We start from the raw sequence: 57,671 nt of genomic DNA, 5'->3' as shown, positions 1-57,671 counted from the left end.
AAGCATGACGATATCGGCCGACAAACCGGCGACGGTAACGTCACGCACGACGCCCGAGTTCCCATCTTCGAGGTTGTTCAAATGAGTCGGTATTCGATATTCAGCCTGGTTCGCAACGGGTTGTCCTATCACGAGAAATGGGAACGCCAATGGAAAAGCCCGCAGCCTAAGCGCGAATATGACGTCGTCATCGTCGGCGGTGGCGGGCATGGACTTGCGACCGCCTATTACCTTGCGAAGGAGCATGGTATTACCAATGTCGCGGTGCTCGAAAAAGGATGGATTGGGGGTGGAAACACGGCGCGAAACACGACGATCGTGCGTTCCAACTATCTCTGGGATGAGTCATCCGCACTGTACGAGAAAGCGATGCAGCTCTGGGAAGGGCTATCGCAAGATCTCAACTACAACGTGATGTTCAGCCAACGCGGCGTGATCAGTCTCGCGCACTCGCTGCAGGAGGTTCGCGACACTCATCGACGAGTCAATGCGAACCGACTTAACGGCATCGACGCCGAATTTATCACGCGCGAACAGATCAAGGAGCTGGAGCCAGCGATCAATCTCGACTGCCGGTACCCGGTGATGGGCGGCGCCATCCAACGTCGCGCTGGCGTAGCGCGCCACGATGCAGTCGCTTGGGGGTTCGCACGGGGCGCGGACCGAGCGGGTGTCGACATCATCCAAAACTGCCAGGTGATCGGCATTGACCGCCGCGACGGAAGCGTTCAAGGCGTTGAAACCACACGCGGATATATCCGAGCAAAGAAGGTTGCAGTCGTCGTTGCGGGCAACACGAGCTCACTCGCCGATATGGCTGGCCTGCGTCTGCCGATCGAAAGCCATCCTCTGCAGGCGCTCGTCTCCGAGCCTATCAAGCCGGTGTTGAATACCGTCATCATGTCCAACGCGGTTCACGCCTACATCAGCCAGTCGGACAAAGGCGACCTTGTCATCGGCGCCGGCATCGATCAATACCTCGGCTACGGACAACGAGGCAGCTTTCATATTGTCGAAGGCACCATCGCGGCGATCCTCGAAATGTTCCCGATCTTTTCTCGTGTCCGCATGAACCGGCAGTGGGGAGGAATCGTCGACATTTCTCCCGACGCCTGTCCGATCATCACGAAAACCGATGTGAAGGGTTTGTACTTCAACTGCGGATGGGGAACCGGAGGCTTCAAGGCCACACCCGGCTCAGGGTGGGTCCTGGCGCACCTGATCGCTACCGATCGGCACCATAGCCTTAGCGCGCCATTCTCCGTCGAGCGGTTCTACACCGGGCATTTGATCGATGAGCACGGCGCCGCTGGCGTCGCGCATTGACGGGCTTCGATTCGGGAGACAGAAGATGTTATTGATTACCTGCCCTTGGTGCGGCGATCGCGCCGAAGCGGAATTCTCCTACGGTGGCGAAGCGGATATCGTGCGGCCTTTGAGCAGTGACGACCTAACGGATCGCGAATGGGGGACCTACATTTTTATGCGGCAAAACCCTCGAGGCAAAAGCCACGAAATGTGGCTTCACGCGCAAGGTTGTCGACGGTGGTTCAAGGCGACGCGCGACACGGTAACCTACAAGTTTGATTCCTTCGAAAAAATCGGGCCGACGGCCCACGTGCAATCTGACCGCAGGGTTGACCAGGAATGAGTGAACAGTCTCGTCTTTCGACCGGTGGCCGCATCGACCGCGGCACGATCGTAAATTTCACCTTCAATGGTCGTCGCTATCAGGGGCGCCGGGGCGATACGCTCGCATCGGCTTTGCTCGCGAACGGCGTGTACTTTGTGGCGCGAAGCTGGAAGTATCACCGCCCCCGCGGCATCATGACTGCGGGCGTTGAAGAGCCGAACGCGATCGTTCAGCTCGAAAGTGGCGCCTATTCGGTACCGAATGCACGCGCAACTGAAATCGAACTCTACGAGGGATTGGTGGCCGCTAGTGTGAATGCCGAGCCATCCCTTGAACGCGACCGCATGGCGATTAACCAGCGAATCGCCCCTTTCATTCCGGCCGGCTTCTACTACAAGACCTTCATGTGGCCGCGGCGATTCTGGCCTCGTTATGAGTCTGCCATTCGCGAGGCCGCAGGGCTCGGGCGAGCCCCGGAGGTCATGGACGCCGATCGCTACGACAAGCGATTCGCTCATTGCGATGTGCTCGTTGTGGGTGGCGGTCCCGCCGGACTTGTTGCCGCTCGCGTTGCCGCGTCGTCGGGCGCGCGGACCATTGTCGTCGACGATCAGCCGGAACTGGGCGGCAGCCTGCTTTCGACGTCATATCAGCTTGACGGCAAGCCCCCCATTAAGTGGGTAAGCGACATCCACGCTGAGCTTAACGATTGTGAGAACGTTACGATCCTGACTCGGGCAACGGCGTTCGGATATCAAGACCACAATCTTGTGACGGTCACGCAGCGGCTGACCGATCATTTGCCGCTCATGCAGCGAAAAGGCACGCGCGAGTTGCTTTGGAAAATACGAGCCCGCCACGTCGTGTTGGCAACCGGTGCGCATGAGCGACCGATCGTTTTTGGAAACAACGACCTGCCCGGCGTCATGTTGGCGTCCGCGGTTTCGTCATACATCCACCGCTACGCGGTACTGCCAGGGCGCAATGCCGTGGTGTTCGCCAACAATGACGCTGGTTACCGTAGCGCGCTCGACTTGCGCGCAGCCGGTGCGCACGTCTCGATCATCGACCCACGTCCTGAAAACAGCGGTACGTTGGCGCGAGCAGCTCGCAACGCAGGCATTAAGATTCTGAACAACACCGCGATCGTTGCAGCCCAAGGCAAGACCAAGGTCAAGTCGGTCGATGTCAGCCACTTTTCGAACGGCGCGCTTGACGGCAAGACACGCAATATCACTTGCGATCTCGTCGCCCTGTCGGGCGGTTTTAGCCCGACGATCCACCTATTCGCCCAATCGGGTGGAAAGGCAAAATGGGACGACGCGCTTGCGTGCTTCTTGCCGGGCGAAAGCGTCCAAGCGGAAACTACCGTCGGCGCAGCCAATGGGAAGTTCGGTTTACAAGCAGCGCTTCAGGAAAGTCTTACAGTCGTAACGGCTGTGCTTCGATCGGCGGGATTTAACCCATCAAATATTGGCGGAGTAGCCGTTCCCCGCTCGATTGAAATGCCGCTGCTTCCCCTTTGGCTCGTCGGCGACGAGCGAACCGCAACGCGGGGGCCAAAGCAGTTCGTTGATTTTCAGAACGACGTCAGTTCGGCTGACATCTTCCTGGCGGCACGCGAGGGGTTCGAGTCGATCGAGCACGTGAAGCGATACACGGCGATGGGCTTCGGAACCGACCAGGGCAAGCTAGGAAACATCAATGGCATGGTCATACTTGCCAATGCCTTGGGAAAAACCGTTCCCGAGACGGGAACCACCACGTTCCGCCCCAACTACACCCCCGTGACCTTCGGTGCCTTCGCAGGCCGCGAACTCGGAGATACGTTCGATCCTATCCGCAAGACCTGTTTTCACGAATGGCACGTCGAACACGGCGCCGTTTTCGAGGATGTCGGCAACTGGAAGCGTCCATGGTATTTTCCGCGCGCTGGCGAAAGCATGCATGACGCAGTCAACCGAGAGTGCCTCGCTGCGCGGACTGGCGTCGGAATCCAGGATGCATCGACGCTCGGTAAGATCGATATTCAAGGTCCCGACGCAGCGCAGTTCCTGAACTGGGTTTACACGAATGCCTGGAGCAAGCTGGAAGTCGGCCGCGCCAGATACGGACTGATGCTCAATGAAAACGGAATGGTGTTCGATGACGGCGTCACCGTCCGATTAGCCGAGAACCATTTCTTGATGACCACCACGACCGGAGGCGCCGGTCGCGTCATGAACTGGCTGGAACGCTGGCTTCAAACCGAATGGCCGCATCTTCGTGTTCGACTGACGTCGGTGACCGACCATTGGGCTACGATCGCGCTCGTCGGTCCGCACAGCCGCAAGGTACTCAAAAAGATTTGCGCTGACATCGACTTTGATGCCGTACGCTTTCCCTTCATGAGCTCTCGGACTGGAACGGTGGCAGGCGTTGCGGCCCGCGTCATGCGAATCAGCTTCTCGGGGGAACTCGCGTACGAAGTCAATGTGCCCGCGAATTTCGGCCGCGGCGTCTTGGAAGCGGTGATGGCGGCTGGTCGCGAATATTCGATCACACCATACGGAACCGAAGCACTACATGTACTGAGAGCGGAGAAAGGCTTCATCATCGTCGGCCAGGACACAGATGGTTCGATGACGCCGATCGATCTCGGAATGGGCGGTCTTGTGTCCAAGGCGAAGGACTTTCTAGGTAAGCGGTCTCTGAGCCGATCGCATACCGCGGGAGCTGGCCGCAAGCAGCTCATCGGCTTATTAACCTCGAATCCTGCGGATGTGATTCCCGAAGGTAGCCAAGTCGTGGCGTCGGAGCATAGTAAGGCGATGCTGGGCCATGTGACTTCGAGCTATTTCAGCCCGATCCTTCGCCGTTCAATCGCAATGGCTGTGTTGAAAGGCGGCCATTCGATGATGGGACAGCACGTCTACGTTCCACTACCCGATGGTCGAACATTGAAGTCCGAAGTGACAAGTCCGGTGTTTTACGACAAGGAAGGAACTCGTCAAAATGTTGAATGAACTCGGCCAGCCGAATCTCGCAGTAGAGAAGCCGCCGGCACTTCGTCAGGTTGCGGACCCGAGCATGGAATCTCCGTTGATCGAAATGAAGCGTGACGGGCATAACCCCTTCTCGGCGAACTACGCAGGAAAACTCGCGTTGCAGGAACGTCCGTTTCTCGATCTCGTCACGCTACGAGGGGAGAAGGACGATCCACGGTTCGCAACCGTCATCCGCGACAAGCTGGGGGGTGAGCTACCAATCACAGCGAATACTTTCCGTGACGGAGAAAGCTATAGGGTCATTTGGTTGGGACCTGATGAATGGCTTGCCCAGTCCAGAAAGCCTCAACGGGCTTCGATCGAAGCTTGCATCCTAGCGTCCTTTGCCGATCTATTCGCATCAGCCGTGGACGTGAGCAGCGGATACACTACCCTTTCCCTGTCTGGGCGGCATGCAGCCGAAGCGCTTGCGCGAGGTTGTCCGCTCGATTTGCATCCTTCGGTATTCGGTCCTGGGCAGTGCGCCCAAAGCTACTTTTTTAAAGCCGCGATTCTTTTGTTGGCGACGGGACCAGAGCAGTGGGAGTTGGTCGTACGTCGGAGCTTTGCTGAATACGTTGTATCTATGCTGGTTGATACCGTCGGCGCGTGAGTGGGCTGCGAACGCCTCTTCTCCATGGGATGTCGCTGTTTCGTTCCCATTGCCGGGCCGATCACCGGCGCTCATTCGAACCCAGTGTGCTCCTCCGTATCGGCGATCAGCTGGCGGAACCATTGATTGGCGAAATCCATGTCGCTATTTGCATGCCAATACATATGAAGCTGCACCGGCGGCAAGGAAAAAGGCAGCTCGAGCTGGGCCAAGGACTTGGTCGTATCGATTTGCCGAGCCAGTCTTGCCGGCATGGTGAGCAGGCAATCCGAGTGCTCGACGATTCGACAGGCTGAATAATAGTTCTGGCAGCGCACCGAAATATTGCGTTGCAGGCCGAGATTCAATAAGGCGACGTCTTCAAGAACCGTGCCTTGCGAGCGTGTCGATACGGCGACATGTTTGGCCTTGAGGTAGTTCGCCATCGTGATACCGTGCGCGGCCCTGCGTTCTTTCCGAGACAGGATGCAAAAGGCGTCCTCCAACAGCGGCCGGTGCCGGACCGGCTCGCTCATCGGTAGTGCCACGTCGATAACCAAATCCAAGTAACCAGCCGCGAGCGTGGTCGCCATCCGCTTCCGATCGGTCGGGCTGCTCGCCAAGGTAGCGAATGGCGCCTGCTCGCCCAAGGCGCGCGTCAACGCAGGCAGCAACAGCGGCTCAAGTGCGTCCGGCATACCAAGACGAAAGGTTTGCCGAGTTTCAGCCGGATTGAACAGCCCCCACTGCTGGAGCAGTTGGAGCAGTTTGGCCAACTGCTCCAGTAAGCCAGGCGCCATCCTGAGACAGGTTGCGGTCGGTTGCATCGAACGCCCGTCTCGTACGAATAGTTCGTCGTTCAGGTGCTCTCGAAGACGGCCCAGGGCATGGCTGACGGCCGAAGGCGTCAACGCTAGGCTTTGAGCCGCGCGGCTCAAGTGTCGTTCCCGATAAACGACTTCGAAGATCTTGAGCAGATTGAGATCCAGCTGGTGAATTTTCTTTTGCTCCATATTCTCCAGCCTTAATCGCTCGATTCTCTTATCCACGCCCATGACGGCATGGCCCGCTAACCAGACGTCAGTTCGAAGGCAAAGATAGATTGCTCGACGAGGCTGCTCAGGTAAACGGCGCTACCGTGCTGGCATACGCCGGTGACCATGCCGTATTCCCCGTCGGTCCAACGATAATCGTGAACTACTCGGCCCTCGGCGTCAAAGGCCATCGCCCACGTGACGCGCTGTGGAGCGGGCTGCAAGGCGGCAGGCAATCGAGCCGCCAGCTTGCGGATCAGCAGCGGCAGCTTGTGCAGCTTATCCACGGCCGGATTGCGCGGTGACGCCAGCGCGACCCACACGAGTCCGTCTTCGCTCATCGAGCAATTGTCGGGAAACGCGGGGAGTTCTGCAAAGATCTCGCTACGGCCGGCCTTAGGGCCCTTCAGCCAAACGCGACGTAAGCGATAAGCTCCCGTCTCTGCCACCACGATCCACGATGCGTCGTGCGCCAACGCTAGGCCATTGGCGAAATATAGCCCGCCTAGCAGTTGCTCGACATGGCCGGCCGGATGACGGCGAAACAGGCGACCCGTGGGGATATTTTCCACGATGTCCTTGCGCCATTCATGCACTGTATAGCGATCGGTAGAACTGCTGAAATATATCGTACCGTCGTCGGCCGCGACTACATTGCTGCAGAACGGAAGCGGTCGGCCGGCGTACTCCTGCACCAAGATCCTCAGCTTGCCGGTGACGGGATCGAGTTCCAGCAACCCTTTTGGACTATCACAGATCAGGATCCGGTTATCTGCAAGCACCTCCAACCCCAAGGGGCGTCCGCCAGTATCGGCCAATTGCTGAACTTTTCCGCTTTGCGGATCGATGCGCAGCACTCTGCCATCGTTGACGCCTGCGATCAGACAACCTTCACGGTCGACCACGACATCTTCCGGCGCCTGGCCGGGGAGCGGAATGATACGTTTCTTCGGTAGTGTCGTTGGCATGATCTCCTCCTATGTATCGTTTGTCGAGGCGACGCTCATTTTCGCGCGAACCAAGCCATGTGCATCACGCCGGAAACCGGCGTTTGGCCGCTCTCGTCTTCGATCAGCACAGGCACTTCAATCTTTCCCTCGGCTTGTTCGCGCAGGAATCGACCGTGCTCCGGGCTAAGCGTCGCCGTTGCACGAACGACGCCTCTAATAGGCTTGTGCAGATCCATCTGCAAGCGCCTTAGCACCACTACCGCATTCGACGACAGATGCTGCGCCACCACGATGCCGGCCGCGTATTCCGCCGGAAGGGTCATGGCGACCGCGTGAATTCCGCGGATGTGATTGCGCACATGAGCGTGGTTCCCCAGCATCAACGTCACACAGTACGGGCTGATGCACACAGCCTTCACACCGACCGTGCGATAAAAGCGCGAGAAACGTCCGAATACGAAATTGAACAACGGCAACTGGAACGCACGTGGCAGTCCGCTCAGTCTGGCCAGCAAGCTGTTGATCCGATTCGGCGGACCGTTCTCAAGAAGCGTGATCGCCATGGTCTCAACTCACTTTGACAACCCAAGATAGCGGCAACCGCTTCATTAGAAAACCGACCGGTCTCCAAGGCCACCAGGGCACATAAGCGGTATTCGGCTCCTTTTCGATGGCAGTTGTCAAAAGCTGGCAACCTTTCACGGCATCGATGATGAAGGGAGTCTTGCCAGGCGCCGTATTTTCATTCAGTTCCGTCCGGATGTAGCCCGGATAGATGGTGCTGACCTTGATGGCGCGATTGCGCAACACGTCCGCACGAATGCCTTCGGCCATTGCGGCGACGCCAACCTTACTGGCCGAGTAAGCGGTCATGCTGCCGCGCAAGCCGCGCATGGCGCTCATCGACGAGACGATGATCAGATGACCGGAGCGCTGTCCCCGAAAAATCTCCATGGCGGCCTCGCTCTGGGCGAGTGCCGCGAGGAAGTTGGTTTCGACTGTTCGCTTGTTTTCGCTGAACTTGCCCTTCCCGATCGGCGCGCCCGAACCGATACCGGCGTTGACAATGACCCGATCCACGAAGCCCATATCATTATGGAACGCGTCGAAAACCTCAAACACTTGGTCATGATCGGTGACGTCGAGTTCACGGACCCAGACCTTGATACCTGGTGACGAGGCCTGCAGTTCCCGCTTGAGTTCCTCCAGTCGGTCGATCCGTCGGGCACAGAGCGCGAGGTTGTAGTTTCGCTTTGCGAATTCCCGAGCCATGCCGGCACCGAGGCCCGAGCTTGCACCCGTGATAAGAATGTTTCTACGCATGATGATTTGCCAAATGAGGTTAGTGCCTGAACGACTCGACGACGGCTCGCGTGCCGCGGGCTAGCGATAGGTCAGAAGGCCCGCTTGATCGCCTTCGAAATACGTATGCTCATTCAGCGCAGCCAGGCGGACGTTGCGGTTTCCCACGACCAGCTTGGTCATGCCGCAGTTCACCAACGTCCAGCTCAGCTCCGCGCACCGGATATCGGTTAGATCCAGTAGATTTTTCACGACAGCGGCAATGGGCCCGCCTGAGGTAAAAACCAGAGCAGTCTCGCCAGTTTCCGAGATCCGATCCTGCAGCGTTCTGAGCGCTGCGGCGCAACGGCCACGAAACGCGCTCCAGCTCTCCTGGTAGTCCACGTCGTGCTGTCCGCTCATCCAGCGAGACGCGGCTCGTTTGAATAGGCTCTGAAACGCCCTGTGTGGATCTGGCATGCTCATCATGTCTTGTCGCAGCAGTTCCTGATCGGCATACTCCGGACGATAAGCACTGAACACGCGCTGGTGATCGTACTCGTTCCAGTCGGTGTCGATCAGCCGCTGCACCGGAGTGCGCATCGCACCGAGCACGTGCTCGGCGGTTTGACCATGCCGCTTCAGGCCACCGCATACCGCGAGTTCGACTTGGATGCCGGCGCGCGACAATGCCTCGCCCAGCATTTGAGATTGCTTGATGCCTCGCACGCTAAGCTGGTCGTAATCGGGCTCCCCGAAGCTAGCTTGACCATGCCGGATGAGATAAATGGCCGCCATATCAGCCTTTCCCTTTCATCGCCCGTCGGCAACGCCAGTGCAGGTAATGCACCATCATCCAGAACTTCTTGAAGGCCGGGTTGCGAGTCTGCTTGTGATAAAAGCGGTAATAGATCTGCTGGACGATCGCCGACAGGCGAAACAGTCCGTACACTTCATAGAATGCCCAGTCTTCAGGGACAACACCCATCTTGCTGCAGTAGTACTCCACGACTTCGCGTCGTGTCAGCATGCCGGGCAAATGCGTAGGTTGGCGCCGGGTGGAACTAGCCATAAAATCGTCGTCTGACTGAACCCAATAAGCCAACGTATTGCCCAAGTCCATGAGCGGATCGCCGAGCGTGGCCAACTCCCAGTCCAGCACGCCGATGACTCGCGTCGGATCCTCCGGGTCCAGCACCACGTTATCGAAGCGGAAATCGTTGTGGGTGATGCAGATCCGCTCGCGCGACGGCAAGTTGGACATGAGCCAGTCCATGATCTTTTCCCCGCTGGGCACATTCCATGTGTGCGCATCGCGGTACCGCTTGCTCCACCCTTCGATCTGACGCCGCGTGTATCCGGCGCCGGCGCCGATCGACTCCAATCCTGCCGCCTTGTAGTCCACCTTGTGCAGGGAGATCAACGTATCCAGGACTGCAAGGCACAACTGACGAGTTTTGGGCGCGGTGAGTTCGATCCCTCTTGGCAAGTTCCTGCGCGGGATGATGCCGTTCAGGCGTTCCATCACGTAGAACTCGGCTCCGATGACAGATTCATCTGCACAATGGGCGCGCATAGCCGGCACAAACGGGAATGCCGATTTCAAGGCTTGCTGAAGACGATACTCCCGGCCCATGTCGTGGGCCGACTTAGCTTTCGTACCGGCGGGAGGACGGCGCAAAATTAGATCGTCGCTCTCGTATTTGAGGCGATAGGTCCAATTCGACGCCCCACCAGCATATTGCGTAATTTCGGGCTTGCCTTGCAGGTCGGGCAGGATGAGCTTGAGCCACGCATCGAGCGCAACGGCGTCCAACTCTTCTCCGCTCCGCACTGCACCGGCTTGATCCAATACGGCTGCGCCTGTCATGCCGCGACCTCTCGGCGTTGCTGCATCCGAGCCTCGATCTTCGCTACTTGCCGACGGATCAACTTCAGATACCATGCATACGGCAGATACCGCTTCAAGCGCCAAGCCTTGCGAGAATCCCCATGCGTCAGAACATGTGTCTCGCCGCGCGCGACACCCTCGGCGATTTTCCGCGCGATTTCATCCGGGCCCACTCGCGCTCGCTCCACGAGCCGTTTGGTGAAACGCTCCGATTCAGCGTCGCTCGCCCGCATATGCTTGGCCAGATCCGTGCGGAAGAACGCCGGGCACGCGACCGTGACCCGGATGTTGTCTCGTGCAAGCTCGAGCTGCAGTGTTTCCGACAGCGCCACGACTGCAGCCTTCGTCGCGTTGTAGGCCGCCGCCTTCGGCAAATACAGCAAGCCGGCCATGGACGCCACATTAACGATCTTGCCGCCGCCCTGCGCACGCAGCATTGGGGTAAAGACCTTGCAACCGCGCACGACACCCAACAGATTGATGTCCACCGCCCACTGCCAGTCCTCAAGGCTGGTGTCTGCAATCGGCCCCATCTGCGCGACACCGGCGTTGTTGATGACAATATCCACGCCGCCCCAATTCGCACGCAACCACTGCGCTGCCTGCTCGATGTGGCCTTCTTCACGCACGTCACACGATACGTAATGCGACTTTACGCACATCCGGCGGATGTCTTCGACAACGGCTGCTCCGCGTTCGGCGTCGATATCGCCAATCAAGACGTTGGCCCCGGTGTGCGCGTAGTGAAGCGCTAATTCACGGCCCAGCCCGGACGCACCGCCGGTAATGAAAACGCGTTGTGGTTTCATGCTAAGTGTTCCGAGTTAGAACCGATACCCGATCGACAGGAAACTGACGATCGGATCGATCTTTACCTTGCTGGTCGTCGTGACTGTGCCGACGGCAGCATGAGTCGTCAGGGTCGCTTTCGTCGATAACCACATGTAGGAAATCGATGCGCCGACCGACCAGTGTCGATCGATGTTGTAGGTCAAGCCGGCGTTGATCAGCGGCGCAAACGAGCTGCTCAACGAAACGGAGGTCGGCCCTTCGAGCAGCGTGCCGAGGGTCGGCGAGTAGAGAAGCTGTCCGGTCGCGACCGGTTGGCTCAATTTTGTATTTCCGAACCAGACGTATGAAACACCCGCTCCGATGTATGGCCGCAAGCGCGCCGACGGCTCGCCGAAGTGGTACTCCGCTTGAATTGCGGGGCTATACGCACGCGTAGTGCCAAGTTCGCCCACCGCGGCGAGCGTTCCCGTGCCGTTAAAATGCAGCTGCGGGGGAGCACCGAGGACAGTCTCGACGGCGATGTGATTGGTCACGTAATACCTTGCCGTCAGTGCAAAAGTGTCTGCATCTTCGATACTCGCCCCACTGCTGGGAATCGTGCTCGATTGACCCAGCGCGTTCACGGTCAAAGGCTGGCTCGAATCCTGCGGCGACATATGCAACCAGCCAGTCCTGACCTCCCAAGATCCTGCGGACTGGGCACGGGCAGTCGCTACTGCTGCGATGGAAAGAACAAGTGCCACGCTTGCCTGCTTCATATCGTCTCCAAATTTTTTTTGATAGTGGCTACTGCTTCTAAGAAACGGCTGATTCCTCTTTTGTCTTGTACTTGGCTAGTTCGCGTCGCGCGACCATCGCGCGATGCACCTCATCGGGGCCGTCTGCCAAACGCAGCGCCCGCGCCATCAGGAAAAGGTTGCTCAACGGGACATCGCGCGACATTCCTGCTCCCCCATGAATCTGGATAGCTTGGTCGACCACGGTTTGCAGCACGTTGGGCACCACCACCTTGATGGCGGAGATCTCGGTCATGGATTCCTTGACCCCGTGATGGTCGATTTTCCAAGCCGCATATAAGGTCAGCAGACGAGCCTGATCGATCGCCATACGTGCATTGGCGATACGTTCCAGGTTGCCGCCCAGCTTGATGAGGGGCTTACCAAAGGCTTCGCGTCGACTCGCACGGGCGATCGTCAGCTCCAGGGCGCGTTCGGCCGCACCGATGGCGCGCATCGAATGATGAATGCGCCCGGGACCTAGTCGCCCTTGGGCGATGAGAAAACCCTTTCCGAGTCCAACGATCACGTTCTTTTTTGGGACGCGGACGTTATTGAATTCCACCTCGCCGTGCCCGTAAGGCGGATCATATTCGCCGAACGTCGGCAGCATCCGCGTGATACGAACCCCCGGCGTATCGAGCGGTACGAGCACCATGCTATGGCGGCTGTGCGGATCCGCGTCCGGACTCGAAACGCCCATGAAGATGGCAAGTCTGGCATTCGGGTGTCCGATGCCGGTAGACCACCACTTCTTGCCGTTCAGTACTAGTTCGTCACCGTCTTCCCGAATGGTGGCCGCGATATTAGTCGCGTCGGACGAGGCCACATCCGGTTCTGTCATGCAGAACACGGACCGGATTTCGCCGGCCAGCAGCGGCTTGAGCCACCGATCCTTCTGTTCCGCGCTACCGAAATGATGCAAAACCTCCATATTGCCGGTATCAGGCGCATTACAATTGAAGACTTCCGCCGAAAACTCGTAACGTCCAGTCATCTCGGCCAGCGGCGCATATTCCAAGGTGGTCAGGCCGCTCTCAGATGGCAGGAATAAGTTCCATAGACCCGCTTCACGCGCCTTCGCCTTGAGTTCCTCGATCACGGGCAGCACGCGCCACTGGGACCAGTTATGGTCGGTGTTCACGCGCAGGTTTTCTTCGCGGTACTCTTTTTCAATCGGAACGATGTGCGCATCGATGAACTTGCGCATCCTCTCCAGATACTCTTTTGCCTTGGGGCTAAGGGAGAAATCCATTTCAATACCCTTGACTATTGATAATCACGCAGTTCCCTGCGAAGAACCTTGCCGACTGGCGACTTAGGTAATGAATCGACGAATACGATCACTTGCGGACGCTTGTAGTTGGTCAAGTTCCTCGCGCAATGCGAGCGCACGTCTTCGACGGTCAGTCCCGGGTCCTTTTTGACCACGAATAGCTTCACCATTTCGCCGGAGGTCTCGCTCGGTACGCCTATGGCTGCAGCCTCGAGCACGCCAGGCAAAGACACGGCGATTTCCTCGATTTCCGATGGATAGACGTTGAAGCCGGAAACCAGGACCATGTCTTTCTTGCGGTCCACGATGCGGACGTAGCCTCGCTCGTTCATTACGCCGATGTCACCGGTTTTGAAAAAACCATCGCGGCTCATCGCTTGCGCTGTTTCATCGGCCCGTTGCCAATACCCAGCCATGATTTGCGGGCCAGCAATATGGATTTCGCCGACGCTGCCGAGCGGCAATGCACGACCTTCATCGTCGCGGATCGAAACCGTTGTGGAAGGCAGAGGCAAGCCAATGCTGCCGTTGAACTCATTGCGGTGAGGCGGGTTGCAGGTGCCAGCGCCCGTGGTCTCCGTCATGCCCCAGCCTTCGAGAATCCAACGTCCAGTCAACCGGTGCCATCGTTCTGCCACGGCCTGTTGGGTGGCTGTACCGCCAGCCACGAAAACTCGGCAGTGGGAGTAGTCCACCTCTTTGTTGCCCGGATAATTCAGCAAGGCGTTGTAGAGCGTATTCAATCCGCACATGAGATGAAAACGCTGTCCCTTCATCGTTTTGACGAAGCCTGCCATATCGCGCGGATTGGGAACCAGAATGCTGCACGCCCCTACCCCGAAACCCACCATCAGGACGTAGATCGTGAAGATGTGATAAAGCGGCAGCGGAAGCAGCATGACGGGCCGGCTGATGGCAGGTTCGCTTTGGAATGCGACGTTCAGCCACGTACCGGCGATGTTCGACGCGGCGAGCAAATTACGATGAAGCAGCATTGCCCCTTTTGCCACGCCCGTGGTGCCGCCCGTGTACTGCAACATGGCCAAATCGCTCTGCTGCAGCACGACCTCGCGTAACGGCATCGACTTGCCTTTCGCGACCGCCTTGCCAAAAGCGTGATGGCCCGGCAGGGACCAAGGCGGTATGTCTTTGCGTATGCGACGGACCGTGAAATCGATAGCGCTGCCTTTCAACAGGCCGAACAAGTCGCCCATCGAAGCGACGATCGTATGTTTAACCGGGACCTCGTTAATGACCTGTTGCAGCGTCCCTGCGAACTGCTCGAGGACGATGATGGCCTGCGCGCCGCTATCGTTGAGTTGGTGAGCTAATTCACGAGCGGTGTAGAGCGGATTGACGTTGACTACCACGTAGCCGGCACGTAAAACCCCGAACATGCTGACCACGTACTGGACGCTGCTCGGAAGCATGATCGCCACCCGCGCGCCTTTATCCAGGCCGAGACTCTGCAGCCACGCCGCAAATGCGCGTGCGTAGACATTCAACTCATCGTAGGTGAACGTTTTGCCTAAGCATTGAATAGCTGGGCGTGTGGCGTACTGGCGCGCGGCATTCTCGAAATAACTACAGATCGATGGCCGGTGATCGAATTCGACCGTTTCGGGTACCCGCGGCGGATAGCTGTCGAACCAGTTCGCTCGGCAAGGGGCTTCGCCTTCTCTTGGGTGCAGCTTAACGTCCTGGTTCTCCATGTCTCCCTCTACGTCTAGTAATGGAGCCATGGTAGAGCTGCTGAACCAATGAATGAACTGAAGTTTTTTACAAGAGTTGGATGAATGAAATTCACACAATGCGCGTGCGCCTACCCCAGTGTTCGCCTGTCTCTTGTATCAGGAGCGACGTCGTCCGTTTCCAATACGCGTGGGCCGGAACGTCGCCCACAGCGAGCATGTCCGGTTCAGAGAGTGCGTGGCAGGCCTTGCGTAGTCGACGCGTCCGTATCAGGCAGTTTGAAGATCGACACCGCGTCCTCGAGCGTCTTTCCCTGCTGCGCGAGAGACTGTGCCGCACTCGCCATCTGCTCCACCAGCGCAGCATTCTGCTGCGTTACGAGGTCCATTTGTGTCACAGCCTGGTTGATCTGCTCGATCCCCGAACTTTGCTCTTCGGACGCGGCGCTGATCTCACCCATGGTGCTCCTTAACCGGCCTGCAGCCGCGACCACATCGGCAATCACCTTGCCAGTCTGTTCTACCAACACTGTGCCGTCATGCATGCGGACCAAGGAATCCGCAATCAACTCTTTGATTTCCTTGGCCGCTGCGCCCGAGCGCTGCGCCAGTGCACGCACTTCGCTGGCAACCACCGCGAAGCCGCGGCCCTGCTCGCCGGCACGGGCGGCTTCCACAGCCGCGTTCAACGCGAGAATATTTGTCTGAAAGGCGATCCCTTCAATCATTCCGAGGATGTCGCCGATCCGTTTGCTGCTAGCATCGATGCCCGCCATCGTTTCGACTAACCGGCCGACCATTTCACCGCCTTTGACCGCAATATTCGATGCGTCCATGGTGAGTGCGCTCGCCTGTCGTGCGTTGTCGGCATTCTGTCTGACGATGCCGGTCAGTTCCTCCATGCTCGAAGCCGTTTCCTCCAACGAGGCTGCCTGTTGCTCGGTCCGCTGAGATAGATCGGCATTGCCGGCAGCAATCTGCTGGGAAGCGCTTGCGATCGAGCCTGCGGCAGTTTTGATGTTGCCAATCGTGCCGGTCAAATCATCCTGCATCCGCGCCATCGCACGCAACATGCTGGCTCGATCGCCGGCGCTAGCCTGTACAGGAACGGATAGATCGCCCCCTGAGATCCTGTTCGCGACATTTGCGGCATACGCCGGCTCGCCGCCCAATTGCCGCCCCAGTCCGCGAGCGACCGCGCCCGAGGTCAACGCCAAGAGCAAGCCGGCACCGAGCAACACCCCCAGCGAGTTCAGCAGCGATGCGTGAAACGCCGCATCGACGTCGTCGACGTATATGCCCGTCATCAAGCACCAGTCCCATGGCGCGTAGTACATTACGTAGCCCTTCTTAGGCTGCGGCTTGTCGCTGCCCGGCTTCGGGTACACATAATCAAAGAACCCGCCACCGCTTTTTGCGACGCGCGACGACTCCTGATAAATGTGGTTGCCAGCCGCATCCGCTAGATTCCACATATTCTTGCCGTCAAGGGATGGCTTGATCGGATGCATCACAATGACGCCATCGGAGAGGCTGATCGAGAAATACCCGTCGCTACCGTAGCGCATGGTCTTCACTCGAGCCATCGCTTGTGTGCGTGCGTCATCGGCCGACAGTTTCCCGTCTTGCGCCAGTTGGGCGTACTCCTTGATCACACTAAATGCCGTTTCGCTGACGTGGAGCAGATCGCGTTCGCGCTCCTCCAACCGTAGGCTGCGCGTCGCCCAAGCATCCCAGAGCGTGATAACCAGCAGACAAACGCCGCTCGGAATAAGAGGCAACCAAAGCTTTTGGCGAAACGTGAGTCGATTCATTGTTTTTATTGAACTTCGCTGTTGATCTTTTACATTGTGCGAACGCGGCCACGCGCAAGGCGACCGCGAGTATTTGTTCGCTGTCGGGAGAGCCTTCGCTGGCTCTAATGCTTTACAGGAAGCCCCAATAGCGCTTCGATTTCGCTCCCCGAGAGACCAACCACGCTATCGATGAGTACCAGCCCTTCCGGCGTGCATTCCAATGTTGCGAGGTCCGAATAGATTCGTTTGACGCAAGACTGAGCCGTCAGCGGGTAGCTACATTGCTTGACGATCTTGCTCTCACCTTTCTTATCGAGAAGATCCATCATCACCCAGGTTTGCTTTGCCCCGATGGCAAGATCCATGGCACCGCCGACCGCGGGAATTGCATTTGGATCACCTGTGTGCCAGTTGGCCAGGTCGCCAGTCGCCGAGACCTGAAACGCCCCAAGCACGCAAATATCCAGGTGCCCGCCACGCATCATGGCGAAGCTGTCCGCGTGATGGAAATAGGCGCCGCCCGGAAGCAGCGTGACGGGCTGCTTTCCCGCATTGATGAGATCGTAGTCCTCACTGCCTTCATCGGGTGCCGGGCCCATCCCAAGGATGCCGTTCTCGCTATGAAAAACGATCTCGATGTCCGTAGGAATGTAGTTGGCAACCAGTGTAGGCTGACCTATGCCGAGATTGACATAAGCGCCGTCAGGAAGGTCGCGTGCGACGCGCTGAGCCACTTCATGTTTGGTGCGTTTCTGATACGCCACGGCAACGCCTCCTCAATGTTTTTGTACAAAGCCGCCCGGCTCGGTCGCGGCGCGATCGACCTTCACGACGCTGCTGACATAGATCCCAGGCGTCACCACGCTTTCGGGATCAATCGCCCCGAGTGGATGGATTGCATACACCTGGGCCACGGTCCTTTTTGCGGCCGACGCCATGATTGGCCCAAAGTTACGGGCCGCCATCCGGTAGACGAGATTGCCCCAGCGATCTCCCGCCTCAGCCTTGATCAGCGCGACATCGCCGTGGATCGGATATTCCAGCACGTACCGTCTGCCATTGATTTCGCGTGTTTCCTTGCCCTTTGCGAGTTCGGTTCCATACGAGGTGGGCGAGAAGAACGCGCCTATTCCAGCGCCCGCAGCGCGAATTCGCTCAGCCAGGTTACCTTGCGGGACCAGTTCGAGCTCGACCTTTCCCGCTCTGTAGAGTTCGTCGAAAACGAAGCTGTCAGCTGCGCGAGGAAAACTGCAGATGATCTTTCTGACCAAGCCTGCTCGCAACAGAGCAGCCAGTCCGGTTTCGCCATTGCCCGCATTGTTGTTGACGATCACCAGTTCCTTCGCTTTGAGCTCAATCAGGCCATTGATCAGCTCCATTGGAATTCCTGCGGTGCCGAATCCCCCCAGCAGGATCGTCGATCCGTCTTGAATGCCACGTAGTGCTTCCATGACGGTGGGCACGATTTTGTCAATCACCTTCTTGTCTCCGGGATAGTTCATGTGTGCTTCTTCAAGCCATCACCAGACTCCGGTCTGGATCAGGCTGAGAATGGCGGCAGCGCGAGGCACCTAAACGCGCTCGATCGCAATCGCAATCCCCTGCCCGACGCCGACACACATCGTGCATAGCGCAAAGCGGCCGCCTACGCGCTGGAGCTGGTAGCTAGCCGTCATAACGAGGCGTGCGCCGCTAGCGCCGAGCGGGTGACCCAGTGCGATGGCGCCGCCGTTAGGGTTCACTCGAGGATCGTCGTCTTCCACGCCTAGCGTGCGTAGAACCGCAAGGCCTTGCGACGCAAAGGCCTCGTTGAGTTCGATAACATCGAATTGATCGATCGTCATGCCGAGACGTGCCATCAATTTTTGCGAGGCCGGCGCGGGACCGATGCCCATCACCCGAGGCGGCACGCCTGCGGTGGCAACGCCGAGGATGCGCGCACGAGGTGTCAGTCCGTGGCGCTTAGCGTTCTCCTCGTCGGCGATCAGCATGGCCGCCGCGCCGTCGTTGACGCCCGATGCATTCCCCGCGGTTACGGAGCCGTCTGGCCGTACGACGCCCCTAAGCTTCGCCAACGCTTCCAGAGTCGTCGCGCGCGGATGCTCGTCTTGCGCGACGACGATTGCGTCGCCCTTCTTTTGGGCAATGGTCACCGGCGTGATTTCGTGTGCGAGGGTACCGTCCCCCTGCGCACGAGACGCTTTTTGCTGACTACGCAGTGCCAACGCGTCCTGATCAGCGCGGCTCACGTTGTAGTCGTCAGCAACGTTCTCGGCCGTCTCGGGCATGGAGTCCACGCCATACTGCTTTTCCATCAACGGATTGACGAAGCGCCAGCCGATGGTCGTGTCGAAAATCTCGGCTTGACGCGAAAATGCGGTCGTCGCCTTGCCGATGACGAACGGCGCACGGCTCATGCTCTCGACGCCCCCTGCGATGAGAAGGCCCGCTTCGCCCAGCTTGACCGCGCGTGCAGCGATACTCACGGCGTCCATGCCCGATCCGCAAAGGCGATTCACAGTCGAGCCAGCGACACTGACCGGCAATCCGGCGAGCAGGGCCGACATACGAGCGACGTTGCGGTTGTCTTCACCCGCCTGATTCGCGCAGCCGTATACCACCTCTTCGACCGCCTCCCAATCCACTTCCTTGTTGCGTTCGATCAGTGCGCGCAGCGGCACTGCTCCCAAATCGTCGGTGCGAACGGACGATAGTGCGCCGCCGTATCGGCCAATCGGTGTGCGGATCGCGTCGCAAATAAAGGCGTCTTTCATTGGGTGGACCTCCATAGAGAAGTGTTCATGGCCACCGGCGCTGCAAGGGCCGCTGGTAGCACTAAGGCAATGAATGGGGATAACTGTTCGGTCGAGGCCGAGACATCGGTGCTCAGATATGCGCTTCGCGCATCATGTTTCGAGCGATCACCAGTTGCTGGATTTGTGTCGTGCCTTCATAGATGCGGAACAAGCGCACGTCGCGATAAAACCGTTCGATCGAGTACTCCGAAACGTACCCGGCGCCGCCATGAATTTGCACGGCACGGTCGGCAACACGACCACACATTTCCGAAGCGAAAAGCTTGCAGCACGATGCTTCCGTGGACACGTCCTGCTTATTGTCGCGACGACGGGCAGCATCGAGGACCATCGAGCGTGCAGCATAGATTTCGGCCTTGCTATCGGCCAGCATCGCCTGCAGAAGCTGGAATTCTCCAATCGGTTTTCCGAACTGCTGCCGCTCCATTGCGTACCGCAAAGCATCGTCGAGCATGCGCTCAGCTACACCGATGCAAATCGCCGAAATGTGCAGACGCCCCTTGTCCAGCACTTTCATTGCAGTTTTGAATCCGAGCCCTTCGCCATCGCCGATCAGATTGCGCACCGGCACCCGGCAATTCTCGAAGATGACGTCGCATGTATGCGCGCCCTTTTGCCCCATCTTCTTATCGTTTTTGCCAAGCGACAAACCAGGCGTACCGCTCTCCACGATGAACGCCGAGATGCCGTTTGCGCCCTTGACATCCGGGTTGGTCCGAGCCATGACGGTGAAAACCCCAGCCTCAGGCGCATTCGTGATGAAGCGCTTAGTGCCGTTGATGACATAGTGATCACCATCGCGGACTGCCGCCGTACGCAGCGACGCAGCGTCCGAGCCGGAGCCTGGCTCGGTCAATGCAAAGGAAGCGATAAGTTCGCCCGACGCCAGCCTCGGAAGGTACTGCTGCTTCTGTTCCTCTGTCCCATCGATGACGAGACCCTGCGACCCGATACCCACGTTGGTGCCGAACAACGACCGAAAGCATGGTGACGTCTTCGCGATTTCGAAGGCCACCAGCACCTCCTCCTCCATCGTTAGCCCGAGGCCACCGTACTCCTCAGGGATGGAGAGCCCGAACAGCCCAAGGTCGCGCATCTCAGCAACGATGTGGGAGGGAATCTCGTCCGTTTCGGCCACTTCATTTTCAACGGGAACAAGCCGCTCGCGAACGAATCGCGAAACTGCGTCGAGAAGAAGGTTAAGTGTCTCCTGATCGCGAATCATCTGCTCCAGTCCTAAGTTAATGAGGAGACGCTCGAACGAGCGTCCCTTTCACTGGTCATCGCCGCCCTATGGCAGCTTCCAAGCGTTGTACAAGGTCTACGAGACGTGGACCGACATCGTTTTCCAACATCTCACGGCTCATCGCAAAGGCTGGCCCCCCGCAGTTGAAGGCCATACGTGTGCCGTCGGGTGCCGTAAACGGGACGCCGACGCTAGCAACGTCCTTGTCCCAGTCGCCTACCGAGAGACAAAAGCCGCGTTCGGCATAGTCTTTCAATGCCTGATCGACGCCCCGCTTGATGCGAGGCCAATCCGATTCATCACGAGCACGCAGTTGCTCGAGCACTTTGTCACGCTCCTCCTCGGATGCGGCCGCCAGATACGCTCGTCCCATCGATGTCGTCGCAAGAGGCAAACGCACGCCGACACCACGCATCACTGTCACCGGGGCACTGCTGCGGACCCACTCGATGTAGAGGACCGACAACCGATCACGAACGCCGATAGCCACTGACGCGCGCGCATACTCGGCAAGCTCCTGCATCCGCGGGCGCGCAAGATCGCGGATGTCTAGGTTCGAGAGCATCGAATATCCAAGCGACAGCACACCGGTCCCGAGGCTGTATTTCCCGAGCGATTCCGAGTAGTGCAGGTAACCCAATTTGGCGAGCGTGCCCGCCAATCGCGCCACCGTGGCTTTTGGCAGGTCGGTGCGGCGCGCCAACTCGGACAAACCGAGATATCGCTCACGCGGCGCAAAGCAGCGCAGAAGCTCCAGTCCTCTGGCCAATGCCGTGACAAACTGCCTGTCGGTGACAGCCTCGTCGTCAAAACGCGCAATATCACGTTGCTCATACGCTGGTTCGGACGATGCTGCCGCGCGCTTCGTCTTCGACATAGCTACACCCTCTTCTCGCTTCCCTGATGCCATGATCTGCCTGAATGCTGTCATGTTGAAAATCCTAGTGTCAAACATTTTCTCAAAACGATCCGCACAGCGGACCAGGACGAACCGCGTCCCGAGTTCAAGCAAGCGGCTTACTACGGTTTCGCTGCGCGACGCTGTCTTCCCTTCAGCGTAAGGCGTTTATCCCAATAATCACATCGCTTTTGATACGATTTTTGCAATCCAGCCGCGTTAATTTTGTTTCTTGCCGGGTCATATACTATATAAGCGGTCCGCAGTGCGGACCTCGTTTCGAGAGCGCGCAGACATCTCCGACCAAGGGCGGTGACGATGACGAAAAGGACAGCAGGACTAAAGCATTCGTGGACGCACAGCAGCTTTATCGCACCACCAATGTGGCCCCGGAACGGTGACGCGCTTACGCGATGCTTCCCCGAGTGAGGGCCTCTCGCAAGCACAGGCGCGCACTCTCCACGCGACACGTGCGTGGCAACACGTATATCGAACCTGCCTCGGAATGGGATTCCTTGTCGCCGGGCCGGCATCAATCGCGCTCGCGAGGTCCGCGCTGCGAACGCAAAGACACGGCCGCGCGACATTCCAGCGTGGGGCGTTCGTTCGAGCGGCTATGGCAGCGACCACCGCATTACGTGCGCCTTTCCAGCAGGGTTTGACTCGCGGTCGGAATCGCCGGCGGTGCACCCTGTAGGGCACCGCACCAGTCTGCGCCCCAGATAGCCCGCTTGGCTTGAGAAAACCCAGTATGACCGGTCGCTTTAATTTGATCAAGATCGATGAACGAATCTCGCGGGTGCTGCGGCCCTAGTTACTATTCTCGCCCCGATAGGCGGGGCTTTTGCAGCCAGGCATAATTCCCGCCGCCCCTCTCCGCAATCGCGGATGTCCGGGAGGGCGTTGTCGCCGGGCCTAGTGGGTCACCGGTGATCACTGGTAAGCGTTTGCGATATCTCGACAGTCCGCAACTAACACGTGTTTCGAACGTGTCTCGGAATGGGATTACCTTGTCACCGGGCCGGCATCGATCGCGCTCGCGTGGTCCGCGCCGCGTGAAGGCAGTGTTGCAATTGAGCGACAGACAACCAACTTTTTCGAGCCAGCCCTAGACGAGTACGTTAGCGAGTACACAAATAGTTCGACCAGCTTCGAATGTCGTTTAAAAACAATCTGTTGGCCGTATGATTTGGGTCTTCTCCTGGGCACCACGTCTTTTTTGAAAAAGGTCGGCAATTTGCCGGCCTTTTTTCATTTCAGGGTCCAGAAAGCAACGTGCCCGCATGCTTGACCGAGTCCATTAGTTGTTTCGGCTTAAGCCGAAGTATTTCGAGAAACCCCGTAAAATTAAAGTCTTACGGGGTTTTTTGTGATGCGTGAACAAGTCCAGGTCGTCCCGACCTGCTTCTGACGTTCGCTACAGCGCACGCTCCAGCGTCGCGTCTCGCAGCCCATCAGTCATACGCGACCAGGCTCCGCCTTCTGGTCTCCGATTCCCAGCTCGCTCATCAGCCACGCCTTGAACGTCTCGAACGCCTCGTGCCGATGCGGCCTTCGCGGATGCACGAGGTAGTGCCCGACGTATTCCACTTCGCGCGTGGAACCCGCGAGGGGTCGCACGAGTTCGCCGCGTTGCAGTTCGCGCTCCGAAAGCAGCGTCGATTCAAGCACCACACCGAGGCCGTCTACCGCAGCGGCGATTGCCATGGCACTGCGATCGAAACGCAGGCCGTAGTTCGTGGGCGGCGGAAGCTGGTTGGCTTCGAACCAGCCCTTCCACTGGTACATCTGCACCTCGCATTGGATCAGCGGCAGGCCGTACAGATCCTCGGGCTTGCGGATGTATTCCGCGAGCGCCGGTGTACACAACGGCGCGAGTCCTTCGACACCCAGCGGGATCTTTTCGTGCGGAGAAGGTTTCGGTTCGCCATAGACGATATCAAGGTCGAAGTCATCGTCAAAACGGGCGTATTCGGTGCTCGCGGAGAAGCGCAAGTCGATGCTCGGATGATTGCGCACGAAGCCGGCCAGCCGCGGCAACAGCCACTGCGTAGCAAAGCTGGGAGCGGTGTGCAGCCGCAGCGGCGTGCGCTCGTTGCCCGCCAGCAGCGCGAAGCCGCGTTGCATTTCCTCCATGCCTCGCTGGATGTGCTCCATGAGCATGGCGCCCTCCCGCGTCAGGCGCACTTCCCGCGTGCTGCGCTGAAACAGTCGATGGCCGAGCAGATCTTCCAGCTTGCGCACCGAATGGCTCACTGCGCTAGGCGACAGGCTCAGTTCGCGCGCGGCATCGGCGAAAGACAGTGTTCTGCCGGCCACCTCGTAAACCCGGATATAGGACAGCGGAACCTTGCGGAAGACGTTCATGGGCGTAATTCGTGAATTGAATTCAAGAGCTAGTGCAATCTTTTCTTTTGTCAGGCGCTCTGCCTCAAGCATACATTACGCTCACCTCGTTTTAACACCGACTCATTGCTGAACAGGAGACACCTGCGGCGATCGGAGGTCATCGAGGATTTCTTTCCCGTCTCTCGCAGGAATTTCCATGACAATGATTACGGAGGCCGAGCCGCAAGCCGGCTCGACACTGGCGGAAATCGCCCACCATGCCTATCGCATTCGCCGCTTCGCACTGCGCATGGGCGAAGTGCAAGGCCAGGGCTACATCGGCCAGGCGCTCGGGCTCGCCGACGCGCTCGCCGTCACCTGGTGTCATGCGATGAACCTCCGCCCCAACGATCCCGAATGGGAAGGCCGCGACCGCTTTCTGCTTTCGCACGGCCACTACGCAATCGCCCTCTACGCCGCGCTGATCGAAGCGGGCGTCATCCCCGAGGAAGAACTGGAGACCTACGGCTCGGACGACAGCCGGCTGCCCATGTCCGGCATGGCGACCTACACACCGGGCATGGAGATCTCGGGCGGTTCGCTCGGCCAGGGTCTCACGATTGCCGTCGGCATGGCGCTCGGCCTGCGCTTGAAGGGCAATCCCGCATTCGTCTACAACTCGATGTCCGACGGCGAACTCGATGAAGGCGCCACCTGGGAAGCCGCGCTGTCAGCCGCGCATCACGGGCTCGGCAATCTCATCACGATGGTCGACATCAACCGCCAGCAGGCCGACGGCCCGTCGCACGACGTCCTCGCATTCGAGCCGCTCGCCGACAAATGGGCATCGTTCGGATGGCACGTCGAGCGCGTGAACGGCAACGATCTGCCCGCGCTCGTCGAGGCCTTCGACCGCGCCCGTGCGCTCGACGAAGCGAAGCCGCGCGTCATCCTGCTCGACACGCTGATGGGCAAGGGCGTGCCCTTTCTCGAAGTGCGCGAGAAGAATCACTTCATCCGGGTCGATGCACAAGAGTGGCAGCAAGCCATTGCCGTTCTCGACCAGAACCACGAGCAAAGCAAGCAAGGAGACAAGGCATGAGCGCCGTCGCTGAAAAGAAGCCCCGCCTGACGACGTCCGCGATGATCGCGTCGATCGCCTCGGAAGGCCAGAAGACGCGCCCTGCCCCCTTCGGCCACGCGCTGGTGGCAGAAGCGGAAAAACGCCGGAACATCGTCGGGCTGTCCGCGGATCTTTCCAAGTACACCGACCTGCACATCTTCGGCAACGCGTTTCCCAAGCGCTTCTTCCAGATGGGTATGGCCGAGCAGCTTCTGATGGGCGCGGCGGGCGGCATGGCGAAGGAAGGCTTCATTCCATTCGCCACGACCTACGCCGTGTTCGCGACGCGGCGCGCGTATGACTTCATCCATCAGATCATCGCCGAGGAGAACCTCAACGTGAAGATCTGCGCTGCGCTGCCGGGTCTCACGACAGGCTACGGGCCCAGTCACCAGGCAACGGAAGACCTTGCGCTGATGCGCGCCATCCCCGGCATGACGGTGATCGACCCCTGCGATGCGCTCGACACCGAGCAGGCCGTCGCGGCGATCGCCGCGCACGACGGGCCGGTCTACATGCGGCTCCTGCGCGGCAAGGTGCCCGCCGTGCTGGACGACTACGACTACAGCTTCGAACTCGGCAAGGCCAAAATGCTGCGCGACGGCACGGACGCGCTCATCATCTCGTCCGGCATCATGACCATGCGCGCGCTCGAAGCCGCGCAGGCGCTCGACGACGGCTCGGCGAGCGTCGGCGTGCTGCACGTGCCGACCATCAAGCCGCTCGACGAAGCCACCATCGTCGAGCAATGCCGCAAGGAGGGCCGCCTTGTCATCGTCGCGGAAAATCACAGCGTGATCGGCGGCCTTGGCGATGCGGTGATGAGCGCGCTCGTGCGCCATCGCGTGCTGCCGCCGTTCCGCCATATCGGCTTGCCGGACCAGTTCCTCGACGCGGGCGCGCTGCCGACCTTGCACGACCGCTACGGCATTTCGACGGCGGCGATCGTCGGGAACATCAAGACATGGCTCAAATGATCGGGGAGCAAACACGATGAACGTGACATTTATCGGGATCGGCGCGATCGGCTTGCCGATGGCATTGCAGATCAAGCGCGCGGGCCACGAAGTGACCGGCGTCGATCTTTCGAGCCGCGCGTGCGAACTCGCGCGGGAAAGCGGTCTTGCAGCGGTGAGTAGCCTCGCGGCCGCGCCCGCTGCCGACGTGGTGGTCGCGATGGTGGCGACGCCGCAGCAACTGGCGTCGCTGGTCGAGAGCGTCGGCACCAGGCTCGACGCCCAGACGTGGATCATCATGTCGACGGTCGGCCCGGATGCCGTGCGCGAACAGGGCGAGCGCCTGCGTGCGGCGGGCGCGCGCGTCGTCGATGCGCCCGTGACCGGCGGCACCGCTCGCGCCAGAACCGGTCAGCTCGTCATCTTTGCATCGGGCGCGCGAACGGACATCGACGCAGTGCGGCCGGTGCTCGACGCAATGGGCAGTGTGCGCGTCACGGGTGCCTCGCTCGGCGATGGCCAGGCCATCAAGGTCGTGAACCAGCATCTGTGCTCGGTGCACATCGTGGCCGCCGCGGAAGCGCTCAGTCTCGCGCGCGCTCTCGGACTCGATCCGGGTGCCGTGCTCGAACTGGTCGAGAAAGGCGCCGCCGGCTCGTGGATGCTTTCCGATCGGGGACCGCGCATGCTGCAAGGCACCGACGTCACCGTGACGAGTTCGATCAATATCTTCGTGAAAGACAGCGATCTCGTCGCCGAGGCCGCAAATTCGTGCGGCGCTCACGTGCCGCTGCTCGCGATCGCGAACGCCCGCTATCGGGAGGCGGCGCAAGAAGGACTCGGCCTGCGCGACGACAGCCGCGTGATTGAAACCTGGCGCTGACCATAGAACCGTTCAGCCTTTTTGTCGCGACGAGCGCTCGGCGAAGCGCAATGCGACCCGGCCGTTTTTCGAGCGAAGGCGGCCAACTCAAATTATGGAGACGACACACCATGAGTACAAAAAAGCCCGGCCGCGCGGTCAAGGTCGCCATCGCGTCGATGATAGGCTCGGCGGTAGAGAGCTACGACTTCTTTATCTACGGGACCGCTGCCGCGGCATGGTTCGGCAAGATTTTCTTCCACACCACCGAGCCCATCGTCGGCATCATGGCGGCGTTCGCCACGCTCGCGGTGGGCTTTCTGATGCGTCCGTTCGGCGGCTATCTCGCCGGACACTACGGTGACCGCATCGGCCGCAAGGCCGTGTTGTTCTGGTCGCTCGCCGCGATGGGCGGCGCGACCGTGCTGATCGGCTTTCTGCCCACCTATCAGCAGGCCGGCGTGCTCGCGCCCATCATGCTCATTCTTCTTCGCATGGTGCAGGGCATCGGCTTTGGCGCGGAATGGGGCGGCGCGGTGCTGATGGCGTGCGAACATGCGCCCGAAAAACGCCGCGGCTTTTTCGGCGCGGTTCCGCAGCTCGGCATCCCGCTCGGGCTGCTGCTCGCGAACGGCGCGTTTCTGCTGTCGGGCGCGTTTCTGGAGGGCGACTGGATCTGGCGCACGCCGTTCCTGCTGTCTTTCCTGATGGTCGCGATCGGCATCTTCATCCGGATGAGTGTGTCCGAATCGCCGGAATTCGAAGCCGTGAAGGCCGAGAACAAGGTGATGAAGCAGCCCGCCCTGGAAGTCATGAGAAGCGACTGGCGCAGCATTCTGAAGATCATCGGCTTGCGCATGGCCGAAACCGGCGGCTACTACATCACGACGAGCTTCATGCTGTCCTACGTCACGCTGGCGCACATCTCCACGACGCGTCATGTGTTGTGGGGAACGCTGATCGGCTCAGCGATAGGTCTCGTCAGCCATCTGATCTACGGCGCGCTCAGCGACAAAATCGGCCGCCGTCCGGTATTCATGTTCGGCGCGATCTTCACCATCGCCTTCGGTGTGCCGATGTTCATGCTCATCAACACCGGTGCGATCATCATGGTGATCGTCGCGGTCGCGCTGTCGCTGCTCTTCAGCCATGATCCGATCTTCGCGGTCGAAGCTAGCTGGTTCTCCGAGCAGTTTCCGGCCAACGTGCGCTCGTCGGGCATCTCGCTCGGTTACAACGGTGCTTCGGTGATCGCCGGATTGCTGCCGATCATCGCGACCGGCATGTTCGGTGCGTTCGGGTGGATCGGGCCAGCGTTGATGTTCTCGGCGTTAGGCGTGGTCTCGACCTGCTGTGCCTTCGCGATGAGGGAAACGGCCCCGGCAGTGCTCGACAGGAATGGCCGGAATGCGAACACGGAGCGCAGCTTCGCCGCTTGAAAACCGTTGCTCACGTAAGCGGCATTCAAGCCCGCCTCTTCAGGCGGGCTTTTCTGTGTCTGCAATTATCGTCGATGCCGCCATGGTGACGGCGCCGACCCGATCGCGATTCCCGGCGCGCTCAAGCCACTCAAGCCACTCAAGCCACTCAAGCCGCTCAAACGACGATCATTCCGGCATGCCTTTGCCGCGTGTTTCCGGCAGAAACCACGGAATGACGATTCCGAGCACATAGCACGAACTCATGATGAGCGCCGCGTGCGAAATGCCGCCGAAGGTCTTGATCATCGAACCCGAAATGATCGGGAACACCCATGCAATCAATCGCGCCGCGTTGAACACAAAGCTGATCGCGGTCGAACGCACCGTCGAGGTGAATAGTTCGCACGGGTAGATGGCCATCCACGCGTACGCGCATCCCAGCGTAAAGAAGCCGTTGATCGGCGCAATGATCACCATCGCGCCGAGCGTGTGCGTGTACTGATAAGTGATGATCGTCGTGAGCAGCGAGCCGACGAACGTCATGCTCAGAAACGCGCGCCGTCCCATCGAATCGACGATGAAACCCGATGCCAGATACGCGACGATCGCGCCCGCCGTGTAGATGATCGAAATGCGCGAGCCCCACGCGAGCGCGTCGGCGGCGCCCGTCGCCTTGGCCAGTGAAACCGTAAACGTGGGCAGCCAGCTCGAAATGGCCCACCAGCCGGTCGTCGACACGATCGACAGAAGCATGGTCAGCATCGTGCGGCGAAACGCCTCGCGCTCGGTGAAAAGCTGCTTGAGCGTGAACGGGCGCTTGTCCTTCTTGCCGGCCCGCGCGGCGGAACGTGCGCTGTCGTCGGAAGTCGCGTTCCAGCGCTTTTCCTTCACGGCCTGCTGCCACTTCTCCGATTCGTTCATGCCGCGCCGGAGATAGAGCACGAAGAATGCGGGCAACGCGCCGACGACGAACATCAACCGCCATGTTTCGGCGCCGAGCGGGTGCGTCGAGGCGAGCGCGTACCAGATGACGGCCGCGAGCAGCGTGCCCCAGCCGAAGCCCGATTGCAGAAAGCCCGCGCCTTTCGCGCGAGCATGTTCCGGCCACGTTTCGGACACCAGAGCAACACCCGTGCTCCATTCGCTGCCCATCGCGAGCCCGGTGAGAAAGCGCAGCGCGCACAACACGACGAAGGTGTTGGAGAAGGCGGTCAGCCCGGAGAACAACGCATACAGGAACACCGACCACAGCATCATGCGCTTGCGTCCGACGTAGTCCGCCATGATGCCGCCGACCAGGCCGCCGACGCCCCAGCCGAGCAACGTGATGCCGATCACGAGACCGGCGTAGACGGGCAGCGACGATGCCTGCTCCGGCGTGAGCACCGACTTGAGCATCGGAATGAGAACGACGACGAGTGCGAGCGCTTCGAAGCCGTCGAAAATCCAGCCGAGGAAGCCGCCGCGCAGCACGCGCCAGTGTGTGGGCGTCAGGCCGTCATACCAGCGCGCCTTGGCCGGCTGCGCAGTGTGGGTGTCTTGCATGATGATGTCTCCTGAAGTACGGTTGCCTCTGCGATTTTTTCCGATCGCTTGTGGATGAGGCCGCCGTCAATTGCAAAGTAGTGGATGTTCCGCTTTATGGCCGAGGCGCAGCGTCCCGTTGCAGCGCGCGTTCGCGGATGGCGGCGAAATCGGCCGGCAGTGGATGCAGGTCGAGCCGGCGCCCCGCCTTCACGATCTGGCTTGGCGTGTCGTGTCCGATCAGCGACGGCAGCCGCTGCGCCGCGGCGATGAGCGCGCCGAGATCGACACCGGTGTCGTAGCCCATCAGTTCCAGCGCATGCACGATTTCCTCGCTGCATACGTTGCCGCTCGCGCCAGGCGCATACGGACATCCGCCGATACCGCCCAGTGACGCATCGAACCGGTCCGCGCCTGAATCGATCGCTGCCAGGACATTCGCGAGGCCCATGCCCCTCGTGTTGTGAAAGTGCAGCGTGAGTTCGGTGTGCGGCCAGCGCTCGATGAACTGCGCGGTCAGGTTCGCGACCTGCCGTGGGTAGGCCATGCCCGTCGTGTCGCATAACGTGACGCCTCGCGCGCCCGCTTCCTCGATGAAGCGCCGGCACCAGGCGAGCAAGGTGGACTCGGGCACGTCGCCTTCCATCGGGCATCCGAATGCGCACGACAGTGAGATGTTGACCGGCACACTGGCATCGCGCGCCATCGCGGCCACCTGCTTCAGGCCGCCAAACGACTGTTCCTGCGTCATCCGCAGGTTCGACAGATTGTGGCTCACGCTCGCGGACATCACGAGATTCAGTTCGTCGGCGCGCGCGTCGATGGCGCGCTCGGCGCCGCGCATGTTCGGCACGAGCGCCGTGTAGACGACGCCAGGCTTGCGTTCGATTTCGCGCAGCACCTGCTCGGCATCGCGCAACGCGGGAATCGCTTGAGGCGACACGAACGCGGTGACTTCGATCTTGGCCATGCCGGTCTTCGACAAGGCGTCGATCAGCGCGATCTTGTCGTGCGTCCCGACGAATGCGGCTTCCGCCTGGAAACCGTCGCGCGTGCCGACTTCCTGCATGTGGATGCGTCGGCGTTCACCATTCCAGATGCTCATGCGATCGCTCCTTTTTCGCGAAGTTGCGCAATTTGCGTGTCGGTCAGGCCGATCTCGCGCAGCACGGCGTCCGTGTCGTCACCGAGCTTCGGCGCCGACGAACGCACGGAGCCGGGCGTGCCCATCAGTTTTGGCACGATGCCGGGCACCTCGACTTCGTAGCCGTCGCGCGTGGGCTGCCGCAGGATCATGTCGCGCGCCCGATAGTGCGGATCTTCGGCAATGTCTTTTGCCGTGTAGATCTTGCCGGCGGGCACGCGCGCTTGCGTGAGCGTCGCGAGCACGTCTTCGGTCGAGCGTTGCGCGCTCCAGGCTTCAATGGCCTGATCGAGTGCGTCCACGCTCGCCACCCGCCCCGCGTTGTTGGCGAGCGCCGGGTCGTCGGCGAGATCGTGACGGCCGATCGCCGACATCAGCCGCTTGAAGATGCTGTCGCCATTGCCCGCAATCAGGACATAGCCGTCCGCGCACCGATAGGCATTCGACGGCGCGATGCCCGGCAGCGCACTGCCGGCCGCTTCGCGCACGGCCCCGAACGCGCTGTATTCGGGAATCAGGCTTTCCATGACGTTAAATACAGCTTCGTGCAGCGCGACGTCGATCACCTGCCCCTTGCCGCCGTTTGCGTCGCGGTGATAGAGCGCGGTGAGCACGCCGATCACGCCATGAAGCGCCGCGAGGGTGTCGCCGATCGAAATGCCGCAGCGCACGGGTACGCGATCGGGTTCGCCCGTCAGGTGCCGCAGCCCGCCGATTGCCTCGCCGATCGAGCCGAATCCCGGCAGATCGCGATACGGTCCGGTCTGGCCGTACCCCGAAATGCGCAGCATGATGAGACGCGGGTTGAGTTCGGACAGTTGCTCGTAACTCATGCCCCATCCTTCGAGCGTGCCGGGGCGAAAGTTTTCGACGAGCACATCGGCTTCGGCAATCAGCTTGCGCGCAATGTCCTGGCCCTCCGTACTGCGCAGATCCAGCGCGACCGAGCGCTTGTTACGGGACTGCACCTGCCACCAGACGGAGGTGCCGTCTTTCATCAGCCGCCAGTTGCGAAGCGGGTCGCCGGCGCCCGGCGGCTCGATCTTGACGACGTCCGCGCCGAATTCGCCGAGCGTCTTGCCGGCGAACGGGCCTGCGATCAGTTGGCCCATTTCGATGACGCGCACGCCTTTGAGCGCGACAGGCGAACTCGAAGGGGTAGATTGGCCACTCATGTGAAAACTCCTGAAATTGCGGTCGGCGGTTGCGGGCGTGCCGCCTCAGCTGAAAAGCCAGGGCTCGCGCGCGCGGCGTGCCTGCTCGTAGGCGCGGATCTGGTCCGCTTGCTGGAGCGTCAGCGCGACGTCATCGAGCCCGTTGAGCAGACGGCGTTTGCGCTCGGGTTCGATGTCAAAAGGTATCGCGTCGCCAGAAATCGCGTCGCCGCCCGCCAGTTGAACGCATTGTGCTTTGAGATCGATCGCGAGCCGCAGTCCCGGTGTCCGCGCAACGAGATCGAACAGGTGCTGAACGACGCCGTCGTCGAGCACGATTGGCAGCATGCCGTTCTTGAAGCAGTTGCCATAGAAGATATCGGCAAAGCCCGGCGCGATCAGCGCGCGAATGCCGAAGTCCGACAAGGCCCAGGCGGCATGCTCGCGGCTCGATCCGCAACCGAAGTTGTCGCGCGTGAGCAGAATCTGCGCGCCGGCGTAGCGAGGCTGATTCAACACGAACTCGGGATTCGGCTGTCGGGTCGACACATCCTGGCCCGGCTCGCCGTGATCGACATAACGCCATTCGTCGAACAGGTTCACGCCGAAGCCCGTGCGCTGCACCGATTTCATGAACTGTTTCGGGATGATTGCGTCGGTGTCGACGTTCGCGCGGTCGAGCGGGACGACGAGCGCTTCCAGTGTGGTAAAGGGCTGCATCAGCGTTCTCCGCGCGAAACGTCGACGAAATGGCCGGCAATGGCCGCGGCGGCGGCCATCGCGGGGCTGACGAGGTGACTGCGGCCGCCGGGGCCCTGACGGCCTTCGAAGTTGCGGTTCGACGTGGACGCGCAGCGTTCGCCCGGACGCAGGCGATCGTCGTTCATGCCGAGGCACATCGAGCAGCCCGGCTCACGCCATTCGAAACCGGCGGCCGCGAAGATGACGTCGAGCCCTTCCGCTTCGGCCTGCGCCTTGACGAGCCCCGAGCCCGGCACCACGAGCGCGAGCCGGATGCCGGGCGCGACGTGCCGGCCTTTCACCACGGCTGCCGCCGCGCGCAGATCCTCGATGCGCCCGTTCGTGCATGAACCGATGAAGACCTTGTCGAGCGCGATCCGCTCCATCGGCGTGCCCGGCTCGAGCCCCATGTACGACAGCGCGCGCGTCATGTCGGCGCGGCGCACGGAATCCGCTTCATTCGACGGGTTCGGGACGGCGCCGTCGATGGAGACCACCATTTCGGGCGACGTGCCCCAGGTGACCATCGGCCGCAGACGGGTTGCGTCCACCTCGACGATCTTGTCGAAGCGGGCGCCTTCGTCGCTGACCAGCGTGCGCCAATAGGCGACGGCGGCGTCCCAGTGCGTGTCGTTGGGCGAAAAGGAGCGGCCTTTCACATAGTCGATCGTGACGTCGTCCACGGCGATCAGGCCCACGCGGGCGCCTGCCTCGATCGCCATATTGCACAGCGTCATGCGCCCTTCCATCGACAGCGCGCGGATCGTGCCGCCGGCGAACTCCATCGCGTAACCGGTGCCCCCCGCCGTGCCGATCTTGCCGATGATGGCGAGCACGAGGTCCTTGGACGTGACGCCCGCAGGCAGGTCGCCTTCGACGCGCACGAGCATCGACTTCATCTTCTTGACCGACAGGCATTGCGTCGCCAGCACATGCTCGACTTCCGACGTGCCCACGCCGAACGCGAGCGCCGCGAATGCGCCGTGCGTGCTCGTGTGGGAGTCGCCCGCGACCACCGTCATGCCCGGCAGCGTGGCGCCCTGCTCCGGGCCCACGACGTGGATGATGCCTTGCCTGGGATTGCGAATACCGTACGACGTGATGCCGAATTCGTTGCAGTTGCGGTCGAGCTGCGCGACCTGGATGCGCGACAGCGGGTCCGCGATGGAATCGATGCTGATGCGCTCCGATGCGAGCGTCGGCACATTGTGATCGGCGACGGCCAGCACCGTTTCGGGCCGCCACGGCTTGCGCCCGGCCACGCGGATCGCTTCGAACGCCTGAGGGCTCGTCACTTCATAGACGAGATGGCGGTCGACGTAGAGGAGCGCCGGACCATCCGGGGTTTCCGTCACGACGTGGCTTTGCCACAGCTTGTCGAACAAGGTACGTGGCGTGCTGACTGACTGCATTGCGGTGTCTCCATACTTTCAGACGAAAGAATGATTTTTTGCTGTCCACCATGGCTGGCGCGCTTTTATGGAGAACGATTGTCCGTATTGGGCAGGACGAAGGGAATGACACAGTGAGGAAGCGAGCTTTCGCGGATCACGAAAGCTCGGTGGATGCGGCCGGCCGCGCCCGAAGCTCGCCGCCGATCAAGCGGCGGGAGTCCTTTTCGGCTTCAGGTTCGCGCGGCGTCGGGCGTGGAACGGGTCAGGTGATTGACGAGCAGCCGCGCCGGCTTCGGCAGTGCGTTGAGATCCCGCGCGCAGATGAGCAACTGCCGTTCGGCCCAGTCTTCCGAGAGCCCGATCTTGCACAAACCCATCGAACGGATATGCGGGCGTGCCGCGGCGTCCGGCAGCACGGCGATCCCGAGCCCGGCGGCGACCATCAGGCACATGGCGTCGAAGCTGCGAACCTGAATGCGCAGCTTGAGCCGTCCGCTCGACAGACCGGTCGCGAGGTGGAGTCGCTTGGCGAGCGAAGTATTGTGCGTCAGGCTGACAAAATCGAACTCCAGCGCGTCGTCGAAAGTGACCGACTTGCGTCGCGCGAGGGGATGCCCGTCCGGCACGACCAGCACCAGACGGTCGCGGCGATAAGGCGTGGTTTGGAGACCGAGCGTCGGCATCTGGTCGGCCATGATGCCGAAATCGGCGTGTCCATCGATTACGGCCAATGCGATCTGTTCGCTATTCTGTTCTTCGAGTTGAATGCGGATGGCCGGATTGGCGGAGGTGAACGCCGCAAAATCGGCCGGCAGGAATTGCGTGATCGCCGATGTGTTCGCCCACAGGCGAACCGTGCCGACCACGCCTGCCGCATAGTCCGAGAGATCGGCGGTCATCAGGTCGACGTCGTTCAGAATGCGCTGCGCGTGATGTTTGAGCGCTTCGCCTGCCGCGGTGAGCGTGATGCCGCGAGAGTGGCGCTCGAACAGCGCGGTACCGATCGAGGACTCCAGATCCGCAATGCGCTTGCTTGCCGCACCGATCGCGAGATGGGCGAGTTCAGCGCCCTTGCTGATGCTCCCGCTGCGAACGACGAGTGCGAAAAGGGAAAGCGAGACGAGATCGAGTCGATGGAGATTCATGCTCGGAGGTTCCGGCTGCGGTCAGACATCGATTATGACTCACCGGAGATTGTCGTCATGCGCGTGAGCCGGGCAACCTCGCGCGATCACGAGTCCTCGTTTCCCGTGAAATCGTCTTGCGATAGTTCGATAGGCGCGCCGTGAGGCGTGCGATGCGCGGCGTGGCGCCAGGCTTCGCGGTAACGCGCCTGCGTCTGCGTGCTCGCGACGCCCTTGCTCGCCACGAGGCGCTCCAGCGTGGCAAGCCAGTGCAGGTAGTAGGTCTCGCCGGTATCTGGATCGCCGGCAAGCTGCGCGCGCCTGATCTCTTCTGCCAGCGCTGCGGCCAGTTCGCGCCAGGTGTAGAGGCCCTGCTGCTGCAAGACCACGCCCAGAGCAAAAGCCTGTGCCTCCCACGGCTCGCGAAACACCGGACCTTCCGCGTCACGGGGAACGCCGGGTACGGCCTCGGCGGCATCACGCACCGCGGCTGGATCGATCTTCATTTCACGCGGATTCAAGGTAGGGCTCGAATGCCTCGATCGAGACGGTTAGCGTGGCGTCGGTGTCCGCGCCCCAGAGTTCGCGGCCTTCGAAGACGACTGTGTAGAGCCACTGCGGGTCTTCTCCCGCGCCCGTCACGACGGAGTCCGGGAAGACATGGCAACCCCGGATCGCCTCGATCGTTCCCTCGCGGCCGCGCGCGTATCGCGGCAAGCGCGTGTGCGTGGGCGGGTTGATGTTCTTCGTGCGCACTCGCTCACCCGGTTTGAACCTGGCCGGCTGCCTGGGTGCGCGCGCGAAAGAGCCTCGCGTGAACGCGTGTTCGATGTCGTTCGTCGTCATGACCCGTTCGACGGGCCTGGCCGGATAGAGGGCATGCCCTGCGGCGATTTCATCGGCGCCGATCAGCCCTTGCTCGACGGCATTGCGCTCGATTCCCAATGCCCATCTTTCATAGTAGGACGCCGACAGGTAGACCGCGGCAGGCAGCCGCTCCTGCGCGTCGCGCGACATGTCGATGTTCCAGGCGCGCGTGAAACGCATGGCCCGCTGCATCGCCAGCACGCGCCCCTCCCACGGTGCGTGGAACGGGGGTTCGTCGGCCTCGGGCTGGACCGCGCCGAAGCCGTGCATGCCTCCCATGTCATGGGCTCCGTTCATGTCGGTATCTCCTCGGCACGGCGGGGCAAGCCGGTGCCGATCATGCAGTCACGGGTGACGAGCCGCGCGAGGCGCTCCTCGGGCCAGCCTTCGGTGCCGGCGGGACGCGGCGGCACCACGAGGAAGCGGGTCTCCGCCGTCGAGTCCCAGACCCGGATTTGCGTGTCTTCGGGCAGAACGACACCGAAGTCGGCCAGCACGCCGCGCGGGTCCGACACGGCACGCGAGCGATAAGCGGCCGACTTGTACCAGACCGGTGGCAGGCCGAGCACGTCCCATGGGTAGCACGAGCACAGCGTGCAGACGACCATGTCGTGATGTCCCGGCACGTTCTCGATCGCGATCAGATGATCGCCCACATGATTGACGACGCCGAGCGCGGCAATCGCGCTTGTCGCGTCTGCCAGCAGCGCCCTCTTGAACTCGACATCGACCCACGCCCGGGCGATCACGCCGGCGCCGATGTGTGGGCCAATCCTGGTCTGATATCGCTCGACGATAAGGTCGAGGGCGGCGGGGTCGATGTAGCCCTTCGCGCTCAGAATTGTCTCGAGCGCGCGCACTCGCAGTTGGACTGGCGACAGCTCGGAGTGGTTGTGCTCGTCGGGACTCATCGATGTACTCGGTCCATGCGTATCAGTGCAGTGTAGAGTAGCCGATTCGGGATTGCGACCTTGAACTGACTCGTGTGGCGGCTGCCGGCTCCCTTACGGGTGAACGAGTCTTGCCGGGCCGTCAATCCGCTGCCAGAGCGCCTCGACGAGACCCACTTGCGCGCGAGTTTATTGAAAAACCTTGAAAAGCCTTGGAAAGTCATCACGATGAAAGCGCGCGTCGCATTCCTGCTGCCTGGTCTCTTCTGGGGTCCAACTTCATCTTCATGAAGTGGGCGTTTTCCTCCATCAGCCCGATGCAGATTGCCTTCCTGCGTGTGTTCTTCGGCTTTCTTCCATTGGCAGTCATCGCCTGGCGGCGCCAGGTGATCAAGGTTCGCCAGATACGCCACGTTCATCACTTCATGGTGATGGGCTTCATAGCGACCGCCTTCTATTATTTTGCGATCACCAAAGGGACGGCGCTTCTTCCGTCCGGCATGGCGGCCGTACTGGGTAACGTCAACACGCTTTTCACAGCGCTCCTGTCGGTGATCTTTCTGAAGAATGAAAAGCTCAACGGCACGATGGTATTGGGTGTGCTGCTTGGATTTCTCGGCATCGCGCTAATCGCCCGGCCCTGGGAAGGCGCCAACGGCTCGATCGATTTGTCCGGTGTTTTCTGGGTTCTGACAAGCGCATTCGTGCTCGGCGCCTCCTACGTCTACGTGCGCGTGTTGCTGACTCCCTTGGCGCTGCCGGCGCTCGCGTTGGCGACGTGGCAAATGGGGCTCGCGGTCTTGCGGTTATCCGCCGTGACCGATTTCGGCGGCGTCGGCAAAATCCTCGGCGATCCGGCGGCGGCGGGCGGTCTCATTGTCGGAGGCGGGATTCTCGGTACTGGCGTGTCCTTCTTCCTGTATTACTACCTTCTGGAAGAATTTGGCGCAGTGGCGTCGTCGGGCGCGACCTATCTGGCGCCGGCCGTCGCGCTGCTGATCGGCTGGGGCGTCGGAGAGCAATTTGGTCTCCCTGGAGTTCGCGGCGCTCACGCTGATCATCTTGAGCGTGATGACTCTGCATGTTGAGCGTCAACGAATCCTCCAGCGCGCCGTTCCGGACGGCGTCTAACAGTCTTGCGATAGACGGCGCTCGCGCAAAGCGCGCGGCACCAATGCGGATAGGCCAACCCGGGCGCATGCCCGCTTCTGGCCATCCCTCGAAAATATCCGTTTCGTCACCCCACGTTCCGACGTCGTTCGGTTCTCAGGAATGCAAAAGTAGACTGGTCCGAAATTGACCCAGATAGCGCGACCGAGTCGCCACATTGGTTCATATGTAAAACCACGAATCGGGTGTTCCATTTTAACGGCTTGCCATAGAACCACTTATGTCCTACATTGGTATCCTTCAAAACCAATTACGAGACCAGACATGCGATCCCTCATCATTGCCATGGCAGCCGCGTCTGCCTTCAGTGCCGTCGTGTCGGCGCAAGCACAGGAAGTCGTGACGATCGGCCATTCCGCGCCCCTGACGGGTCCGCAAGCGCCGAACGGGAAGGACAACGAGAACGGTGCAAAAATGGCCGTCGACGAGCTGAACAAACAGCACGTCACGATCGGCGGAAAGTCGGTGACGTTCAAACTGGACTCCCAGGACGACCAGGCTGACCCGAAGGTCGGCGTGCAGGTTGCGCAGAATCTCGTCGATCATGGGGTGATCGCAGTGATGGGGCCGTACAACTCGGGTGTCGCGATTCCGGCCTCCCGCGTGTACAACACCGGCGGCGTCCCGATGCTGCCGGTGGCATCGAACCCTGCGCTCACGAAGCAGGGCTTCAAGAACATCTTCCGGATCGGCGCGAGCGACGAGCAACTCGGCGGCACGATGGGCGAGTTCGCCGCAAAGACGCTGAAGGCCAAAACGGCTGCCCTCATCGACGACCGCACGGCCTACGGGCAAGGCGTTGCAGAGCAGTTTGCGAAGGTCGCGAAAGCCAACGGCATCCAGATCGTCGACCAGCAATTCACCAATTCTCAGGCAACGGACTTCCTCGGCATCCTGACGGCGATCAAGGCGAAGAACCCGGACGTGATCTTCTACGGCGGCTACGCGGCTCAGGGCGCGCCGATGGCCAAACAGATCCGTCAGCGCGGCCTGCGTGCGAAGCTGCTCGGCGGCGACGGCATCTGCTCGGCCGACATGGGCAAAGTGGCGGGCGATGCAGCATCGATCGTCTACTGTGCGCAGGGCGGCGTGGCACTGGAGAAAACAGCCGAAGGCCGCGACTTCCTCAAGAAGTACCACGACACCTATCACACGGACCCGCAGGTCTACGGCGTGAACTACTACGACGGTGTGAAACTGCTGGCCGACGCGATGGTCAAGGCCGGCACGACGACCGACAAGTCGAAGATCATGGCGCAGCTCGCAAAGGAGCAGTACAAGGGCGTGGCAGGCACCTACTCTTTTGACGAAAACGGCGATCTCAAGGGCGCGCCGACCACCGTCTACGTGATCAAGAACGGCTTGCCGGCTCCCTACGCACCGTAACCCACGAACCAGGCAGACTGTACGACTCATGAAACTGACCCGATCCATTTCGACGGTAGAAGTGCACACCGGTGGGGAGCCTTTTCGCATTGTCACCAGCGGACTTCCGCGCCTGCCGGGAGATACCATCGTGAAACGTCGCGCGTGGTTGAAGGAGAATGCGGACGACATCCGCCGCGCGCTGATGTTCGAACCGCGCGGTCATGCGGACATGTACGGCGGATACCTGACCGAGCCTGTGTCTGCGGAAGCGGATTTCGGCATCATTTTTCTGCATAACGAAGGCTATAGCGACCACTGCGGACACGGTGTGATCGCGCTCGCAACGGCTGCGGTCGAACTGGGTTGGGTTCAGCGTCACAGTCCTGAAACGCGGGTCGGAATCGACGCGCCCTGCGGCTTTATCGAAGCATTCGTCCAATGGGACGGCGAGCACGCGGGGCCGGTGCGCTTCGTCAACGTGCCCTCGTTTATCTGGAAGCGCGACGTGTCGGTCGAAACGCCGTCGTTCGGCACTGTCACCGGCGACATTGCGTACGGTGGCGCGTTCTACTTCTATGTGGACGGCGCGCCCTTCGATCTGCCGATCCGCGAGTCCGCCGTCGAACAACTGATCCGCTTCGGCGCCGAAGTCAAGGAAGCGGCCAACCAGGCGTATCCCCTCGCGCATCCCGAGATTCCGGAAATCAACCACATTTACGGCACCATCATCGCCAATGCGCCACGGCATGCCGGTTCGACTCAGGCGAACTGCTGCGTATTCGCGGACCGCGAGGTGGACCGGTCGCCCACCGGTTCAGGCACGGGCGGTCGCGTCGCGCAACTCTATCTTCGTGGTCAGCTCGGCGCAAACGAAACGCTGATCAACGAATCCATTGTCGGGACGGCATTCAAGGGCCGCGTACTCGGCGAAACGACCGTGAGTGGAATACCCGCTGTCATCCCTGAAGTCGAGGGCAATGCGTACATCTGCGGTTTCGCCAACTGGATTATCGACGAGCGCGATCCGCTGGCGTACGGCTTTCTCGTCAGGTGAAAGATGTTGTACCAGGTTTGGCGCGCGGTCCTGAAAAGCCGCGCGCTTTTTTTCGTCGATGCGCTTCGGCAGGTTTGGCGAACGCATAAGGAGATTGAGCGATGCTCGCCAGTGTTTTTGCAGAGACATGGGACTATCTGATGGCCGGTACGGGTGATGGACGTCCGCCCTTCAAGACGATGCAGGCCGCCACGATCGGTCTGGACGGCTCGCCAAATGTCCGTACGGTCGTGTTGCGCAAGGTGAGCGAGCAACAGAATGTGATCACGTTCCACACCGATCTGCGCTCGCCCAAGATCGCGGAGCTGACTCGCGATCCGCGCATCGCGCTGGTCGGTGTCGATGCGGAACGCAACGTCCAGATCCGCGTATCGGGCCGCACGCGGATTGTTCGCGACGAACACATGAGAATGGCCGCGTGGAACGCCAGTCGCCTGCAGAGCCTGATCGTGTACCGGACGTTATTGGCGCCGGGCACTGAGATCGATCAGCCACGCGATGCATTCGATGAAGCGCGACAACCGCACGGGCCTAACGAGGGCTTCGAGAACTTCTGCGTCGTCGACGTCGAACCCTTGATGATTGATTGGCTCGACCTCTCGGCCGCCGGCGGCCACGAGCGCGCCCGCTTCCAGCGCGTCGACAATGCGTGGGACAGTTGCTGGGTCGCGCCGTAGCAGTCGCGAACGATACGCGTCCAATCGGAGTTGATGAGATCCCGCCGCGTCCACCCAAATCAGTTGGGGGTGATGTCTCGCTGCACGCGGTGAATATGCTGCTCGACATAGAACGCCGCGGCGTCGGCGTCGCCCGTGACGATCGCTTCATAAATCAGCCGATGTTCGGCGACATAAAGCCGAATCCGCGCGGGATCATAGATGCCGTCATCCTTCAGGCGCTTCCATAGCGACTGATCCATCGTTTCGGCAATTTCCTCGGCAAGCCTCGCGAGCAGCGCGTCCCCCGTCATCACCGCGAGCTGATGATGGAAAAGCCGATCGCTGTTGTTCCACAGAGCCCGTTCTTCAGGATCAGCGACGTCAGTGAGCGTCTCCATCTGCGCGAGATAGTGCTCCGCCAGCTTGTCGCGCTTTTTATGTGCAGCCGCGCGCCGCGCAATGGCAGGTTCGAGAATGAGGCGGACATCCAGCGTCGCGGACGGACTGTAATCCGCCTGGAGAACGCTGCTGTGCGCTTCGCCGCTCTCCGGCTCGCTTGCCAGGACTTCTGGCGCACCTGTCGAAACATACGTTCCCGAATTGCGCCGCGTGACCACGAGTCCTTCGTTCTGCAACGCGCCGATCGCCTCACGAACCGCCGGGCGTCCGACGCCGAAGAGCGATGCAAGCTCGCGCTCCGACGGCAGCCGGGCGTCGGGCATGAATCGACCCGCGCGAATCTCCGCACGGATCTTTTCCGAGACCTGCTCATAGATCTGCAGAGGTCGGAAGTTCTTCGGGAATTCGCGTCGTGCCGGTGCCATGATGATCTCGTACGGTGGTTTCCAAATATACCATTTCCGCTGAGTCTCCAGACCAATTTATGCGTTAGCTCCGAATCTGAACTCATGCCATATGACAAATGGATTCCGTAAAAGACCAGATAAGGGCAAGGCGCCAACTAATTGGCTTTTTTTGCACCAATAGTGGTATAGATTTCAATCCAGCGCTGAGCGCCTTCGCGCACTGAGCGCTAGACCTTATCCGCCAACTGTCTTCGATCTTCAGATGGCGCATCGGACTGCGCAATAGTCGCGGCGCTGATGAGCCGCGTTACCTGGAAGCCTGCGAATTAGTTAGTCATGCTTCACTTCTTGCAAAGATCTCTCGTCAAATCTCATCCCGCGAATATTGTATTTATGCGCACCGTAGTACAATGCATAAAGAGCAAGCCGCCAATTTGCCGGCGAGCCCATGGAAACGGAATCCCGAATTCCACGAATCTCGTTGCGCTGACGTTAGCCGGCGTCTGGCGCGCCGACAACGTGCTTCCTCCCATTACGCCGTACTATGTGATGAAAGTCGGCCACGTGCCGCTGATCGCGGACAGGCGGCCGGGCGCGCCGGAAGTCGCGCAGCAAGTCGCGGCGCTGGCCGCGACAGTGCGAGCGGTTGTGCAGGAACGGCTCGGGCCTGTCGTGTGGGAGAAATCGGTTTCGCAAGCATCGTTCGTGCTTGAAGAACTCGAGGAAACGGCAGCACTGTGGATGTCCACCGGCCGCACCGCGTCGCCCTTGTCCGACGATGTAATCGAAGAACTCCGCCATATTTTCGGCGCCCGCTGGTCATGTCGATGAAGGCGTTATCGGCCCAGCATTTCGTAATCCGCCATGAACCTACCTGCTGACAACCCGCATCAAGACCCGTCGCCGTTCGGCCTCTATCACCATCCGGCCGACGCGTCCGCAGGCGAATGGAATGTGAGCCGGTCCGAGCGGCCTCACATGTATCGCATCCAGCATCGTCGCGCCAACGGCGAGACTCACATCGACACCGTGGTCGATCTCGACAACCTGGAAGCGAAGCTGCACAAGTGGCGTCGCGAAGGGTTTGTCCGGCGCGAGAGCGGCATGGCGAAAAAAGAGCCGGCTCTTCGGACAAGCTTCATCAGCGATTTGCGTGCGACGTTTGCGCCGAAGCCGGAGATTGCCGATTCACTCGCCGATTCGTCCGCCAGCATGGCGCTCGTCGGTCGCATACCCATGCCTCGCGGCGCGGGCGGCCCGCTCGTGCCGCCTGTGAACCCCGCTTACCTTTTCGCGGCACGTTCCGACAACGTCCTTCTGGACATTGTCGAGAATCGTCGAATCCTGCTGATCGGCCACACGGGAACAGGAAAGACGAGTCTCATCGAACAGGTCGCCGCGCAGACGAACCAGGGCGTGCTGCGCTCGAACATGAACGGCCAGACAACGGTGGGTGACTTCGTCGGGTTCTGGACCGTCAAGGGCGGCGAGACGATCTGGGTCGACGGCGTGTTGCCGACCGCCATGCGTGAAGGTCTATGGCTTATCGTCGACGAAGTCGACTTTGCCGAGCCCGCGATCCTCGCTGTCCTCACCGCCGTGCTGGAACCCGGCGGGCGTCTGCTGCTGAAGGAACGCGGCAATGAGATCGTCGCGCCCCACCCTTCCTTCCGGCTCTTCGCGACGGCCAACGCAGTCGGCTCGATGGGGCAATACCGCCATCTTTATCAGGGCGCCAATCTGATGAACGAGGCGTTTCTCGACCGCTGGCGCGTGTACCACATCGACTATCTTTCACGCGAGGACGAAGCGCAGGTGCTGCAACGCACTTTTGGTCCGCGCGTCACGGCGGCGATGGCCGAAACGCTGGCTTCCATCGCCGCCGCGTGCCGCGAAGCCTTCACGCGCGAAGACCTCGCGAGCGCGTTTTCCACGAGGCGGCTGCTCGACTGGACCGACCTCATGCTGCGGACCGGCGATCCGGAAACGGCCGCCGGCCCGACCATCTATTCGAAGATCAGCGCGGAAGACGCCACGCTGATCCGCAGCATCATCCAGCATCACATTGGCCCGGAGGGTTGAACACATGACCGGCGCTCCGGCATCGCGCGAGAACAACGACGCGCTGATGCATCTCTCGCGGCTCGCGCGTGCATTGACCGGGCGCGAGGACATCGAGGTCGTCTTCGCGGACGACGGCCCGCAGTTGCGCCACGATACGATGGTGCTGCCCGCGAATCTTTCGGACTCCGTCACGTCGATTCAGGTCATGACCGGCTATGTCGATCTGCTTGCCGCGCGCGCGCGTTTTTCCGCGGCGGAAATCGTCGAGCGCGCGAATTCGCCCATCGTGCGCCGGCTCGCCGAGATCGTCGACGATCGCCGCGCCTGCGCACTGCTGGTCGCCGAGTATGCCGGCGCGGCAACCTTTCTCAAGCACTTGCGCGAGGCGCTCGCGAGCGACGCGCTGCAGCGCTGGCCGAAACTCGCCTGGAAAGACAAGCTCGCGTGGCGCATCGAACGGTTCTTGTGGCAAGAAGAGCCAACGCCAGTCGAATCGAGCCATTCACTCGACGCCGCGTTAGGCGCGAGCCTCGATCTGCTGGAACACGCGCGCACTGCACGCTCGTCCGCCGATAGTGTCGGCGTCGCGCGCGCCCTTGTAGAACGAATTCGCACGCTTGCCGCGGGCGACGTGAACAACATGATGTTCACCGCCGACGCCGACGGTGCGCTCGATGCCACGACTGCGAAGACCGGCTTCGAGTCCGACGAATCAGCCGACTCGAACAACCGCTTGTCTTCGGACACGGAGTCCGCCGGCGGCTCGGCGCTTGCACAGACGCAATCCGATGCATCAGCCGAACCGTCAGGCGAAGGCCAAGGCCGCACGCCGCGACTTTCATCGCAGAACCGGCCGATTCTTTCGGTGCCGATCACGACACAGTTCGATCGCGTGATCGATCTGACGGGCAAAGGCGACCCCGTCGAGTGGAGAAAATTGCGCAGCGCGGCCCGGGCGCAGACCGAGCCGCTCAAGGCGCGGCTCGAACGCGCGTTGAAGGCCGACGAACAGACGCACTGGAAGCGCGAACAGGAACGCGGCGAGCTGGACCGTCCCTCGCTAGCGAGACTCGCGACCTCGCCGGGCTATCGCACGCCCTTCCGGGTTCGCCGGACGCGGCCGGGACGCGACGCGGCCATTAGCGTGCTCATCGATCGCAGCGGCTCGATGGCCGGCCGCAAGATCGAACTCGCCAGACTATGCGCCGCCGCGCTCGGCGACGCGCTGACTCAACTCGGTTTCTCGTGCGAAGTGCTCGGCTACAGTTCGATTGAAGATGCCGACATGCGCGCGTTTTACGAGCGCTGGCTCGCTGACGGAAACGCTCCAGCGGGCTTCAACCGGTTTGTCGAACGCCTTGATTTGCAGGTCTATAAGCGTTTCGATTCCGACAACCTGAGCGGTCTCCAACGTCTCGAATGCGGTCATGAAAATCCTGACGGCGAGGCGTTGAGTTGGGCCGCGACGCGCCTGCTCGAGCGGCGCGCGCATCGCCGTATTCTGATGGTGCTCTCCGATGGATACCCTGCAACCGGCGACGGCAATCCGGCGATACTTCGAACGGATCTGCGGGCACGCGTGAATGAACTCCGGGAGCGCGGCGTCGAACTGATCGGCGTGGGCATTCTCGACGATGCCGTCGAAGCCTTTTATCCGACGAGCAGCGTGGTGGAACAGCTGCACGATCTGCCGGGCGCGGCGTTTCAGGTGCTGGGCCGCACGCTTCTGGACCACAGAGACTGGATGCTTGAAGGTTCGGATCTCTAAGTAATTATGTGAAGCGAAAAAAAGCCCACCGTACAGTGGGCTCAATCCATATCGTGCAGAGATATGGAGGAGACATGGTAGTCGCGCACCCGGATAATCCGGGTTTCAGGACGCCGAAAAAAAAGCGCCTTTTCGAAGAAATCCGTCGTTCCGAAGTTTCCCGACTTGAGAGCCAGGGCGAGCCGTTCCTTGCCGCTGCCGATTGTTCAGGGCACGCCGGGATCGATCGGCGCGCCGATGCGCAGCGCGGACACGTCGAGCGCCTTGACTCCGTCTGCACTACGCGGTGCGTGAGCCGAAGCCGAACAGACTCGTCGCATTCTCGACGAGCAGCTTGTGCCGTTGCGCGGCTTGCGGCGCCCAACTCTTGACGAGCGCGAAATTGCGCCCTTCGTCCTCGCTGCGAAACGCCTCGATGTCGGTCGGTTTCGCGTTCGCGGGCCGCTCGCTGCCGCCCGTATGGGGCCAATCGCTGCCCCAGATCACCTGATCGGGCGCGGCTTGCACCAGCGTGCTGCCGATCGCCGCGGTATCCGCATAGCCCGGCTTCTGAAGCGAGATCTGGTACGGGCCGGACAACTTCACGAACACCTTGCGCGACTGCATCATGCCGATGAGCGCGGACATGCCGGCCTGCTCCGGACCGTCCGCCGCTTTCGCGAGACCGAAATGATCGATCACGACCGGGTGCGGCTGGATTTGAATGCGTTGCGCGAGATCGGCGAGCACAGGCAAGGCCGCATAAACCTGCACGATCAGCGGCTTGCCGCGCAATGTCTCGACCGTTTGTTCGAATCGCATGATGGCCGAATTGAAATCGCGATCCTTGCCGACCTCCAGATTGATTCGCACGCCGACGACGCCCGCGCCCGCGAGATCATCCAGTTGCTGACCCGAAAAGCTTTTGTCGATCACCGCAATGCCGCGAGCGTCTTTACCGAGCTGGCCGAGCGCATCGACGAGACACGCGTTATCGGTTCCGTAGACGCTCGGTTGCACGAGCACGGTCCGATGCACATGGAGCGCCGCATGGAAGCGCTGAAGGTCCTGCACGGTCGCGGGCGGCGGCGTGTATTTCCGCTTCGGCGAGTAAGCAAACTTCTCGGGATTGAAGATATGACAGTGCGAATCGACCACGCCTGCCGGAACGGTGAAGCCGATCGGCGACATGTGTCCGAGTTCCTTGCCCATGACCTTACCGATACCGAAAAGGGACGTCGCTCCGAGAGCGGCACCCGTTGCGACCAGCATCTGCCGACGATCTACCATTTCGCTGTCTCCTTGTTGTTATGGAGTGCTTCGTGAGCACGCGGGCGCGCGATGCGCCCGCGCTTGAACACGTGCTTAGACTTGCGCTTCAACCCATCATCCGGCCACGACGCGCGCGACCTCGTCGCCGAATGCCTTGCAGCCGAACTTGCCGCCGAGATCCGGCGTGCGCGTCGCCGGGTTTTCGAGCACCTTGTCGACGGCCGCTTCCATCGCCTGTCCGGCTTCCACGAAAGCCGGCTTGTCGTGATGCTCGCCCATCCACTGAATCAGCATGGCGACCGACAGAATCATCGAGACCGGATTGGCCGTGTCCTGACCGGCAATGTCGGGCGCCGAGCCGTGTTGCGCCTGGGCGCAGCAGTGCGTGTCGCTCGCCATCATGGAACCCGCGAGCCCGAGGCTGCCCGACAGCTCGCTCGCCAGATCGCTGATGATGTCGCCGTAGAAGTTCGTCGCGACGAGCACGTCAAAACGCTCCGGCGAGCGCACGAGATGAGCCGTGGACGCATCGACGAGCAGATCGTCGAGCTGCACCTCCGGGAAGTCTTTCGCGACATCGCGCACGCATTCGAGGAACAGCCCGTCGGTCATGTGGAAACTGTTCGCCTTGTGGATAGCGGTCACTTTCTTCTTGCGCTTCATGGCAAGCTCGAACGCGCGACGCGCAATGCGCTCGCTGCAATGGCGCGTGATCTTGCGCAGCGAGATGGCCATGTCCGGGCTCGGCATCAGTTCGGCCCAGCCTTTGGTCATGTTGCGGTCGGGATAGAAGCCTTCGGTCGCCTCGCGCATGATCACGAGGTCCATGGACTTGCCCTCGCGCATGTTCGACGTCAGGAACTCACGCGTGCGAGCCGGGCGCACATTCGCGTACAGATCGAGTCCGATGCGAAAACCGGCGGACACGTTGCGGCCGCCCTTCTCCGGCGCCGGATAGTTCGCGTGAGACTGCGTGCCGAGAATGATCCCGTCATACGTCTTCGCTTTCTCCAGCACTTCCTCGCGCAGCGTCGTGCCGTACTTTTCCAGACTGACGAAGCCGACGTCGTCGTAGTCGAACGACAGGTTCAGGCCGAACTTCCTGTCGGCCGCTTGCAGGACAGTCATCGAAGCGGCCGTAATTTCAGGGCCGATGCCGTCGCACGGCAAAACCAGAATACGCATCACAAAGTCTCCAGAGGGTGTGGCAGCTCACGCGCCAGGAATTCATGAGATAAATTGTACTTCAAAACCTTAAAATACAATTTAAGGGTTTGTTCCAGGGACGCTTTATCCTGACTTGCGCGGCGAGCGTAAAAACCTGAACGCATTTGGAAGCAAATCAATACAACTCGCAGGACCCATGACGTGTCCTGCGATCCGGCGTCAGGACTTCTTGAGCGCGGGCTGTTGCGCGACGTTGCGGCTGCGATCGCTGCCTGTCGTTTCCGACCGGCCGACGATCAGCACGATGATGCCGCTCAGCGCGAGGAAGCCGCCGAGCATGACGAGCGCCCACACGTAGGAGTGCGTCGCCTGGCGAATCCAGCCGGTCAGGTACGGGCCGGCAAATCCGCCGAGGTTGCCGAACGCATTGATGAAGGCGATGCCCGCAGCCGCGGTCGTGCCCGAGAGCATGGCCGAAGGCAGCGTCCAGAACACAGTGTTCGACACCCACAGACCCGTCGCGGCCACGCACAGCGCCGCCATCGCGCCCCACGGATTAGTCGTGAGACTCGCCACGACGAAGCCGAGCGCGCCGAGGAACACCGGCAGCGCGATGTGCCACTTGCGCTCGCCCGTCTTGTCCGAATGACGGCCGATCAACACGCTCGCGATCGCCGAGAACACATAGGGAATGGCCGAGGCCACGCCGACCTCGAACGTGCTGAGACTGCCGATACTCTTCACGATCTGCGGCAACCACAGCGTGATCCCGAAGAAGGCGAGCAGCACGCAGAACTTGGAGCACGCAAAAGCGAGCGTCTTGCCATGCACGAAGACATCGCGCACGCGAACCGGACTGTGGCCGCGGCTTTCTTTCGCGCGCAATTCGTCGTTGATCTTCGTGACGAGCCATTCGCGTTCGTCGGGCTGCAACCACTTCGCGTCTTGCGGGCGCTCGGTGAGCCAGACCAGCGTCACCGCGCCGATGATGACGGCGGGCACGCCCTCGATGATGAAGAGCCACTGCCAGCCGGCAAAACCGCCCAGGTGATGCGCGAAGTGAAGAATCGCCGTCGAGAGCGGGCCGCCGATGATCACCGAAATCGGATTGCCCAGCATGAACACGGTGATGGCCTTCGCGCGCTCCTCGGCCGGGAACCAGCGCATCATGTAGAACACGAGGCCGGGGAAAAAGCCCGCTTCCGCGACACCGATCAGCGCGCGCAACGTGAATAGCGACGCCTCGTTGAAAACGAATGCCATCAACGTGGCCAGAATGCCCCACGTGATCATGATGCGCGCGAGCCACACGCGCGCGCCCACGCGCTGCAGGATCATGTTGCTCGGCACTTCGAACGCAACATAGCCGATGAACAGAATGCCCGCCGCGAATCCATACGTGGTTGGCGAAAGGCCGAGATCCTTGTTCATCTCGAGCGCGGCAAAGCCGATATTCACGCGGTCGAGAAAGTTGATGAGGAACATCAGGATCATGAAGGGAATCAGGCGTCTCGACACCTTCCCCATGGTTCGCGTGTGAATTTCGGGTTTCATTGAATCTCCTGCCGACGCTGTTTTCGGGGATTAGAAGAAGTGCTGCAAACCGACGCCGATCATCGTTTGATGATTGGTCTTCGCATCCGTGGGAGAGAGGGTGTAGATCTGCGCCGCATAGCCGTGCTTCGCGCGCTGATAATCGACCGTGGCATAGACATTCGTCGCCTTCGAGAACGAGTAAGCCGTGGCGAACCCCACCTGGTTGCGCGTACCTTTCATGATCGCGTTGGTCTTCTCGTTGTTCGGCTTCGAATAGAAGTACCCCGCCGCTACCGAGAATGCCGGTGTGATCAGATATTGCGCGCCGAATTCGACCGTATCGACCCGATCGCCCGTCGCCGTCCACTCGGCATTCGTGTACATGCCCGAGACGCGAACCGGTCCGAACTGATAGCGCGCACCCGCGCCGTACGTCCGATAGCTGCTGAGCGAATTGGCTTCCTTGAGATTCGTCCACACGGCATTCGCAAGCAGGCCGCCGTTCTGATACTTGAGTCCGAAGCTCTCGGTGCTGCCGTTTGAAAACGCGCCGGCCTGACCGCCGAAACCATACAGCGCGCCGAGCGTGAAGCCCGCCAGCGGTGCACTGGTGAGCCTGGCCGAGTTGTCGACGCGCGCGCCGCCGATACGATCGAAGTCGGCCGTGCTGCCGTTATTGCCGAGGATCGCGTTCGCGGTGCCCGGCCGATGCATGAACGAGCCGACGTAGTTCGAGACGGCAATTGGCGCGAAGTCATACATGAAGTCGTACTGACGACCCATGCTCAATGTCGCCCACGGCGACTTGAGGCCCACCCAGGCCATCCGTCCGAAGATGCGGGTCACGGCTGCCGTCGAGCCGGACGCACTCGTGCCCTGCCCGAACGTGCCATTGTTTCCGTTGAATCCGTTCTCCAGTTGGAATACGGCTTGCCAGCCACCGCCGAGATCCTCGTTGCCCTTGAAGCCGAAACGGTTGCCGTTGAACATGCCGCTGGTTTCCTGGGTTTGCGCGTGGCCGCCGGCATTGCTCGCGTACTGAACGCCAATGTCGATGATCCCGTACAGCGTCACGCTGTTCTCGGCATACGCCCCCGTCGCGAGCAGACATCCCGCCGCCGTGGCACCCAGTCCCATCAGTAACTGCCGCATCTCCAAACCTCCTGTTTGTGGTTGCTTATTTGTTCTACGTGATCATTTAATACAATCAATGACGCGCGAAAATGGCGAACTTCCGTTTCCACCGAGGTCCCGCGTTGCCTATTCAACAGCTAAGCGCGGCGCAGCATCTATGTACTATCTATCAACACGATACAATGTAAAGCAAATGTCCACGCGGCTCACACCCGCGTAAACCCGATTTTCAGAAACATTCCGGAGGTGACGCGCGGCAAGCCGGAGCGGCACTCCGGCGCGTGCGATGAACGGCGAGCGCTGGCGAACGGGGGTCCGCCAGCGGGGCTGACTTCAGAAATGCGCTTCGGGAAGGACGGGGCTCGCGGCGGCTTCCTGCTCTTCTTTTTCTTCTGCTTGCGCCTTGATCTTGCTGACGACATCGAGATGCTTGCGCATGAATGCGGCCGCGTGATCGCGGCTGCCGCTCTCGATCAGATCGAGCATTTCGAGGTGTTCCCGGCACTGGCGAATCAGCCGCGTGCGGTCAGTCGCCGCCTTGTATTCCATGAAGCGGCGCAGCTGGTTCTGGCGCTCCAGCGACTCGATAAAAAAGCGGTTGCCCGAACAGCGAACCAGCATTTCATGAAACTCCGAGCCGTTCTTGAACAGCATCGAACGAGGCAGCTTGAAGATGTCGCCCTGAAGCATTTCCGTCTGGATCTGGCGGGCTTTTGCAAAGCCGGCCTTGTCGATGCGAAACGTGGGTTCGAGCAGCGCCGCCGGTTCGATCGCCATGCGGAAACGGTAGCTCTGGATATGCGCTTCGCGATCGTGCAGAAACGGATTGATGCGCCAGCCCTGGCCCGGCTTGCGCGCGATCATGCCTTCGTTGGCGAGCCGCGTCAGCACTTTCAGAAGCTGGCCGCGCGGCACATCGAAGCGCCGCAGCAATTCGGCTTCGTAGAACTCTTGCGCGATCTCGCCGCTCAGGCAATCGTCCGCCACGCGCAGATACAGATCTTCTTGTGGATCGGCGCCGAACGGTAACTTGGCGATGTCGATGCCATGCGCGTCGACCGCCAGAAAGATGCCGCGATTCGGCTCCTTCACGACGATGCCGTGCTGGGCCAGCAACGCGAGACCGCGCCGGATCGGCGAGCGCGACAGGCCGAGTTCGGAAGCCAGCGCCTCTTCGCGCAGATGTTCACCCGCGTGCAGCGAACGCGTGCGCGCAATGTCGATGATTTTGGCCGCGACCTGATCGGCCAGCGCTCCAGTTGTCTCTGTCTTCATGATGTTCGGTGGGGTGGTTGCCTGTTGATACCATAAATTGTTGTTCGACGAAAGACAGGACAGGGATGCGCCCGTTCCGACGCGCATTGCCGTGCTGGCAAAATGATGCCGGATAGGGTCTTCCCGAGCTTTTCCTCGACTGTACATGTACTATATTGCGATTAAATACAATGTTCTCGTTTTGATCTCATGACCGCCAAGCCGCGTATCCAACTTGTTCACGCGACACCGCTCGCGATCCAGCCCATCACGGAAAGCTTCACGCGTTTGTGGCCTGAGGCCATGGTGTACAACCTGCTGGAAGATTCGCTGAGCGCCGATCTGCAACGCGCCGGCGGCGACATCCATGTCATGTCGCCACGCTTTGCGGCGCTCGTTCGCTATGTACGCGAGGCAGGCGCCGATGGCGTTCTGTTCACCTGCTCCGCGTTCGGCCCGGCCATCGAAGCGGCTCGCACTGGCATCGAAATTCCCGTTCTGAAACCCAACGAAGCGATGATCGAGCAAGCGCTGGCGCTCGGACGCGATATCGCCCTCGTGGCGACGTTCGAGCCCGCGCTCGCGCCCATCGCGCGTGAATTCCGGGAGTTCCCCGCGGGACGGCATCCGGATTTGCAAATTCAGTGCTGTTTCGTCGAAGGAGCGTGGCTGGCCTTGCAAAGAGGCGACCGGGACACGCACGATCGCCTAATTGCACAGGCTTGTGCGCGCCTTGCCGAACATGACGTGATCTGCTTCGCCCAATTCTCGATGACAAGCGCGCATGCACAAGCCGAGGCCGCTTCAGGCCGGCCGACGTTGACCACGCCGGACAGCGCGGTGAAACAGCTCAAAGCGCTGCTGACGCGCTGATCGGGCAGAGATCCACCACGACGCAACGACGCACTCCAAGGAGACAGCTGTGCGATTTTCGATTGGCAAGGCCATCCGGCCGCTCTACGTCCAGGTCCTGATCGGTGTGGCATTGGGCATTGCGTTCGGCGCAGTGCAGCCGGCGCTCGGAACCGATATGAAGGCGCTCGGCGACGCGTTCATCAAACTCGTCAAAATGCTCGTCGCGCCCATCGTTTTCGCGACGGTAGTGACCGGCATTGCGAAAATGGGCGACATTAAGGCAGTGGGACGTGTTGGACTCAAGGCGCTGATCTACTTCGAGGTCGTGACAACGGGCGCGCTCGCGATCGGCCTGGCAGTGGCCCATTTGATGAATCCGGGTAAAGGCATGAACGTCGATCCCGCGACGCTCAATCTTTCGTCCGTTGCCGGCTACGCAAAGGTCGCGCAGGAACAGTCGATCAAGGACTTTTTCATGCACATCATTCCCGAGAGCTTTGTGGGGGCGTTCGTGCATGGCGATATTTTGCCGGTGGTTTTCATCGCTGTGCTGTTCGGTCTCGCGCTCGCGCATGCAGGTCAGCGCGCGGCGACGCTCGTGAACATCGTGGACGAGTTCCTTCACACCATGTTCGGCGTGGTCACTTTCGTGATGAAGTTCGCGCCTGTCGGCGCGTTCGGCGCTATCGCGTTCACGGTCGGCAAATACGGTGTGTCGAGCCTGCTCGCACTCGGCCAATTGATGATGTCGTTTTACATCACCTGCATTGTGTTTGTGCTGGTGGTGCTCGGCATCGTGCTCAAGCTGTGCGGCGTGAATGTTTTCCGCTTTATCGCCTACCTGAAGACTGAAATTCTGATTACGCTGGGCACGTCCAGCGCGGAACCGGCCCTTCCGCGACTGCTCGAAAAACTCGAGCGCATGGGCTGCGAAAAATCCGTGGTGGGTCTCGTGGTCCCAACGGGTTACGCGTTCAATCTGGACGGCGTCTGCATCTACTTGACGATGGCCGTGATCTTCATTGCGCAGGCGACCAATACGCATCTCACACTCGGCCAGGAGATCGTCATACTCGCGATGGGTCTGGTGACGTCCAAGGGCATGAGCGGCGTGCCGGGAGGCGGATTCGTCGCGCTGGCGGCGACGCTTTGCGCCGTGCATGTGCTGCCGCTGAGCGCCATCGCGCTGCTCGTGGGCATCGATCGATTCATGGGCGAAGCACGCGCGGTCACGTCGATCATCGGCAATGCGGTTGCCGCGGTGGTGGTCGCGAAGTGGGAAAAGGCGTTCGACGCGCAGAAGATGCACGACGCGTTGTTCCATCAAGCCAAGGTCGAAAGCGAGCTTGCCAATGGAGACAGCACGGCATCCGGCCTCGCTGCCGCACCGGAAATTCGCACGCCTCCTGTGCAATCGTGATTGCGCAGCGCGCCGAATGCAGGTGAGTGGCGCCGCGATCCTGCCGATCGCCACGCCACACGTTCAGGCAGTGTTAGCCGACCACCGTTTCGATATGAACGACAACCGGCGGCTGCTTGAAGAACGAACCGACGAGCCGGCGCCATTCCTGAAAGTCCGCGGACTCCCTGAAGGTCACCATGTGATCCTCGATCGTCGCCCATTCGACTTGCAGCACGTATTGCTCGGGATGCTCGACGGTCCGATGCAGTTTCACATCGCTACATCCTTTCGCGCGTAGAAAAAGCGGCACGGCTTGCGTGACGCCCGCTTCGAACTCGGCGGCCTTGCCCGGCAAAATCTCGATATGGGCCATTTCAAATACCATCGCACTCTCCTCTTTGATTGACAGACAGCCATTCAGCCCAGCGGTGCAACTGACGCACCGGCAACACAGGCAGGTATGTCAATAGCACACTTTGGGCTTCGCGGCTAATGTCCGGCAAATAGAGTGAGTGTCGATCAGCGGCGTGTGAAGTTACATGCTGACGAATTCAGTGCTTCGAACGCGGCCCCACTCGATTCTTCGACGTCGCGGGGCCGCGATTCAACGACTTCTTGCAACGACTTCCGTGAAGCTACTCCCGCTTAATGCCCGCGGTCGAAGCCCGGCAGTGTATGCGTTCCTTCGAGCGCGACCGAGTGCAGCAACGCAGGATCGAGATCGAGCATGCGCAGGATCGTCGGCGCGACTTGCGTGGTCGTCACGTGCTGATCGACGACCTTGCCGCCGTGCTCGTCGCGAGGCGTGTAGACGACCAGACCGAGGTGGCTGTCGTTCGGCGCGTTGCCGCCATGCTCTTCATCCTTCTTGGTGCTCGACGTATAGATCACGCCCGGGTTCGGCTGAACCACGATATCCGGCGTGCGTCCGCGAGCCGGATCGCCGAATTTCGCGGCCAGTTGCGAACCATAGAGGATGTAGGCTTGCGGGCCGTCGGCGCAAATCCCCGGCGCGTTGCAGCCGAGATTGGCCTTCAGCGTATTCACCGCCGCCTGCAACTGACTCTGGTCGCGCAGCCAGATCAGGCCGACGTCGTCGGTTTGCACGAAGCCGGTATTGACGAGGCCCGTGCCGTCGTTGAGGTTGCCGCTCGTGGTATTGGCCTGCCCGAAGTTGCCTGCCGGATCAAGATAGTTGTTCGCTTCGAGCAGCGACGTGAGCGTGTCGCCGTTCTTCACGAGCTTCGTGTGATCGCTCGGCGACTGGCCGTGTTTTGCGGTCACGATGATCGCCGTCGACGAATAGAGATTCTGCTGCTTCAATTCCGACACGAAGCGGCCCAATGCGCCATCCAGATAGGCAATCGCGGCGCTCACCTGCGGTCCCGGCGTGAAGCTCGCATCCAGGTAGCCGCCGCCCTTCACAACCGGCGCCTTTTGCGCGACGCTCAGCGTCTGGAAGTTCGCGCCGAAAATAGTGGGCACGCCCGCGCCGGACTGGCCCGTCGAACTCTTGCCGTCGATCTGGTCGATCACCGACTGGATATGCAGGTTGTCGAACGTCTCTGTGTGCGTGTAGACGTCGGTGTAGTCCGACTTGGTTGCCGGATCGATCGAGTTGATTTCCGTGCGCGCGAGATCGTCGACACCGGTACCCGACGGCCCATTCAACCAGTCATAGCCCCATGCGTGCTTATCCGCCCACGCGGTGCGTGCGCCCTTCACGTTCTCCTTGATCACTTCGAAGATCGTGTTGGTCTTCACGTAATTGTGCGGATAAACAGGCTGGCAGACGCCCTTGATCATTGCATGCGGAATCGCCTGGGGATTGAATCCGCCGCCGCCGTTCAGATGCGTGAGCGCGCCGCCGTTCACTGCGTCGACGCCCGTCGTCTCGTCGAATACGACGTTCCAGCCTTGCTTGCCCGTGCAATTGCTATCGGTCGGTGCGTAGAGCGTGCGGTCGTAGGAGACGTCGTAGAAAAGACCCGCCGTTTTCGGCGAGCCGCCTGTCACCAATGCGGCGAGTCCAGGGAACGAATCGGAAAGACCCGGCGTGTAGGCGTTCGTATAGGTCGTTCCTGCTTTGGCCAACAGCGCGAGATTGGGGCAGGCATTTGAATTGATGCAACGCGCGACGTCCTGTTCATGCAGGCCGTCGAAGCTGATGAGCAGCACATGCTGCACCGCGCGATGCTGATCGTGTTCGTCGCTCGCCATAGCACCCTGTGCATACAGACCGGCGAGTACCACAGCAGCGCTCATTGCACGAGGAACCCACATCCAACTCCTGATCGTCTTCATGTCCTATCCTTTTGGCATGGTCAAGAAAGATTCGGTAATGCGTAGGAGAATGTGCAATGAAATAAAGACGTACAGATGAACTCATGCTTTCGGTTTTCTAACATGACCGATATTTCTATATCGACCGCGAAAACTGGCGCGATTAACTCAATCCTTAAGATTTCCATCATGTTCGAATGGTAAAAGCGGCGAACGAATTCGTTCGCCGCCTGTTCACCGCTTCGAAGAAAAGCAGGTACTCGCGATCAGAAGCGAGTGCGCACGCCCGTGGTCAGTTCGAGCTGGTTGGTTGCGCCGAACGTGGTGCCGACCGTATAGCCGCCATGCAGCTTCATGTAGTCGCCGGCCAGGTACAGTTCAGTGCGCTTGGACAGGTGATAGAACGCCGACCAGTAGAGCGTCTCCTTGTAGCCGTTGTGCAGGCCCGAAGTCGGATCGAATGCGCCGATGTTCGCGTTCGGAATATCGCCGTCCGCGTTATAGGCGGCGTTCTTCACACGCATCTGCTGATAGCCGAGTTCGTAGTCGAGCGGTCCCTTCGGCGAGAGCTTGAGCGACACGGTCCACGCGTTGTCCTGACGCTGACCGAGTGCGCCCTGATTGCCCAGGTAGCGGAAATAGCCCGCATTGGCGCGCAAAATGCCGAACGTATA

Annotated in this window: 51 protein-coding genes and 3 pseudogenes (1 of these 54 running past the window's edge); 18 read left to right on the top strand and 36 right to left on the bottom strand. The window is 60.6% G+C overall.

Annotation, left to right across the window (positions count from 1 at the left end):
• The 5 genes from VOM14_RS13080 to VOM14_RS13060 form a co-directional block, all read left to right on the top strand.
• A protein-coding gene (locus VOM14_RS13080) for a bifunctional 5,10-methylenetetrahydrofolate dehydrogenase/5,10-methenyltetrahydrofolate cyclohydrolase (RefSeq protein WP_327629143.1) crosses the window boundary here: on the top strand, positions 1-8 show its end. It extends 892 nt beyond the left edge of the window; only the last 8 of its 900 coding nucleotides appear in the window; the start codon falls outside the window, past its left edge; the stop codon is at positions 6-8.
• Between the two features lie 73 nt (positions 9-81).
• On the top strand, positions 82-1,326 hold the full coding sequence (locus VOM14_RS13075; RefSeq protein ID WP_327629142.1) for a sarcosine oxidase subunit beta family protein: 1,245 nt from the start codon (positions 82-84) through the stop codon (positions 1,324-1,326).
• Positions 1,327-1,351: 25 nt separating this feature from the next.
• Positions 1,352-1,651: a sarcosine oxidase subunit delta gene (locus VOM14_RS13070; protein WP_327629141.1), complete on the top strand. Its 300-nt coding sequence runs from the start codon at positions 1,352-1,354 to the stop codon at positions 1,649-1,651.
• Positions 1,648-4,638: a sarcosine oxidase subunit alpha family protein gene (locus VOM14_RS13065; RefSeq protein WP_327629140.1), complete on the top strand. Its 2,991-nt coding sequence runs from the start codon at positions 1,648-1,650 to the stop codon at positions 4,636-4,638. Before VOM14_RS13070 ends, VOM14_RS13065 begins: the two co-directional genes overlap by 4 nt.
• Complete coding sequence (locus VOM14_RS13060; RefSeq protein ID WP_327629139.1) at positions 4,628-5,272, top strand: sarcosine oxidase subunit gamma; 645 nt, start codon at positions 4,628-4,630, stop codon at positions 5,270-5,272. Before VOM14_RS13065 ends, VOM14_RS13060 begins: the two co-directional genes overlap by 11 nt.
• 71 nt (positions 5,273-5,343) lie before the next feature.
• Here VOM14_RS13060 and VOM14_RS13055 read toward each other — a convergent pair whose 3' ends face one another.
• The 17 genes from VOM14_RS13055 to VOM14_RS12975 all read right to left on the bottom strand — a co-directional run bounded on the left by VOM14_RS13055 (position 5,344) and on the right by VOM14_RS12975 (position 24,137).
• Positions 5,344-6,306, bottom strand: a complete 963-nt coding sequence (locus VOM14_RS13055) for a LysR family transcriptional regulator (RefSeq protein ID WP_327629138.1) — start codon at positions 6,304-6,306, stop codon at positions 5,344-5,346.
• A gap of 14 nt (positions 6,307-6,320) precedes the next feature.
• Entirely contained in the window at positions 6,321-7,253 is a 933-nt protein-coding gene (locus VOM14_RS13050) for an SMP-30/gluconolactonase/LRE family protein (RefSeq protein ID WP_327629137.1), read from the bottom strand.
• 35 nt (positions 7,254-7,288) lie between these two features.
• Positions 7,289-7,798: a DUF4442 domain-containing protein gene (locus VOM14_RS13045; protein WP_327629136.1), complete on the bottom strand. Its 510-nt coding sequence runs from the start codon at positions 7,796-7,798 to the stop codon at positions 7,289-7,291.
• 4 nt (positions 7,799-7,802) lie between these two features.
• Positions 7,803-8,558 carry an SDR family oxidoreductase gene (locus VOM14_RS13040; RefSeq protein ID WP_327629135.1) on the bottom strand — a complete coding sequence of 252 codons (756 nt, stop codon included), beginning with the start codon at positions 8,556-8,558 and terminating at the stop codon, positions 7,803-7,805.
• A 60-nt stretch (positions 8,559-8,618) separates the two neighbouring features.
• Entirely contained in the window at positions 8,619-9,314 is a 696-nt protein-coding gene (locus VOM14_RS13035) for a histidine phosphatase family protein (RefSeq protein WP_327629134.1), read from the bottom strand.
• A 1-nt stretch (position 9,315) separates the two neighbouring features.
• Positions 9,316-10,386: a phosphotransferase family protein gene (locus VOM14_RS13030; RefSeq protein ID WP_327629133.1), complete on the bottom strand. Its 1,071-nt coding sequence runs from the start codon at positions 10,384-10,386 to the stop codon at positions 9,316-9,318.
• The gene (locus VOM14_RS13025; protein ID WP_327629132.1) at positions 10,383-11,216 is read right to left on the bottom strand and encodes an SDR family oxidoreductase; all 834 of its coding nucleotides are present in this window, start codon (positions 11,214-11,216) and stop codon (positions 10,383-10,385) included. Before VOM14_RS13025 ends, VOM14_RS13030 begins: the two co-directional genes overlap by 4 nt.
• A gap of 15 nt (positions 11,217-11,231) precedes the next feature.
• Positions 11,232-11,957, bottom strand: coding sequence for an OmpW/AlkL family protein (locus VOM14_RS13020; RefSeq protein ID WP_327629131.1), 726 nt, complete (start codon positions 11,955-11,957; stop codon positions 11,232-11,234).
• A 37-nt stretch (positions 11,958-11,994) separates the two neighbouring features.
• Positions 11,995-13,230 (bottom strand): acyl-CoA dehydrogenase family protein, encoded by a 1,236-nt coding sequence (locus VOM14_RS13015; protein ID WP_327629130.1) that lies wholly within the window; start codon positions 13,228-13,230, stop codon positions 11,995-11,997.
• A gap of 14 nt (positions 13,231-13,244) precedes the next feature.
• Entirely contained in the window at positions 13,245-14,963 is a 1,719-nt protein-coding gene (locus VOM14_RS13010; protein WP_327629129.1) for an AMP-binding protein, read from the bottom strand.
• A 206-nt stretch (positions 14,964-15,169) separates the two neighbouring features.
• Positions 15,170-16,756 (bottom strand): methyl-accepting chemotaxis protein, encoded by a 1,587-nt coding sequence (locus VOM14_RS13005; RefSeq protein ID WP_327629128.1) that lies wholly within the window; start codon positions 16,754-16,756, stop codon positions 15,170-15,172.
• Between the two features lie 104 nt (positions 16,757-16,860).
• Positions 16,861-17,502 (bottom strand): 3-oxoacid CoA-transferase subunit B, encoded by a 642-nt coding sequence (locus VOM14_RS13000; RefSeq protein WP_327629127.1) that lies wholly within the window; start codon positions 17,500-17,502, stop codon positions 16,861-16,863.
• A gap of 12 nt (positions 17,503-17,514) precedes the next feature.
• Complete coding sequence (locus VOM14_RS12995; RefSeq protein ID WP_327629513.1) at positions 17,515-18,216, bottom strand: 3-oxoacid CoA-transferase subunit A; 702 nt, start codon at positions 18,214-18,216, stop codon at positions 17,515-17,517.
• A gap of 93 nt (positions 18,217-18,309) precedes the next feature.
• A complete protein-coding gene (gene pcaF, locus VOM14_RS12990) occupies positions 18,310-19,512 on the bottom strand; it encodes a 3-oxoadipyl-CoA thiolase (RefSeq protein WP_327629126.1) in 1,203 nt (400 codons plus the stop codon).
• 112 nt (positions 19,513-19,624) lie between these two features.
• Complete coding sequence (locus VOM14_RS12985) at positions 19,625-20,779, bottom strand: acyl-CoA dehydrogenase family protein (RefSeq protein WP_327629125.1); 1,155 nt, start codon at positions 20,777-20,779, stop codon at positions 19,625-19,627.
• A 55-nt stretch (positions 20,780-20,834) separates the two neighbouring features.
• The gene (locus tag VOM14_RS12980; RefSeq protein ID WP_442955540.1) at positions 20,835-21,731 is read right to left on the bottom strand and encodes an IclR family transcriptional regulator; all 897 of its coding nucleotides are present in this window, start codon (positions 21,729-21,731) and stop codon (positions 20,835-20,837) included.
• Between the two features lie 1,425 nt (positions 21,732-23,156).
• Positions 23,157-24,137 (bottom strand): LysR substrate-binding domain-containing protein, encoded by a 981-nt coding sequence (locus VOM14_RS12975; protein WP_327629124.1) that lies wholly within the window; start codon positions 24,135-24,137, stop codon positions 23,157-23,159.
• A 112-nt stretch (positions 24,138-24,249) separates the two neighbouring features.
• On the opposite strand from VOM14_RS12975, the gene VOM14_RS12970 reads away from it, so the two are divergent.
• The 4 genes from VOM14_RS12970 (at position 24,250) to VOM14_RS12955 (ending at position 28,406) form a co-directional block, all read left to right on the top strand.
• Positions 24,250-25,128, top strand: a complete 879-nt coding sequence (locus VOM14_RS12970; protein WP_327629511.1) for a transketolase — start codon at positions 24,250-24,252, stop codon at positions 25,126-25,128.
• The gene (locus VOM14_RS12965) at positions 25,125-26,126 is read left to right on the top strand and encodes a transketolase family protein (RefSeq protein ID WP_327629123.1); all 1,002 of its coding nucleotides are present in this window, start codon (positions 25,125-25,127) and stop codon (positions 26,124-26,126) included. Before VOM14_RS12970 ends, VOM14_RS12965 begins: the two co-directional genes overlap by 4 nt.
• A gap of 16 nt (positions 26,127-26,142) precedes the next feature.
• A complete protein-coding gene (locus tag VOM14_RS12960; RefSeq protein ID WP_327629122.1) occupies positions 26,143-26,988 on the top strand; it encodes an NAD(P)-dependent oxidoreductase in 846 nt (281 codons plus the stop codon).
• A 110-nt stretch (positions 26,989-27,098) separates the two neighbouring features.
• Positions 27,099-28,406 carry an MFS transporter gene (locus VOM14_RS12955; RefSeq protein ID WP_327629121.1) on the top strand — a complete coding sequence of 436 codons (1,308 nt, stop codon included), beginning with the start codon at positions 27,099-27,101 and terminating at the stop codon, positions 28,404-28,406.
• 168 nt (positions 28,407-28,574) lie between these two features.
• On the opposite strand, the gene VOM14_RS12950 is transcribed toward VOM14_RS12955, so the two are convergent.
• The 9 genes from VOM14_RS12950 to nthA all read right to left on the bottom strand — a co-directional run bounded on the left by VOM14_RS12950 (position 28,575) and on the right by nthA (position 37,247).
• Positions 28,575-29,933, bottom strand: a complete 1,359-nt coding sequence (locus VOM14_RS12950; protein WP_327629120.1) for an MFS transporter — start codon at positions 29,931-29,933, stop codon at positions 28,575-28,577.
• 94 nt (positions 29,934-30,027) lie between these two features.
• On the bottom strand, positions 30,028-31,017 hold the full coding sequence (locus VOM14_RS12945; protein WP_327629119.1) for a hydroxymethylglutaryl-CoA lyase: 990 nt from the start codon (positions 31,015-31,017) through the stop codon (positions 30,028-30,030).
• Positions 31,014-32,231 (bottom strand): CaiB/BaiF CoA transferase family protein, encoded by a 1,218-nt coding sequence (locus VOM14_RS12940; protein WP_327629118.1) that lies wholly within the window; start codon positions 32,229-32,231, stop codon positions 31,014-31,016. The genes VOM14_RS12945 and VOM14_RS12940 overlap by 4 nt, the downstream gene beginning before the upstream one ends.
• Positions 32,232-32,276: 45 nt before the next feature.
• Positions 32,277-32,930, bottom strand: coding sequence for a 3-isopropylmalate dehydratase small subunit (leuD, locus tag VOM14_RS12935; protein WP_327629117.1), 654 nt, complete (start codon positions 32,928-32,930; stop codon positions 32,277-32,279).
• Positions 32,930-34,363, bottom strand: coding sequence for a 3-isopropylmalate dehydratase large subunit (gene leuC, locus VOM14_RS12930; protein WP_327629116.1), 1,434 nt, complete (start codon positions 34,361-34,363; stop codon positions 32,930-32,932). The genes leuD and leuC overlap by 1 nt, the downstream gene beginning before the upstream one ends.
• Positions 34,364-34,575: 212 nt before the next feature.
• The gene (locus VOM14_RS12925; protein WP_327629115.1) at positions 34,576-35,490 is read right to left on the bottom strand and encodes a LysR family transcriptional regulator; all 915 of its coding nucleotides are present in this window, start codon (positions 35,488-35,490) and stop codon (positions 34,576-34,578) included.
• 86 nt (positions 35,491-35,576) lie between these two features.
• Positions 35,577-35,975 carry a nitrile hydratase accessory protein gene (locus tag VOM14_RS12920; protein WP_327629114.1) on the bottom strand — a complete coding sequence of 133 codons (399 nt, stop codon included), beginning with the start codon at positions 35,973-35,975 and terminating at the stop codon, positions 35,577-35,579.
• A gap of 1 nt (position 35,976) precedes the next feature.
• Positions 35,977-36,633, bottom strand: a complete 657-nt coding sequence (nthB, locus tag VOM14_RS12915; protein WP_327629113.1) for a nitrile hydratase subunit beta — start codon at positions 36,631-36,633, stop codon at positions 35,977-35,979.
• Complete coding sequence (gene nthA / locus VOM14_RS12910) at positions 36,630-37,247, bottom strand: nitrile hydratase subunit alpha (protein WP_327629112.1); 618 nt, start codon at positions 37,245-37,247, stop codon at positions 36,630-36,632. The genes nthB and nthA overlap by 4 nt, the downstream gene beginning before the upstream one ends.
• A 191-nt stretch (positions 37,248-37,438) precedes the next feature.
• Between nthA and VOM14_RS12905 the strand changes: the two genes are divergently transcribed.
• The 4 genes from VOM14_RS12905 (at position 37,439) to VOM14_RS12890 (ending at position 41,495) form a co-directional block, all read left to right on the top strand.
• The gene (locus tag VOM14_RS12905) at positions 37,439-38,314 is read left to right on the top strand and encodes a DMT family transporter (protein ID WP_327629111.1); all 876 of its coding nucleotides are present in this window, start codon (positions 37,439-37,441) and stop codon (positions 38,312-38,314) included.
• 346 nt (positions 38,315-38,660) lie between these two features.
• Positions 38,661-39,782 carry a branched-chain amino acid ABC transporter substrate-binding protein gene (locus VOM14_RS12900; RefSeq protein ID WP_327629110.1) on the top strand — a complete coding sequence of 374 codons (1,122 nt, stop codon included), beginning with the start codon at positions 38,661-38,663 and terminating at the stop codon, positions 39,780-39,782.
• A 28-nt stretch (positions 39,783-39,810) separates the two neighbouring features.
• Positions 39,811-40,818: a trans-3-hydroxy-L-proline dehydratase gene (gene lhpH / locus VOM14_RS12895; RefSeq protein ID WP_327629109.1), complete on the top strand. Its 1,008-nt coding sequence runs from the start codon at positions 39,811-39,813 to the stop codon at positions 40,816-40,818.
• A 101-nt stretch (positions 40,819-40,919) separates the two neighbouring features.
• Complete coding sequence (locus tag VOM14_RS12890) at positions 40,920-41,495, top strand: pyridoxamine 5'-phosphate oxidase family protein (protein WP_327629108.1); 576 nt, start codon at positions 40,920-40,922, stop codon at positions 41,493-41,495.
• Between the two features lie 59 nt (positions 41,496-41,554).
• Here the strand turns inward: VOM14_RS12890 and VOM14_RS12885 are convergent, their stop codons facing one another.
• Complete coding sequence (locus VOM14_RS12885) at positions 41,555-42,301, bottom strand: FadR/GntR family transcriptional regulator (protein WP_327629107.1); 747 nt, start codon at positions 42,299-42,301, stop codon at positions 41,555-41,557.
• 420 nt (positions 42,302-42,721) lie between these two features.
• On the opposite strand from VOM14_RS12885, the pseudogene VOM14_RS12880 reads away from it, so the two are divergent.
• The 3 genes and pseudogenes from VOM14_RS12880 to VOM14_RS12870 form a co-directional block, all read left to right on the top strand.
• Positions 42,722-43,114: pseudogene (locus tag VOM14_RS12880) on the top strand (class II aldolase/adducin family protein); the annotation flags it as partial.
• 33 nt (positions 43,115-43,147) lie between these two features.
• A complete protein-coding gene (locus tag VOM14_RS12875) occupies positions 43,148-44,365 on the top strand; it encodes an ATP-binding protein (RefSeq protein WP_327629106.1) in 1,218 nt (405 codons plus the stop codon).
• Between the two features lie 4 nt (positions 44,366-44,369).
• On the top strand, positions 44,370-46,115 hold the full coding sequence (locus VOM14_RS12870; RefSeq protein WP_327629105.1) for a cobaltochelatase CobT-related protein: 1,746 nt from the start codon (positions 44,370-44,372) through the stop codon (positions 46,113-46,115).
• 41 nt (positions 46,116-46,156) lie between these two features.
• Here the strand turns inward: VOM14_RS12870 and VOM14_RS12865 are convergent.
• The 6 genes and pseudogenes from VOM14_RS12865 to VOM14_RS12840 form a co-directional block, all read right to left on the bottom strand.
• Positions 46,157-46,384, bottom strand: a pseudogene (locus VOM14_RS12865) (nucleotide-binding domain containing protein); the annotation flags it as partial.
• A gap of 10 nt (positions 46,385-46,394) precedes the next feature.
• A complete protein-coding gene (locus VOM14_RS12860) occupies positions 46,395-47,384 on the bottom strand; it encodes an amidohydrolase family protein (protein WP_327629104.1) in 990 nt (329 codons plus the stop codon).
• A 96-nt stretch (positions 47,385-47,480) separates the two neighbouring features.
• The gene (locus tag VOM14_RS12855; RefSeq protein ID WP_327629103.1) at positions 47,481-48,551 is read right to left on the bottom strand and encodes an isocitrate/isopropylmalate dehydrogenase family protein; all 1,071 of its coding nucleotides are present in this window, start codon (positions 48,549-48,551) and stop codon (positions 47,481-47,483) included.
• Between the two features lie 201 nt (positions 48,552-48,752).
• A complete protein-coding gene (locus VOM14_RS12850) occupies positions 48,753-50,087 on the bottom strand; it encodes an MFS transporter (protein ID WP_327629102.1) in 1,335 nt (444 codons plus the stop codon).
• Positions 50,088-50,117: 30 nt separating this feature from the next.
• Positions 50,118-51,221 carry a porin gene (locus VOM14_RS12845; RefSeq protein WP_327629101.1) on the bottom strand — a complete coding sequence of 368 codons (1,104 nt, stop codon included), beginning with the start codon at positions 51,219-51,221 and terminating at the stop codon, positions 50,118-50,120.
• Between the two features lie 315 nt (positions 51,222-51,536).
• Positions 51,537-52,478 carry a GntR family transcriptional regulator gene (locus VOM14_RS12840; protein WP_327629100.1) on the bottom strand — a complete coding sequence of 314 codons (942 nt, stop codon included), beginning with the start codon at positions 52,476-52,478 and terminating at the stop codon, positions 51,537-51,539.
• Between the two features lie 189 nt (positions 52,479-52,667).
• On the opposite strand from VOM14_RS12840, the gene VOM14_RS12835 reads away from it, so the two are divergent.
• Together VOM14_RS12835 and dctA are read left to right on the top strand one after the other, a co-directional pair.
• Entirely contained in the window at positions 52,668-53,330 is a 663-nt protein-coding gene (locus tag VOM14_RS12835) for an aspartate/glutamate racemase family protein (RefSeq protein WP_327629099.1), read from the top strand.
• A 49-nt stretch (positions 53,331-53,379) separates the two neighbouring features.
• Positions 53,380-54,732 (top strand): C4-dicarboxylate transporter DctA, encoded by a 1,353-nt coding sequence (dctA, locus tag VOM14_RS12830; RefSeq protein WP_327629098.1) that lies wholly within the window; start codon positions 53,380-53,382, stop codon positions 54,730-54,732.
• A 73-nt stretch (positions 54,733-54,805) separates the two neighbouring features.
• Here the strand turns inward: dctA and VOM14_RS12825 are convergent, their stop codons facing one another.
• From VOM14_RS12825 to VOM14_RS12815, 3 genes and pseudogenes are all read right to left on the bottom strand, one after another.
• Positions 54,806-55,099: an antibiotic biosynthesis monooxygenase family protein gene (locus VOM14_RS12825; RefSeq protein ID WP_327629097.1), complete on the bottom strand. Its 294-nt coding sequence runs from the start codon at positions 55,097-55,099 to the stop codon at positions 54,806-54,808.
• Between the two features lie 260 nt (positions 55,100-55,359).
• Positions 55,360-57,018, bottom strand: coding sequence for an alkaline phosphatase family protein (locus tag VOM14_RS12820; RefSeq protein WP_327629096.1), 1,659 nt, complete (start codon positions 57,016-57,018; stop codon positions 55,360-55,362).
• Positions 57,019-57,263: 245 nt separating this feature from the next.
• Positions 57,264-57,671 (bottom strand): annotated as a pseudogene (locus VOM14_RS12815) (porin); the annotation flags it as partial.

Origin of the sequence: Paraburkholderia sp. MPAMCS5, from assembly GCF_036016995.1 — a bacterium.
GTDB lineage: Bacteria > Pseudomonadota > Gammaproteobacteria > Burkholderiales > Burkholderiaceae > Paraburkholderia.
Note: the sequence above shows the minus strand (reverse complement) of the source record. Positions and strands in the feature narration are given on the sequence as shown.

Bases quoted from the DNA above. Each gene is read 5' to 3' on its own strand.
- VOM14_RS13075 (WP_327629142.1), top strand. From the start codon at position 82: ATGAGTCGGTATTCGATATTCAGCCTGGTTCGCAACGGGTTGTCCTAT.
- VOM14_RS13070 (WP_327629141.1), top strand. From the start codon at position 1,352: ATGTTATTGATTACCTGCCCTTGGTGCGGCGATCGCGCCGAAGCGGAA.
- VOM14_RS13065 (WP_327629140.1), top strand. From the start codon at position 1,648: ATGAGTGAACAGTCTCGTCTTTCGACCGGTGGCCGCATCGACCGCGGC.
- VOM14_RS13060 (WP_327629139.1), top strand. From the start codon at position 4,628: ATGTTGAATGAACTCGGCCAGCCGAATCTCGCAGTAGAGAAGCCGCCG.
- VOM14_RS13055 (WP_327629138.1), bottom strand. From the start codon at position 6,306: ATGGGCGTGGATAAGAGAATCGAGCGATTAAGGCTGGAGAATATGGAG.
- VOM14_RS13050 (WP_327629137.1), bottom strand. From the start codon at position 7,253: ATGCCAACGACACTACCGAAGAAACGTATCATTCCGCTCCCCGGCCAG.
- VOM14_RS13045 (WP_327629136.1), bottom strand. From the start codon at position 7,798: ATGGCGATCACGCTTCTTGAGAACGGTCCGCCGAATCGGATCAACAGC.
- VOM14_RS13040 (WP_327629135.1), bottom strand. From the start codon at position 8,558: ATGCGTAGAAACATTCTTATCACGGGTGCAAGCTCGGGCCTCGGTGCC.
- VOM14_RS13035 (WP_327629134.1), bottom strand. From the start codon at position 9,314: ATGGCGGCCATTTATCTCATCCGGCATGGTCAAGCTAGCTTCGGGGAG.
- VOM14_RS13030 (WP_327629133.1), bottom strand. From the start codon at position 10,386: ATGACAGGCGCAGCCGTATTGGATCAAGCCGGTGCAGTGCGGAGCGGA.
- VOM14_RS13025 (WP_327629132.1), bottom strand. From the start codon at position 11,216: ATGAAACCACAACGCGTTTTCATTACCGGCGGTGCGTCCGGGCTGGGC.
- VOM14_RS13020 (WP_327629131.1), bottom strand. From the start codon at position 11,957: ATGAAGCAGGCAAGCGTGGCACTTGTTCTTTCCATCGCAGCAGTAGCG.
- VOM14_RS13015 (WP_327629130.1), bottom strand. From the start codon at position 13,230: ATGGATTTCTCCCTTAGCCCCAAGGCAAAAGAGTATCTGGAGAGGATG.
- VOM14_RS13010 (WP_327629129.1), bottom strand. From the start codon at position 14,963: ATGGAGAACCAGGACGTTAAGCTGCACCCAAGAGAAGGCGAAGCCCCT.
- VOM14_RS13005 (WP_327629128.1), bottom strand. From the start codon at position 16,756: ATGAATCGACTCACGTTTCGCCAAAAGCTTTGGTTGCCTCTTATTCCG.
- pcaF (WP_327629126.1), bottom strand. From the start codon at position 19,512: ATGAAAGACGCCTTTATTTGCGACGCGATCCGCACACCGATTGGCCGA.
- VOM14_RS12985 (WP_327629125.1), bottom strand. From the start codon at position 20,779: ATGATTCGCGATCAGGAGACACTTAACCTTCTTCTCGACGCAGTTTCG.
- VOM14_RS12980 (WP_442955540.1), bottom strand. From the start codon at position 21,731: ATGACAGCATTCAGGCAGATCATGGCATCAGGGAAGCGAGAAGAGGGT.
- VOM14_RS12975 (WP_327629124.1), bottom strand. From the start codon at position 24,137: ATGCTTGAGGCAGAGCGCCTGACAAAAGAAAAGATTGCACTAGCTCTT.
- VOM14_RS12970 (WP_327629511.1), top strand. From the start codon at position 24,250: ATGATTACGGAGGCCGAGCCGCAAGCCGGCTCGACACTGGCGGAAATC.
- VOM14_RS12965 (WP_327629123.1), top strand. From the start codon at position 25,125: ATGAGCGCCGTCGCTGAAAAGAAGCCCCGCCTGACGACGTCCGCGATG.
- VOM14_RS12960 (WP_327629122.1), top strand. From the start codon at position 26,143: ATGAACGTGACATTTATCGGGATCGGCGCGATCGGCTTGCCGATGGCA.
- VOM14_RS12955 (WP_327629121.1), top strand. From the start codon at position 27,099: ATGAGTACAAAAAAGCCCGGCCGCGCGGTCAAGGTCGCCATCGCGTCG.
- VOM14_RS12950 (WP_327629120.1), bottom strand. From the start codon at position 29,933: ATGCAAGACACCCACACTGCGCAGCCGGCCAAGGCGCGCTGGTATGAC.
- VOM14_RS12945 (WP_327629119.1), bottom strand. From the start codon at position 31,017: ATGAGCATCTGGAATGGTGAACGCCGACGCATCCACATGCAGGAAGTC.
- VOM14_RS12940 (WP_327629118.1), bottom strand. From the start codon at position 32,231: ATGAGTGGCCAATCTACCCCTTCGAGTTCGCCTGTCGCGCTCAAAGGC.
- leuD (WP_327629117.1), bottom strand. From the start codon at position 32,930: ATGCAGCCCTTTACCACACTGGAAGCGCTCGTCGTCCCGCTCGACCGC.
- leuC (WP_327629116.1), bottom strand. From the start codon at position 34,363: ATGCAGTCAGTCAGCACGCCACGTACCTTGTTCGACAAGCTGTGGCAA.
- VOM14_RS12925 (WP_327629115.1), bottom strand. From the start codon at position 35,490: ATGAATCTCCATCGACTCGATCTCGTCTCGCTTTCCCTTTTCGCACTC.
- VOM14_RS12920 (WP_327629114.1), bottom strand. From the start codon at position 35,975: ATGAAGATCGATCCAGCCGCGGTGCGTGATGCCGCCGAGGCCGTACCC.
- nthB (WP_327629113.1), bottom strand. From the start codon at position 36,633: ATGAACGGAGCCCATGACATGGGAGGCATGCACGGCTTCGGCGCGGTC.
- nthA (WP_327629112.1), bottom strand. From the start codon at position 37,247: ATGAGTCCCGACGAGCACAACCACTCCGAGCTGTCGCCAGTCCAACTG.
- VOM14_RS12900 (WP_327629110.1), top strand. From the start codon at position 38,661: ATGCGATCCCTCATCATTGCCATGGCAGCCGCGTCTGCCTTCAGTGCC.
- lhpH (WP_327629109.1), top strand. From the start codon at position 39,811: ATGAAACTGACCCGATCCATTTCGACGGTAGAAGTGCACACCGGTGGG.
- VOM14_RS12890 (WP_327629108.1), top strand. From the start codon at position 40,920: ATGCTCGCCAGTGTTTTTGCAGAGACATGGGACTATCTGATGGCCGGT.
- VOM14_RS12885 (WP_327629107.1), bottom strand. From the start codon at position 42,301: ATGGCACCGGCACGACGCGAATTCCCGAAGAACTTCCGACCTCTGCAG.
- VOM14_RS12875 (WP_327629106.1), top strand. From the start codon at position 43,148: ATGAACCTACCTGCTGACAACCCGCATCAAGACCCGTCGCCGTTCGGC.
- VOM14_RS12870 (WP_327629105.1), top strand. From the start codon at position 44,370: ATGACCGGCGCTCCGGCATCGCGCGAGAACAACGACGCGCTGATGCAT.
- VOM14_RS12860 (WP_327629104.1), bottom strand. From the start codon at position 47,384: ATGGTAGATCGTCGGCAGATGCTGGTCGCAACGGGTGCCGCTCTCGGA.
- VOM14_RS12855 (WP_327629103.1), bottom strand. From the start codon at position 48,551: ATGCGTATTCTGGTTTTGCCGTGCGACGGCATCGGCCCTGAAATTACG.
- VOM14_RS12850 (WP_327629102.1), bottom strand. From the start codon at position 50,087: ATGAAACCCGAAATTCACACGCGAACCATGGGGAAGGTGTCGAGACGC.
- VOM14_RS12845 (WP_327629101.1), bottom strand. From the start codon at position 51,221: ATGCGGCAGTTACTGATGGGACTGGGTGCCACGGCGGCGGGATGTCTG.
- VOM14_RS12840 (WP_327629100.1), bottom strand. From the start codon at position 52,478: ATGAAGACAGAGACAACTGGAGCGCTGGCCGATCAGGTCGCGGCCAAA.
- VOM14_RS12835 (WP_327629099.1), top strand. From the start codon at position 52,668: ATGACCGCCAAGCCGCGTATCCAACTTGTTCACGCGACACCGCTCGCG.
- VOM14_RS12825 (WP_327629097.1), bottom strand. From the start codon at position 55,099: ATGGTATTTGAAATGGCCCATATCGAGATTTTGCCGGGCAAGGCCGCC.
- VOM14_RS12820 (WP_327629096.1), bottom strand. From the start codon at position 57,018: ATGAAGACGATCAGGAGTTGGATGTGGGTTCCTCGTGCAATGAGCGCT.